The following is a 55,647-nucleotide window of genomic DNA, read 5'->3' on the forward strand; positions in this document are numbered from 1 at the left end:
AACTAACACCATTGAGTAGTTAATCAATAGTTAACTACTCAATGGTGTTAGTTTTTAGAAATTAGCTGTTGATTGATCACAGCCTATTTCCAAAAACTAACATCTAGAGACTTAGCTCATATCAACTACTGAATCCTGAGAGGATATCTGAAAAGTTTTTTGATACTGAATTTTGCCCCCCTAGCCCCCCAATTCTGGGGGGAACAAGAATCTATTTGCTGGTAAAAGTCCCCCAAAATTGGGGGATTTAGGGGGCTTAGGTATAGCAAATTATACTTCTCAGACAACCTCTGACAGTCAACCTAACCTATTTCAGTAATACTGACAATTTTGCTGCCCATTTTGTGCATATTTTGAATCCTCGCCGACAGCTGGTCGTAACCCACCTCATAGGTAGCATTACTCCGCTTGAAGCGAGAACCAACACCAGCTTTAGCTACAGTAACCTTAAAGCGTTTGCCTGTATTGGCGTAAGTACCTGAACCCCCAGCAGGAGCAGTAATCTTGGTAGACACATTAGCCGCTAAATCACTAATCAGCTTGGCTTGGTTACTGCTATCACTGGTAGCATCTCCCCGCATCAAACAAAACGTCCGATTAAAGGCTACGTTCTTAATCCCAACTTCGGTAGTATTACTACGAGGATAGGGGACAATGAACTCGCCAAAATTAAACTGATACTCGTCGCTATCGATATAAGAATCGATGTCTGCGTCGTAGCCAGCAGCATTATAAATTAGAACGTGTTCGGCAATTTCTGTTTGATCCTGGGGAGCACGACCTAGAAAATGCTTGTAGTTGAGCTCAATGAAACGATACTGGGAAGCAGAATCAAAAAACAGGGACTTATACAACTCTGATTTAGCGACCATGCGCACAAAGCCCCGTACACTGATGTCCCCATTGCGCAGCATCGATTCAGCGCTAGTTAAGCGATCGGATTCCAGCAAGTGCGGGTTACCTAGAACCTGTTTGTAAACTGCCCGAATCACTGTCTGCACATCATCTTCTGTTGCACCAGGACGCAACTCTACCGGGTCAGCATCCATTACCCAAAGTGACATTTAAATTCCTCCTAAATTCTTTGCTCAAATTTAGCTGACTGACACAGCTATTCACTTATCAGTTACCAGTTATCAGTTATCAGTTACCAGTTATCAGTTACCAGTTTTTTTTGATTACCATTAACTATTGACTTAGTAACTGATAACCGGGCTACTCGATCAATTTAACTCAGTAATACTGAGAATCTTGCCACCGCTTTTATGAATACTCTGCACTTGTTCAGAGAGTTGGTCATAGCTAACCTGATAGTTCAGCTTGCTATACTTATTCAACCGGGCTGCACCAGCGCATGTGGAAACAGCAATCTGGTAGCGCTTGCCAGTATTGCCATAACCTGCACCATTGCCAATCGCTGGAGCCTTAACTTTTGGAGATAGATTACTAGCTACAGAAGTAATTAGCTGAGCTGGTTTTCCACTATCACTGGTAGGAGATCCTCGTAATAAGGAGAACATCCGATTAAAGCCCACATTCTTAATTCCTGCTTGGCTACGGATGCTGCGGGGGTAGGGAACGACGTCCTCGCCAAAATTCTGGAGATATTCCTCACTATCGATATAGGAATCGATTTCAGCTCCATAACCCTGTTCATTGTAAAGGCTGACGTGCTCAGAGATTTCAGCTTGATCTAAAGGAGCACGACCCAGCAAATGCTTGCAATTAAGTTCAATGAACCGATAGGGAGAAGACCCCTGGAAAAACCTGGATTGATACAGGGCTGATTGAGCTACCATGCGCACAAAGCCACGGACAGTAATATCCCCATTCCGCAACATTGATTCCCCATTAGCGAGTCGCTCGCTATCCATCAGATGGGCATTGCCCAAAACCTGCTTGTAAACAGCTCGAATTACCGTTTGTAAATCATCTTCACTAGCAAAAGGCCGTAATTCTAATGGATCACCTTCAAAGGCATCCAAGCCTAGAACAGCTGAGCGAGTTAAATTTCCCATTTCTATCTCTCCTTTAAAATTTCCGAAAAGACAAAACTCCAGATATTAGGAGATTTCTGTAATGCTGACGATTGTCCCACTAGTGCGATTAATCCGCTGAATTTGGGGTGTCATCTTGCTGCCAGGAACAATGTACTCAGTGGTACTACGACGGCGACGACCGCTGTACATGGCACCCCGGACTACAATTTTGAACATCTTTTCGGTAGCATCAGCATAAGCGGCAGCACGACAACCTGCCAGTGGAACAATTTCGCTGGTGCTATTGGTGGCAACTGCTTCTACCAAGCAAGAGCTTTTTATGGAGCTATCAATTTCTGGACGACCCCTTACCAAGGAGAGGGTACGGTTATAGCCCACCTGCTTTTGGCCGATTTGGCTAGTAGCACCACAATAGTAGGGTACGGTATCATCCCCAAAATTATTTTGGTACTCGTCACTATTGATGTAAGAATCAATCTCAGCATCGTAGCCCTGCTCAATACAGATGCGGATGTGTTCCGAAATTTCTGTCTGATCCAGGGGAGCACGACCCAATAAATGCTTAAAGTTAAGCTCAATAAATCGGTAGGGCGCACAGGATTCAAAATACCGAGCGCGATAGAAATCTGATTTGGCAACAGCCCGGACAAATTCCCTGACACTGATGCTGCCATCGCATAATTGCGATTCAGCATTCACCAGCCGCTCGCTCTCCATAATGTGGGGGTTGCCCAAAACTTGACGATAAACTGCCCGAATTACAGCTTGCACTTCATCAATGCCGCTAGTGGGCCATAGTTCAAAGATGGTATCTGAATCTAGACCAAACTTGGCAGTAGGCGCTGTACTGACCATTTAAATTTCTCCTTGCAAAAAACTTATTCAAAATAGAGGGGATTTTCCTTGCCAAAACAAAGTAACCAACCCTTCATTGAACTGCACCTCTACCTTCTTTGGCAGCAAGCCAACTAGTTTGCTGCCAAAGTACGCAGAAATACACGAACTTTTCCAGATTAGAAACGTTTGAATCCCGATTGAATCCTAATTACACAACGGTGATGCTTGCAATCACGCCACCCTGCTTATGAATCCGCTGGTACTCTTTGGAGAGCTGATCAAACGGAACCAGGTATACCTGATTACTGCGCCGGAATTTGGATACCCGATTCACTGCACCAGGGGACTTATAGCCAGTTACCTCAATGCGGTACACCTTACCTTCAGCAGTAGCTCCAGCACCATGACGAGTTCTGGCACCCAATGGCGTCTCTTGGAAAGACCAGCCAGATACACCACCAGATGGGGGAATCACTGCTGTAGGAATTTCTTGAATTACATTCTTATTGAGACAGGGACTATTGCCAGCCAAGCTCCCTTTGAAGTCGCTACTAGAGGCTCCTCGCAACAGTTGGAACATGTGGGTAAACCCAACCATCTTCTTGCCTGTTTGGGTTTTGTAGCCCCGGTAGAAGGGAACCGTATCTTCCCCATAGACTTCCTGGTACTCGTCACTGTCGAGGTAGGAATCAATCTCTGCCTCGAAGCCTCCTTCATCCCAGATAATACTGTGAGCTTTCATCTCATCGAAGCCATCGGGAGCCCGACCAAGTAAATGTTTGAAATTCAGCTCAATTACGCGGTAGCGGGGGGCTTTGTCGAAAAACCGGGAGCTGTAAGCATCCGATTTAGCTACTGCCCGCACAAATTCCCGAACGCTGAGTTCACCTAGTTTGAACTGAGACTCTGGGACAGCGAGTCGCTCACTTTCCATGACATAAGCATTGCCCAATACTTGCCGATAGACCGCCCGAATCACGGCCTCAGCGTCCTCGCTTGAGATACCTGGCCAGACTTCGATTGGATCTGTGTCTTCAAATAGGCCGACACCTAGCTGTGATGCTGGTCCGAATGCCATTAAGAGATTCTCCTAGATAGCAACAAATTTTTTAATCAGGGTTTTCTCAGGGTGTTTAAAAAACTTTACAAGCTTTTAAACAACAACATAACCTCTCTCACGACTCCTGATTGAGGAGTCTTGGGAGCTCATAGCTCCTGTGAGCGAGATTGTGTCAGTGTTTTACACCTTCACACATTTATTTATACAATGCCCTGATCACCCTAAATTATCAAGATTTGTAAACTTCTGGGATTGCCTGTGATTGAAACTGACAAGTATCTTAGAAATTATGAATTATAAAGTATGACGTATGAAGTATGAAAACTTTGATTGTTTTATAGTGTATTTATCACTTTGGTGAGGTACAAATTTTTTGGATTATAGGGAACAGGGAACCGGGAACAGGGAACCGGGAACATAAAACCAATTATCTGTACCTCATAAATATGATAACAGCTAGATTTATGATTTTTTTTAAGCTACCCTAGACGGAACACCCAGGGCGAACAACCTTGGCCAAAAGGCCACGCTACGCGAACAACCTTGGCCAAAAGGCCACGCTACGCGAACAACCTTGGCCAAAAGGCCACGCTACGCGAACAACCTTGGCCAAAAGGCCACGCTACGCGAACAACCTTGGCCAAAAGGCCACGCTACGCGAACAACTCTTCAACCTTCAACCTTCAACCTTCAACCTTCAACCCTTCAACCTTCAACCTTCAACCCTTCAACCCTTCAACCTTCAACCCTTCAACCCTTCAACCCTTCAACCCTTCAACCCTTCAACCCTTCAACCCTTCTGAATTTGTGCGATCGCTACCTTGACCAGTTGGCGAATTTCCTCTCGCTGATCGGATAACTTGGCTGTTAAGGCGGGTAAAGCCGCTTCATCTTTAAGCTTCCCTAAGGATAAGATTACCCTCCGCCTCACCTCTTGGCTGGGGTCTTCCAGTAACGGGATTAAATTGGGAACCCCTAGCTGGGGGTCAAGTTGGCTCACCGATGTCGCTGCTTCGGCACGAACATTGACAGATTCATCTTTCAGTGCTAATAAGAGAATATCTCTAGCCTGGTCATTACCTGGTTCATCCACCAAATTAGCGATCGCTCCGACTACTGCCATCCGCACATCTTCCGATTCCGAGTGGATTGCCTGATACAGGTGCTCAGCTGCGTCTGACCCAATGAAAGCAAGTGCCCAAGAGGCATGACCTTTGGCAGTTTGGGGATAATCCGCTGATTCCAACACCTCAATCAACTTTGGGACAGCCGCTTCTCCCATTCTGGCTAAGGCTCCAGCCGCTGAACTCTTGACCACTGTATCCTCATCATTTAACAAAGCATTGATCAGGGTAGGAACCGCCTGGGGATCCCTTATTTTTGCTAAAGCCTTGCCACAAGACCTGCGCACCACCGGGTTTGGGTGATTAGCTAGTGCTTCGAGCAAGAACGGAGAAGCTACCTTACCAATTTTGCCAAAGGCTTCCACGAATCCCAGTCTGACCATTCCCCGGCTATCAGCCAGGGATTCAACCATCTTTTTTAACTGTTGCGGATTAGTAATATCAACGTTTCCCTCAGCAAGTTGGCTATTGACATCAGCCAGCAAGCTGTCAGTTTCAGAGGGAGCTGGCGGTTGAGTTTCCGATGTAACCATGGGTAATTCCAGTTGCTTTAGTCAGTTGCGTCAGGATGATGGCAAGGATGATTGCTAGGGGCGGAGATTTTCCAGAGCAGCGTCGATCTTAATAATTTCTGGGTGGTTTTTGATATGCTCCATGGCCGCCTTTTTCGGCAGTTTCACCTTCTGAGCCATTTTCATCACATCATTAACGAGTCTTTCCCGATATTTCTCTAGTTCAGTAATAACTTCCTCAATTTCTGCCGGTGATGGCTGGGCTTCTTGAATTTCAGACATTTTGGTGACGTTCTTAAATCGTGATTATTATATAAGGTTACAGGTTACAGGTTACAGGTTACAAGTTACAGGTTATAGGTTATAGGTTACAGGTTACAGGTTACAAGTTACAGGTTACAGGTTACAGGTTACAGGTTACAGGTTACAGGTTACAAGTTACAAGTTACAGGTTACAGGTTACAGGTTACAACCTTCAACCTTCAACGGTTTAACCTTCAACGCTTCAACCTTCAACCTTCAACCTTTCAACCTTCAACCTTCAACCTTCAACCTTTCAACCTTCAACCTTTCAACCTTTCAACCTTCAACCTTCAACCTTTCAACCTTCAACCTTCAACTCTTCTCATGACTGGCTCCTAAACTTTCCCGAGTATTACTTCGAGTATAGGGATTCCAGGTGTCTAGATCTTTATATGGTTGATTCAAAAGCATCGAACGGGTGGCTTCACTGATGCCTTGAGCCATGGTAAAGTCAGCGCCAGCAATATTTTGTACATGGTTTAAATCTGCTCCAGTCAGGTCGGCCCCTCGCAAATCCGCTCCCTCCAGCTCCACGCCACTCATACGGGCATTACGCAAACAAGCCCCGGTCAGGAAAGCCTTCCGTAAGTTGGATCCACTCAAAGCAGCATCCTGTAAATTAGCACCGGTTAAATCGGCTCCGCTGAGATAGCCTCCTATTACTCTAATCCCTTGCAAGTCAACTCCCCTCAAATTAGCGGTATTTAGAAAAGCACCATTGAGATTAGCACCAGGCCCAACAGCCCCAGAACTTTTGTAGCGAAATCCTTCTGGCCAAGTAGTTTCCCGGTCATACAGGGCTACTTGTAGGTTGGTTTCATTTAAGTTAGCCATCGTCAAATTAGCCTTCCTTAAATCCGCCCGGTTTAAATACGCCCCTTCCAAATCAGCTCCAGTCAGGTCAGCGCCAGTCAGGTCAGCTCCCCTGAGATCAGCTCCCCTCAGATTCGCTTCCCGCAAAATTGCCTGACTAAGATTAGCCCCAGTCAGGGTAGCTTGGCTCAAATTAGCTTTCTGTAGGTTAGCACCACTGAGGTTAACCTGGTACAAGTCTCTCTGACTCCAATCGATGCCCTCAAGATTAGCATCAGAGATATAGTCTCCGGCTTGGAACCGTTTTAAGATATCCATAGCTTGGTTGTTAGTGCGATCGCTTAACCGAGTTTGAATCATTATAATTTGTAAACTCTACCTGGAACTGCCAAGGTTAGTCTACCGTTCTGGTGGGAACACAGGGTATTAAAAACAATTACTATTTCTAGGGTAGGGGCTAGCTCTACCCATCTATCACTATCAGGAGGTTCAAGCAAAAATGCGACTCAAGCCACCCATGACCATGATGGACTTCTTTCGCAAAAGCGAAGGCAAGTGGTTTACTCAACGCACAGTTCATCACTTCGATAACGCTGCCGATGAATCCGGGGAATCCAATCTGATGGTTCAAGTCATTGAAAAAGATAACCCTAAAGTCCAAGCCGTGTGTGACCTCCAAAGCATTGACCCCAGCCAGGCGATGGGGGGAGCGAGCTTTATGTGGCAAATCAATTTAGATGACCGGGAACCAAATTCCAAATATGCCGCAATTCTGATTGATGTTCCAGATGATGAAACTAAGCTTAGTGGCAAATTGATTCGAGACCAAGGCTATGTAGAAAGTATTCCGGTAGTGAGTCGGTATTGGTTTGGCAAAGACGGCATCCTCACCATTGATACCAATTACCAGAATAATCAGGGTCAAGAACGTTGTTGGTTTGTCACCGATGATTTTCGTGTCCGAGTCAGCACTGTGCGCATGATGAATGGCGTCAATCTCATGACCTATTGCTCTGAACGCCGTTGTGTTTCTAGGGAAATGCTGGAACAAATGATTGAAACTAATCGCGCTAGAGCTATGGCGGCGCAATAATAATTAAGGCATTAAAACAAAGGAAGTAACGAGCGAGAGTTAGCCACCTAATTTATTGGGTGGGCGTGGAGCGTACCGGGATTTATCCCGGCTCTCGTGTTACTTTCCTCTTTGGTTTTTAATATATCTCCTCACTGTTTCTGTGCTGGCGTTTCCAGTAGTTGAACAGAAATAACTGGGAGACCAAAGAGTTGGAAGTTTTAATAGTTCAGGAAATTCTTTTCGTAAGTGATGTGAAGCCCGGCCTTTTACCCTCTTGATTATCACAGATGGAGAGAAAGTGGGGTCAACCTCCAAGAACATGTGAACATGGTCTGGCATTATCTCCAAAGCTATCAATTGCCAGTTGTTGTCCTTGCATAAGTCAAAAATAATCTCTTGTAGCCTCATTTTAATTTCGCCAATCAATACTGCTTTCCTTCTTTTCGGGCACCAGACAAAGTGGTAATTCAGTAAGGTTACAGAATGCGGGTTTGTCCTGAAAATATCTTGAGTTTTGGTATCCATAGGTGTTGAAACCAAGTGTATAATCAAGATATCATATATACAATGAGGTGACAAGAATATGTACGGTTGCCAGCAACATCTGATAGCTACAACACCTGAAAACCAGGCGATCATAGAGTTGATCTGCTCGGAGGCTAACAAGTTAACCAACTGCGGCCTGTATTATTGCCGTCAAATGTTGTTTAAGGCTGGAAAATACCTCAACAATGCAGAGTTAGACAAAATAATGAAAAGCAACGTCCATTTCAGGGCGTTGAGATCGGCTTGCGCACAACAGACATTACATCGAGTTGTTGAGTCCTTCAAGTCTTACAAGGCTCTCAAAAAGCTATACACTAAAGGACAACTAACTGATAAGCCTAGAGTTCCGAAGTACCGTAAGAAAGGAGGTTTAGCTGTAGTCAGCTATCCTGCTCGCTGGGTGAAACTAGTAAAAGGTCAACTCAAATTTACTTTAGGAAAGCAGGTTAAGGTTTGGTTTGGGATTGATCACTTTCTACTGCCGATGCCGTCCAATATCGATTTCAAATCAATCAAAGAATATCGGTTTGTCCCTAGGAATGGCTGTTTTTATCTGGAGTTTGTATACGAGCGACCAAACCCAAAGCCGGTAACACCTACAGAGAATGTATTAGGTATTGACCCCGGTCTCAATAACTGGTTGACTTGCGTCTCCAATACCGGAAGATCTTTCATCGTAGATGGCAGAAAAGTCAAGTCCCAAAACCAGTGGTACAACAAGCGGGTAGCTGCAATCAAAAAAGGAAAATCTCAAGACTACTGGGATGAACAACTAGCCTCTGTGACTGAAAAGCGCAACCGTCAAATGCGCGACAATATCAATAAGGCTGCTAGATTTATTATTAACTGGTGCCTAAGGAATCAAATTAGCACAGTAGTTTTTGGGTGGAATAAGCGCAACAAAGACGGTATTAATATTGGCAAAAAGAATAACCAGCAATTTGTTCAGACTCCTACCGCTAAGTTGAAGAACAGAATTGAAAAACTGTGTGTTGAGTACGGCATTAAATTCGTTGAAATCGAAGAGAGTTACACCAGTAAAGCTAGCTTCTTAGATCGTGACTTTCTACCTACACTTGGTGCAAAACCCGTTCGCGTAGCGTGCCCTTCGGGCTTGGGGTGGAAGGCTTCTGGAACAAGAGTAAGGCGTGGGCTTTATAGGTCAGGAAAAGGTGAATTAATTAACGCCGATTGCAACGGAGCTTGTAATATCCTCCGAAAAGTAGTGACACAGCTAGGGTTTTCCCTAGCCGAGGTCAGTAGAGCAGATTTGAACCTGCCACAACGATACAAATTAGATTCTCTATCTAAATGGTATCGTGAAGCGTCGTGGAGCGCGGTTTCAACCCGCGTAACGACATCAGCTTAGAATCCCTGCGTTTTCAAACCAGGGAGAGTTCAATTAATTATCTGATCAAAATAATTCAACTCGGAGCATATTTACTTAGATCACTCCCAAGGTTAAGTATAGGAGGCGAAGTGAGATGAAAATAGTGCGTACGCTAGTAATTTTTGGTGCTATAAGTCTGAGTGGATACTATGGGATTACCCATTCAGTCAATCCCGCTCTGGCTCAGATTGTTCCGGATCAGACCTTGGGGGATAACCCTTCTCTAGTTAAACCCAATGTAGAGGTTAAAGGACTTCCCGCTGACTTAATTGAAGGTGGAGCAACCAGAGGGGATAACCTATTCCATAGCTTTTCTGAATTTAATGTTAGGGACTTGCAGCGGGTTTACTTTGCCAATCCCGCTGGCATCAATAATATTCTCAGCCGAGTAACCGGTAGTAACATCTCCAAGATCTTCGGCACCCTAGGAGTAGATGGTGCCGCGAACTTGTTTTTGCTCAATCCTAATGGTATTGTTTTCGGAGCCAATTCCCAATTAGATGTAGCCGGTTCGTTTGTTGGAAGTACCGCTAATAGTATAGTTTTTGGCAATGGCACCGAGTTTAGTGCTACCAATCCCGAAGAGCCGCCCCTTTTAACCATTAACATTACTCCCGGATTGCAGTATGGCCAGAATCATCCTCAGCCAATCGTAAATGCTGGCAATTTAGCTGTGGGACAGGGACAGAATGTCACCTTAGTCGGTGGGAGTGTGATTAGCACTGGGGATATCCTAGCACCAGGGGGTGAGATTAATCTAGTAGCGGTTCCTCGTGAAACGTTAGTGCAGTTGGGGCAAGCTGGACAGATTTTGACACTATCGACTCCAACGCCATCAATAGAATCTAATTCTCCCTCTGTTACTGAATTTTTAAGTACTTTGAACCATGACACCGGCGTAACAGTTTCCAGTGACGGTCAGGTCACAATTACCGATTCCGGTACTATTGTGCCACTGGCTCCAGGAACAGTGATCATCTCTGGTGCCCTAAACGCTGCCAATTTATCTCCAGGACAAACAGGAGGCAAAGTAACGGTATTAGGCAATCAAGTTGGCTTGTTTGACAGTGGATCCATTGATGTTTCTGGAAACAGTAGTGGTGGAGAGGCACTAATTGGTGGGGATTTCCAAGGTCAAGGACAGCTGCCATTGGCCACAGCTACCTATATCGGTCCTGACACCACCATCAATGCTGATGCCGTTAGCAACGGTAATGGTGGTCTGATTGTGATTTGGTCGAATCAATCCACTCGCGCCTATGGCACCTTAACCGCAAGGGGGGGAGCGCAATCGGGCAATGGCGGTTTAATCGAGACATCTAGTGCCAATTTTCTGGATGTGGCTGGAATCAAAGTCGATGCTAGTGCTCCAAATGGTTTAGCAGGAACCTGGTTACTTGACCCGAGGAATGTTACTCTTGGCTTTGCAGATACATCCAATGGCACCTTTGATAGTAATTCCAATATCTTCACTCCCACTGGGGATGATGCCGTGGTGAATATCCCAGATATTGAAGCTCAACTCAATGCTGGCACCAATGTCACCATCACTACTGGAACCACAGGCACTCAGGAAGGAAATATCACTGCAGATGGCTTTGGCATTACCAAAACTACACCAGGGGAAGTCACTCTAAGTTTGCAAGCGGCCAATGATATTTCTCTCAAAAACTTTGGAATAAATGCCGACAGTGGTTTCCTGAATCTAGTCCTGGAAGCGGATAGTGACAACTCCGGTAGTGGTGATGTGGAGTTGATGAATGGGGGAATTGATACTGGAGGAGGAGCAGTCACCATTACTGCGGCTGGTGCGATCGCATTGGAAAGTATCGGAATCAACAGAAATAACAACCGTAGCGATCAGGCACCACCGATCACCGTGATCAGTGGTGAATCCATATCCCTAAAAAATGCTGGAATCAATAGCCTCACCTCTGGGGATAATGGAAATGCTGGAAACGTTATCGTTCAAACAGGTACCCTTACCATAGAAAAGGCGGGGATTGGTAGTAGGACAAACGGTAAGGGGGATGCTGGTCAAGTAGAAGTTACGGCTGACTCTATATCCCTGATCAGAAATGCTGGTATCAGTAGCAATGCTTGTTTAACTGATTCCTGTCAGGATAATGCTGGACAAACCATAGAGGGGAATGCTGGACAAGTTATAATCAACGCTGGTTCTATTGTGATCGAAAATAGTAGTGGTTTGGGTAGCGATACCGAAGGCAAGGGCAATGCTGGAGCAATATCGATCACAGCTGACTCCCTTTCTATTGCTAATGACAGTGGTTTTGGTAGCATAGCTATAAAAGGGAGTACGGGTAATGGTGGAACAATTACTATCGAAGTGAGCTCTCTTTCACTTGACAACGAAAGTGGAATTGGTAGCAATGTTGATGGAGTGGAAGGTGGTAAGGCTGGAGACATCACTATTACCGCTGATAGGATTTCACTAACCAACAACAGCGCTATTGATGGGGATACCAACGGTAGGCTTGATGGTGGAGATATCACTATCACCGTTACTGACTCCCTATTCCTCAGCGGTAATAGTGACATTTTTACCAACAGCAGTGATCCTGATAGTGATATTAGAGCTCAGGGCAATGCTGGAGAGATCAACATCACAGCTGGTTCTGTATTGTTCGAAAATGAAAGTGGCCTTGGTAGCGAGACTAGAGGCAAGAGCGAAGGGAATGGTGGAAAAATAACAATTACTGCTGACTCAGTTGTGTTCAGAAGAAACAGTGGTATTAGTACCAAGACTACAGATAACAGTACTGGGGATGCTGGAACAATAACAATTAATGCTAAATCTATAGTGCTGGAAAATGAATCAGGTATTGGTACCAACACTGAAGATAACAGTACTGGCAAGGCTGGAGAGATCACAATTAATGCTGACTCCATCTCCCTAGAAAACAATAGTAATATTTCTGCTCAAACCTTTAGCGGAGATGGTGGTAATATTATTCTCACGCTACAGGAATTATTACTATTGCGCGACGGTAGTCAAATTAGCACCACTGCAGGTACCGAAAAGCAAGGGGGAGATGGTGGGGATATAACCATTGAGGCTGATTTAATTGTTGCCTTCCTGGAAGAAAATAGCGACATCACTGCTAATGCCTTTGATGGCATGGGTGGTAATATTACACTTACCGCTCAAGGCATCTTTGGGTTCAACTTTCCGGATCAACCAACCAACTTGAGTGATATCACCGCCAGTTCTGAGCGTGGTGTAGATGGAAACATAGAAATCAACATCCTTGGGGTTAATCCATCTCAGGGTTTAGTAGAACTCCCCACTACTGTAGTTGACCCTTCCACACTGATTGCTGCTAGCTGTGCCGAAAATGTCAAAGTGGCATCGGATGATTCCAAAGGGGATGAATTCATTATTACTGGACGGGGTGGCTTACCTCCGAGTCCCCTTGAGCCAATCATAAGCCGAACTGTAATAGCAGATTGGGTAACCTTAGATAACTCGGCAACAGAAAATTATCAGAGTCAACGTCTAACTCCGGCGGCTAGGGAGGAGTCGGCTCGAAAGCGTCCAAAGCGGCGGATTGTGGAAGCTCAGGGTTGGCTGATTGGCCCTGATGGTACTGTTATTCTCACCCCTTTCCCTACCACCCCCGAGACCTGGGCTAACTCTTGGCGCAAATCCCCTTCTTGCGAGGATCTTAGGAGAATTAGTAATGGATCTTAGTGATTAATTTTAAGGTGGGCAGTGCTTAGCTTTGGCCCTTGGCCAGCTTGATGCATCGGTCTGTGTACTGCTGTGATTAATCCTTTGGTGGGCAGTGTCTAGCCACCCTATGGCCAGGTTGATGAATCGGTCTGAGCCACTGCCCACCCTACATCTAGGTTTTTGGTGGGCAGTGTCTAGCCACCCTATGGCCAGGTTGATCAATCGGTCTGAGCCACTGCCGACCCTACATCTAGGTTTTTGGTAGCTCAGTGGGTTGGTTGCTCCATTTTGGCTAAGTCCTGATTGACCTGAAAGGCAGGATAATGGCAAGTAACGCAAAAACCGAGCACCCCTAATCCTATCATGTGTGCTAGAATTCGGAGGAAGCTTAAAGTGAGCACTATGCAAGCTAGTTCCTAGTCTAAATTCAAGATTGTAAATTCAAGTCATTAACAGCCAAGGGTTCCTGATAAGCATTCCTTGACTACCTAATTTCCTAACTATCGAATTCCCTGAGTATCTCAGTGTTTTTACGTAAGTTGAAATTTATAAAATATACTATTATTATCTAGTAGTAGGCCAGCAAAGGCTGAAGCTACGATTGCTATTAGCAGTTTGGGATCAGCAGCGAAGGTTTAGATTATAGGCGTTCCCATGCTGGTGTAGATTATTCCACTTTAGGTACGACTGAGGCACCCCTTAAAACAAGTCAAGCAAAGTGAAACCTTCGCAGCTAATTAAGAGTTAAGCGTTTTTGAGTAGATGGCGGAATAGATTCTCCTTAACCATCATTTGACGCAAAACTTCCAAGAGATAGGACTGAGCCTCCTCCTGGCTCAAGAGCTTGACTTGGTCTTGGTAGATTTTCATCTGGAACTGTTGCTCCAAACTTAGCTTTCCAGGCGTTTCCATAGGTTTACTCCTAAGCTTACATACGTTGATTAGGGCAGGCGGACGAATGTTCCGACTGCTCTTTTTTTTGGCCGTTGTTAATCAATCTAACACACCTATAGAATACTGTCGATTCTGTCAAGCAATAAGTAATCAAAGATACAAATTGTAATAAAAATCCGGAAAGCGATGATTTGTCCTTGTGCTTGTATGTCTGACAGACTTAGATCAAGTCCGATTGAATACCGATAATAAAGAAAATTGATGGTGTAACGGTGTGATAGGGTGATTTCGATTAAGAGTAATTATTCGGACATCATAGTTATTACGGAAAACCTGGCCCAAAACCCACTTATATAGTGGCACAATCCCGTTTAGTATCAGTATATGTAGCGTAGCAGCGGAAATCCTGATGGATTGGCCATGGATGGCTGGTTTGGCAAAATCTCAGGAATATGCAAAAATTCAAGCTTAATTGACACTCCTCTGCCTAAAGGCGAGAGGATTCTTGCTTCAATGGGATTCCAACGAATTTACCCTCAGCAAGCATCTTCACCGTATGCCCTACGGCTGTTAATCCTCTAATTGCCACTACCTGAGCTGCGGCTATATCTCTATCCGTTGTATAGCCACAGGCAGAGCAAATGTGAGTACGTTGTGAAAGCTCTTTCTTTCCCGTTTGTGTCAAACAATTAGGACAAATCTGGCTGGTTTTACGTGCATCTACTTTCTGGAAATACACCCCACGCTTAAAACAAGTTTGTGCCAAGATCTCGAAAAATTGGCCAAACCCAGCATCTAAGCAGTGTTTCCCTAATATTCCACGGGATAGCCCCACCAGATTCAAATCTTCTACAAATATCATCCCTGCATGATCGCACAGATGATGGGAAAGCTTCCTGTGCCAATCTTTACGGCAATTGGCTACATACTCGTGTAGTTTTGCTACCTTTTTTTGTGCGCGCCTCCAATTGTTCGAGCCTATAGGTTTCCTGGAAACACGCTTTTGCAGTAATTTCAGCTTGCGTTCGGCATCACCCAGGAACCTCGGACCCTTGATTAAAAGACCACTAGAAGTAGCAATAAAACTAGTTAATCCTACATCAATTCCTACTGCTTCACCATGGGGTATTGGTTGAGGTAAATCAACATTCCATTGAATGGTTAGCATGACGTACCAACCGGAAACCCGTTTGACTATACGAGCTTGCTTGATTTGAGCATCATTAGGAATTTCTCGTGACTGACGGAATTTTACCCAACCAATTACAGGCAATTTCACTAACCCATGTTCTAATCTTTTTCCTTTCATTTGAGGAAAAACAAAAGACCTCATTCTGCCTTTTTTCTTGAACCGGGGGAATCCAGCGTTACGCTCCCACATGTTGGTGAAAGCTGTTTCAACTCTTTTTAAAGTTTGCTGCAACACTTGAGATTGGATCTTCTTGAGTTCAAGGTTCTGTTTTTTGGCAGCCGTCAAAGATTTACACTGACTTGCATAGGTAGGACGCGGTGTGTCAGCAGGAATGATGTAGCAACTATGGAGGCTGCAAGCATTAATCTGACAACTACGAGATTTGTACCAATCTTTCCTTTCTGCTAAAGCGTAGTTGTATACCAAGCGAGTTATCTCAAGCCACTCATCAAAGATTTTTGATTGTTGTTTGGTAGGTTTAAGCTTGAACTCGTAGGTGAGATTAAACATTTGCTTTTCCTCCTTGCCTTCTATAATAGCGATTTTATTATCTACCGTCAATACGAAAGATAATAAAAGCCGTCCTTCTAGGACGGGGCTTTAAACCCAAAATTTTTGGTAAAATTTGAACAAAAACTCGGTAAATCAAATACCATAATATGGATCCAATTATTGATGCCATGGAATTTTTCCAGCTCAGTGCTGGCAACTGGCGATCGCAACGCACAACCCACCACCTAGCCTTCCGACAAGCAGAGAAGGGAGAGCTGAACATCAAGGTAGCAACCTTAGAGGCTGATCATCCCCAAGTTATTGAGCTGTGTGAGCTTCATAAGATTAACCCAAGTTTGGCAGCAGGTGGAGCTTTGGTCAGTTGGCAGGGTACAATGGCTTGGGACCAGAGTGATGACGGTCACAAAGACTCGACGGTGATGGTGGTGGTTCCAGATGCCGACTCTCCTAGACAGGGGAAGTTATTGCGGGAAAAAGGTTACGCTGAAACCATGCCAGTGGCTGGTATTTATCAGATGGATGCTCAAGATGGGCTAGTGCTGATTACTGAATATGAAACCATGAGTGCTCATGAGCGTTTCTCGTTTATCACTCCATCTCGGCGGATGCGTACCAGTATAGTGAAACGTTTTGGTGGATTTAGCAGCGCATCATTTTGTATCGAAACCCGGATTGACTCTAATTTAGATAATGGGGCTAGTGCTGGCGCTAATACTGGGGCTAATATTGGCGTGACATCTCAACAACAACAAAATGTCTTGGCACCGGAAGAGTATTATTCAATCTTGGGCTGGTGATTCCACCATCAGCGATGATCCGTTAATCCGGGGCTATCAGTATCTCAATGCTGTGGGTCAGCTGGCTTTAGACCCAAGTATGGTAGAGATCACTGATAATGGTAGAGAACGCGATCGCATTTATACCTGGATTGGCAATCACATTGATGCCATTAATGGAGAGCTCCAGACTTGCCTAGAAGCCTGTCATAGCTGCTATCATGATTCCCTATGCCGCCCAATGCGGATTTTGGCAACCCCTTTAGGGGAAAAGTTTGGTATTGATGGCTTTTGCAACATCTTAGCCACTCCGGCAGTGATATTAATTGATGTCGGACGCATTGCACGGTCTGATTGGTTGAGTATTGTCATCCATGAATATGCCCATGCTCATTTAGGTGCCCCTGGTCACGATCAGCGTTTTTTTGACGTCATTTCCCATCTCTGTTTGGGTCTGGGATTAAAACCGCCACGCTGGCAGTTAGATCTCGAAACTTACCTGCGGGATTGGCCTGAGTGTCCATCCAAGAATAATCCACTGTCTTTTTGGATGGGGTATGGATGCACTTGAGCGATAGGCTATTGTCTAATCCTTTGGTCTAATTATTTCGGGCTATTTTAATAAATATTAAAAAATATTACTTTGAGTAACGTTTTACTTAATCAAAATTAATAATCTATTAGTGATTAAGGTGATTAAGTTAAAGGAGAAGACTCTGAGTAATCACACAGATTAATCACAAAAGCAAGAAGAGGGTTAGTTGATTAACCCATAACTATTGACAATTGACGATTGACGATTAACTGCTGTCCCCGCTATCCGTAGTCGCTTGAGAGATTAGGATATCGATTAAAATATAATTTTTTTATAGACTGACACAGGATTCATTATATATTTGATTAAGGTTTGTAAGATTTTCTAAGAATACGGAGATAAAAACGTGGCTATTCCTTTACTAGGCTACGCCCCTGTGACGCAGAATGCGCGCATAGATGGGTATGAGATACCAGGAGAAGAGCAACCCAGAATTTATTCCACTGAAAACTTGCTCTCCCCCGGAGACATGGATGCCCTAATCGAGGCAGGATACCGTCAGATCTTCTTCCATGCCTTTGCTTCGGATCGTGAACCGTTCCTGGAGTCTCAACTCCGGTTCGGTCAGATCACAGTGCGGGACTTTATTCGTGGGTTGTTGCTTTCTGAAACTTTCAAAACCAGCTTCTATGACAAAAACAGCAACTATCGCGTTGTAGAGCAGTGCGTGCAGCGGGTGCTTGGACGTGATATCTATGGCGAAAGAGAAAAATTAGCCTGGTCAATTATAATTGCCACAAAGGGTATCCAAGGCTTCGTCGATCAACTGCTCGACAGCGAAGAGTACATGGAGAATTTTGGGTACAACACCGTCCCCTATCAACGGCGTCGAGTGCTTCCCGGTCGCCCTCAGGGTGAAACACCATTCAACATCAAATCTCCACGTTACAACGAATACTACCGTGCAGTACTGGGCTTCCCACAAATCATTTGGCAGACCCAGGTGCGCAGTTACGTGCCACAAGACAAGAAGGCCAAGGCAGGGGATCCATCTCTGTATATGGGCTTAGCACGGGAGCTGTCTCCCCAAGGCAACACTATCCCACGAGTGTCAGCTTTGAATATCGATTACGAATCCTTAGTGCCATATCGGGCTCAGAACAAGGAACTAGCTGAAGCGAAGTCGTAGCACGTCTAAGAGTTTGATCAAAGCTAGGGGGGGAGGGGCAACAAACTCAATCCACTCCCCACAAACCGGATGCTGTAGTTGTAGTCGCCAAGCGTGAAGTGCTTGACCCGGTAGATTAACACCGACAGAACGACCACTGCTGTAAACGGGATCTCCAACAATGGGATGACCAATATAGCTACTGTGGACACGAATTTGGTGGGTGCGACCAGTTTCTAATTGGAAATGGATCAGGGTATAGTTGCCCAGTCGTTCTCGGACTTGCCAATGGGTAATCGCTGGGCGTCCCCCTTTTTCTACTGGCACGACAGCCATTTTCTTGCGGTCTACAGGATGCCGTCCAATCGGTTGGTTAATGGTGCCAGACTCAGCAGAGGGAGCACCATAGACTACACCTAAATATTGTCTTTGAGCAGTTTTGGCTTGGAGTTGGGCTTGTAGATGTCCATGAGCCTGGTCAGTTTTTGCGATCGCAATTGCACCAGTTGTATCCTTATCCAAGCGGTGGACAATGCCTGGACGCTGAACACCACCAATACCTGTCAGTTTAGGACAGTGGGCTAAAAGGGCATTGACAAGAGTACCACTTTCATGACCAGGTGCGGGATGAACTACCAAACCAGCCGGTTTGTTGATAATAATCAGAACCTCATCTTCATAAAGAATGTCTAAGGGGATGACTTCCGGTTGTAATTCCAGAGGTTTGGGGTCAGGAATGGTTAGGGAGATGCGATCGCCTAGCTGAACTTTAGCTTTTTTTGAGATGCACACGTGATCATTCACTTGCACGTTGCCTTGTTCAATCAGCTTCTGGATACGAGAGCGAGACAAGTCAGGTGTTTCTTGGGCAATATAGCTGTCAAGGCGATAACTGGGAGTTGAACCAGTAGAGTTGCTAGTTTCCTGAACTTGCAAGAATTTGATAGAAAGCTGAGGGGTCATTGTTGATCGTTGATTGTCAACCGAACTGAGAATTAGGAATACAGAAGACTTCAATTATGTATAGCAAAGGGAACAGCGGATCTGGGAACAGCGGATCTGGGAGTAGGGAATATGGCATCAAAAATTATCACAATTCATTTAATAATGCTATATTAATTAGCAATAATTAATAATTAATAATGAGCCAAAGGCGATCAACCATTGTATATAGCGTTTCTGATACTTATGAGGTACATTCCATTTTATGGACGCCACTCCCTACTCCCTACTCCCTACTCCCTACTCCCTACTCCCTACTCCCTATTTTGGTCAGTAGCAAAGTGCAGCGGTAGGGTAACAGTAAATGTGGTTCCCACCCCAACTTCACTGTTTACAGCAATTTTAGCATCGTGCAAGTCTAAACATTTTTTGACAATTGCTAAACCCAGTCCAGTCCCAGGGATACTGCCAACATTACTTGCTCTTTCAAAGGACTCAAATAGTTTCTCTTGGTCTTTTATAGGAATGCCGATCCCCTGATCTTGAACCTGGATTACTGCGGTCGAAGAATTGCAATTGAGTTCAAATTTGATCGTACCTCCTTCTGGAGAATATTTAATCGCATTTAAGAGCAAATTGTTAACAACATGACTCAACAGTCTTTCATCGATTAGGGCATCTTGACAGCTACCATGACTAATGAACATCAGGTTATGCTTAGAACCCAGGTTAATTTTAATATTTTCGAGTATGTCCTGACACAAAGCCACTAAATCCATGGATTCTGGTTCAAACTTGAGTTTACCAGCATCCGCTTTCCCAATCGTTAGAACATCATCCAAAAGTTGAGTCATCCGGACCACAGCATGCTGAATCTTATCATGGTGCTTCTGTTTTTTCTCAGGGGACAATTTTTCCTGATAGCGTTGCAGCATTTGAGCAGAAGATTGAATTGTAGTCAGTGGCGTGCGAAACTCGTGAGAAACTAATGAAACGAAACCTGAGCGGAGTTGACCCAGTTCTTTTTCCTTAGCCAATGCATTAAGAATATCTGCTTCTGCTTGCTTGAGTTCAGTGATATCCCTTCCCACCGCCTGGCATTCGATAAATTGGCCATGTTCATCAAACATAGCTCGATCACTCCACTGCTGCCAGCGAATTTCTCCAGAGTCGAGAAGAACTCGGTGTTCGTAAGTGTTGATCGGATTATCTACGGAAAGAGAACGGAAGTTCCGGGTAACAATGTCTTCGTCTTCCGGAGGCATTTTTGGCAAAAATACTTTCCCTACTAATTCAGAGCGGTCTTTGTCAAAATAGCGGCAGTAAGCATCATTGACAAACGTTAGGGTGCCATCAAGTTTCAAGCGACAGATCAGTTCAGTTTGATCTTCAATGATGGCACGAAATCGTTCTTCACTGTGTCGCACCGCCTCCTCTGCCTGCTTGCGTTCTGTAATGTCTTCAACCATGCTCAAAATACACAGGATTTCTCCTGCTTGATTTCGCATAGCCATCATGGTTAAATTACCCCAGAGGGTATCTTGATTCTTTTTACGGTAACGTATTTCTAACTTAAAACTATCAATTTCTCCTTGTATGACCTGCCTAATATAAGGCTTGGCTTGTTCTAGGTCTTCAGGATGAGTAATTGCCAAACCATTGAGAGCCATTAGTTCAGACTTGGTGTATCCGAGCATTTCATAAAAAGCCCGATTCACCTGAATAAACTGATAATCCAAATCTGATAGTGACATTCCAATAGGTGCTTCATCAAACACCCGTCGAAATTTTGCTTCTTTCTGGTCTAACGCGGCTTCTGTATTTAGTCTCAATTGCTGATAGGCTTGCCGTAGTTCTACCTCTGCCTGCTTGCGCTGGGTAGTATCTTGGATAATCCCGATAACTTGATAAATATTTTCTTGCTCATCTAGCAGGGGAATATAGGTAGCGAGGACAGTGAGTTCACCAACCTCTGGCAAAGTCAAAGTCAGTTCTTCCACTTGTGGCATCCGGGTTTCCACAGCCTTTTGTAGCAGTTTCACATAGATATCCTTAAATACAGGAGGATAGATTTCCTCGTCAGTGTGACCCAGTAGTGGTGAATCAGCCACTCCAGTTAGCTTAACCCCTTGTTGATTGATAAACTGGAGCCGCCGCTGGGCATCATAGATAATAAATGTACCGGGATAATTATCCACTGCTAGGCGAAATCGTTTTTCGCTTAGGCGTAATGCCTCTTCTGCCTGTTGGCGCTCCGTGATGTCAACAATTAACCCCAGCAGACGATTGAGATTACCTGAACTATCTAGGTAAAACTGTCCTTTGTTCTCAACGGTGATGTATGTGCCATCCTTCTTACGGATCCGATACTCAATATCAAAAGGCTCTTTAGTGACAATCACCCGTTCAATGGTGTGTCGGTATCGTTCTAAATCATCAGGATAAATTAATTCATCCCACCCTTGCCCAGTGTTGGTGAGTTCTCCTGGGTAATAACCCAATACTTGTTCAATATTGTGACCCCAAATCAATTCATTGGTCTGGGTATTCCATTCGTAGAGCAGATGACCACTAATTTGACTAACCGCTTCATAGCGATAAAGCCATTCCGTTAATAGAGCAAAGTCACTTTTGAAGTTTTGCTCATCTAGATTTAGATTTTCAAAGCCCTTACTGCCTTTATAGGAGCCAGTAGAGTTACCATAGTCCAATCCCGATTCTAGCTGTTTAATACTAGTGATATCTTTAGCAACAGCATAGAGAAGACCCTGTTCATCCTGTGAAATTCTCCAAGCCAGCCAACGCAAGCTACCATCTTTGTGGTATAATCTATTCCGGTATTCGACTAGTTTTCCTTGACCACAATCACGAAGGGCATTGAGAGTAAATTCCCGATCTTCTGGATAAATCCACTCAATCCAAGGTCGCGATCGCAATTGGGAGCAAGTCCAACCTAGAACCTTTTCCCAAGCCGGATTAAGTTGTTGAAAATATCCGTTTTGACCAAAGGTGCATAATAGATCAAGTGATAAAGAAAACAAGATCTTTAGGGCGGACTCTGCCTCTGCCATTGTTTCAGTACTTTTGATGTGAGACTGAGTGGTGTTCATTGCTGGGCTCGATCCGTCAGGAATTCTACAGATAAGCTAGGGATACATCTACCCACAGTCTTCCCTCAATAATCAGTATAATCACAAGATCATCAGCAGGAATATTTTAGAAAGCTCAGAAGATTTCTCTGAGTAAAGGAAATTGTGAGGACATTTTGTGGTAATGTTTGTTAGTCTTTTGCCCTGAAGCCCTGCTGAGAGCTTTATAGTAAGCCTGATTAGCATGTTCTCTTCGAGCAGTACGCTGGTAAATAACTGTGCTAGATAACTGTGCTAGATAACTGTGCTAGATAATTGTGCTAGATAATTGTGCTAGGTGACTAGGGCTGATAACTTGTCACAACTCGCCCAGCTCCGTAGCGCTGTCGGTAATAATACTGTGTTATCTCATCCCCTTGTTCTGAAAGCTGGTCAATTGCAATCCCATTTCGACCATGATCAATACCCGAACTATGAATGTAATCACCATCACCTAGATACAATCCTACATGGTTAACTTTTTGACCGGTAGCGAAAAAGACCAAATCCCCTGGTTGTAGTTGCTCCATTCTAATGGTTTGGGTGAAAGCTGCTTGCTGATAAGAATCTCTGGGTAACCAAATCCCCGATGCCGCAAACGCTGCTTGCATCAACCCTGAACAGTCATAGTTGGGACCTACTGTACCCCCCCAAAGGTAGTAGGGATTTTGACCCATTGCTGCTTTAGTAAACCCAATCACCGCTTTTATTCGTGCTTGAATTTGAGCTGGAGACAGAGAAATGGGGCGATAAGGAGTCTTAGCTATCTCCAGTAGAGCCAAATCCGACACAGGCAACCAACCAGAATAGTTATCTTCACACAGACGTACTTCTAAGGCATTACCGACAGGCGAGACAGACTTGACTCGCAAGTGTCTTCCTGTAGCTGCTTGCGTTGTCAAACCCTTACAGTTGGGCGAATCATAGAGGTTGAGATTAGCACGACAGTAGTATTCTAAATCATTGGCTCGTAATTGCTCAAGCAAAACCATAGTATAGGAAGGCGGAACTTACACTCAGATTATGATCCTTTTCTAGAAGGATGAACAACTAGGAAGATTCAGCAGTGAAATCAACCGTTGCCCGTTGACCAACCTTTCCCTGACTGCCTCATGATCAAGTTACTCTAATCGAGCGCCTCGGGATCTGGCAAGTGGACTTACGCCACTCAGCGGTGCGACCCCGGTCGGGTTTCCCGACAAGCGTGAACGCGCACCAAGAGAGAGGAAAAATCAGGAGCCAACGCCAATCGCTAATTTCCGATCGGGCAACCGAAAATAGAGAATTACAGAGGTTTTAGAGGTTTAGATAGCTAAGTCCTGTGTTAGTAGTGATGTTTACGCAGGGCAAAACTAAAAGCCAAAATGAGGTTATTCTGCTCTTTGTATCTGGTAAAGTTGGTCGGATGAGTAGACTATCCTAGGATTGGGTTCAAGTTCTTGAGTAGCTTATCTGATCTCAATGGCTAGCAGCTACAAGTTACTGACCAAGAAATATAGCTTTTAGCTTTTGCCTAACTGCTAAATTTGTTACCCCTAACCAATGACCAAGTAGTTTTTGAGGAGTGAGTGTGAAGAGTAATTTTCCTAAGACCCTTTCGATGCAACTGAGTATGGCAGTATTGACGATGGTCAGTTACCAGCTGTCTGCTACTGCTGAAACACCTAGCTATAATTCATCGGTAAAGCAATTTACCCAGACAGCAGCAGCGGTCAGACCTAAGCAATTAGCAGCAGCTTCCACCATCACACTTGACCCTAATCGATTTAATCCGGAAACTACACAGACTCCTGAAAATATCTTCAGACCAACTAGTCTGCTATCAGGCAATCTCAACACTATCACTGACCATCAAGCTAATTCCCGTTTAGGGCAATTGGACAGGATAGGAGCAGCGGTTCGTGCTACTAAGTCGGTAGGGTCTCCTAATGAATTGGTCAACCGCTCCCAATTCAATGGCTCAGTTGCACCAATTGCTGACTATACAGTCACACAAAAGCAGGTACCATTAGCCAATTTAGAAACTATCCAGTATCCTGGTAATCTCTCCAAACAAGACCTAGAAGCGATCACTGAGCAATCCCAAAAACCTTCTCAAGAGTTCAATAATCCTGTGGTAGCTCCACCGAGACCAGGGACTTTAGCGACATCTGTAGCAGCTCTAAACATACAACTAGATCCAGCCAGCTCTCCCACCTCAGAGCCAACCTCCTATGAAGTAGGCACCCCTGTAGCTCAAAGAAACATTGACCCTACTGGCAAGAGCCTCGGGGTTGGAAACTATATCGGAATTGGCGGTCATATCGGTTTTACTGATGATGGCACCAATATTGGTCGAGGTGGCTTTATGATTAACGGCAAATACGATTTATCCCCCACCCTATCAGTGCGTCCTAGCATACTAATCAATGATGATGCTACCTTTGTGATCCCAGCCACTTACAACTTTATTTTCCAGGATGAACCGTTTGAGCCGCCTACTTACTCAGCTTTTGCTGGTGCTGGTTTGGCTTTTTCTACAGGTGATGAGGACAATGTCGGTTTAATCGTTACTGGTGGTGTTGATTGGCCATTTGGACCCAATTTTGTTGCCAATGCTGCTTTAACTGGTGGAATTTTCGTTGATGGTGCCACAGATCTCGGAATTTCCTTTGGCATTGGTTACAGCTTCTCTAACTTTGATAGGTAGACAAGGGACAGATCTAAGCAAAGGAGGGATAAGATACCGTGATGGCGCATCTTATGCCTCCTTTTTACAAAGACCTAGGTAGAGTTAATCAAATTTTCTAAGCAACGAAAGTTTTATTTTTGCCAGTTGAGGATACTCAACGGAGAGGGAGGGATTCGAACCCTCGGATAGGCCTGAACCTATCAACAGATTAGCAATCTGCCGCTTTCGACCACTCAGCCACCTCTCCAAGGTGATGTCAATCCATAATAGCACATTTTTGAAGTTGTCAACTGCTAGTAATGTAAATTTTCTGATTAGAAACCATCAGCGATCGTTCACACTACTACAAACATGGGGGAAACCCCCAAGACTGCGCTGCCTTCCCAAGACCGTAATGGTGCGCTTACAGTCGTCCAATTAAATTCGCCACGGGTCGCACCTGAGGCATCGCTGAATGATGCACTATTTTTAAGTGAGGGACATTCAGCCAGCTATAAAGACCTGTGTGAAATCCCAGAAGCATCTCAAGAAGTTAAACAATACCATATAGTGCCCGACTTAAGTTATCATTTTATATAAATAAATTGTTAAATTTATTTACTTCCATCCACTGATGTGTTAAGCACACCTGAGAGGTTAAAATTTGTTAAGTGAGTGTGTAAAAGCTCGACGCTGAGGGTTTAGCCGGATAGAGGTCAGACTCCCCATACCTGAAAACCTTCTGTAAGCTCCAACATCAAAAAAGCCTATGAATACGAAAAATACACAGCACATTGCTCTGATCTCCGTTCACGGAGATCCAGCGATAGAAATCGGTAAGGAAGAAGCTGGAGGACAGAATGTGTATGTGCGCCAAGTGGGTGAAGCTCTTGCTAAGCAGGGGTGGCAGGTCGATATGTTTACTCGCCTCTCCAGTTCCAATCAAGCCACAATGGTTGAACATACTCCAGGTTGTCGTACTATTCGCCTAACTGCTGGTCCAAAAGCATTTGTGCCACGGCAAGAGATTTTTGAATACTGCGGTGAGTTTTTAACCCAATTGCTTAAGTTTCAGGAGCAATCAGGCATTCACTACTCAATAGTACATACAAACTACTGGCTTTCGGCTTGGGTAGGTATGGAGTGGAAGAAGCGTCAATCCCTTCTTGATGCAATAGCGAGTGGGGGAAACCAACGGCAGTCGCTCATGGGGGGAACCCCCAAGACCGCGCTGCCTCCCCAAGACCGCGCTGCATCGCTTATTCAACTTCACACCTATCACTCCCTAGGCGCAGTTAAATACCAGTCAGTAGAAACAATTCCGAAGATTGCTGCGACTCGCTTGGACATAGAAAAAGCAGTGCTAGAAACAGCAGAACGCATTGTTGCTACATCTCCCCAAGAACAAGAACACATGCGTACGCTAGTTTCAAGTAAGGGGGACATTGATATTATTCCCTGTGGTACCGACATTGACCGATTTGGCAAGATTAACCGCTTAGAAGCACGGCAAAAACTTGGACTTAGCCCTGAAAACAAAATCATCTTTTACGTGGGACGGTTTGACGAACGCAAGGGCATTGAAACCCTAGTTCGAGCTGTTGGTTCGTCCCAGCTACGGGGTGATGCTAACTTGAAGCTGATTATTGGTGGTGGTTCTCGTCCTGGTGAGAAAGATGGTATGGAACGCGATCGCATTGAAGGGATTGTAGCTGAATTAGAACTGCAAACTATCACTACATTTCCTGGACGCATTCCTGATGAACTACTGCCAGCTTATTACGCTGCAGCTGATGTTTGCGTAGTACCAAGTCACTACGAGCCTTTTGGTTTAGTTGCCATCGAAGCCATGGCTAGTGGCACCCCTGTGGTAGCTAGTGATGTCGGTGGTCTTCAGTTTACCGTTGTATCTGCAGAAACTGGCTTACTGGCACCACCTAAAGATGCTGGTGCTTTTTCGGCTGCTATCGATCGGATTCTCTCGGATCACGACTGGAAAAATCAACTTGGCTTAGGGGCAAGAGCAAGGGTAGAAAATATGTTTAGCTGGAATGGTGTTGCCCATCAGCTGAGTCAGCTCTATGAGAGCTTGCTGGAAGCCAAATCAGAGAATTTGGCAACAACTAGTGCCTGAAATCTATTGGGCACATTCATTCCGTGGCAATCAGGATAGATGTCAAAGGTTAAAGGATTAAGTTACGACCCTAGTATTCCTTTTGCCTTTTTGCATGGGTCCTATTCATCCTGATGGGTGGTATAACTCTTGTATCTGTAAATTGGGAAAGTTTGGTAAATTGGATATCCTATATGTTGGCAAGCGATTGCTTCGTGAGTCCGGAATGATGTTACATTAAATTTCTTGTTTTGACCTTCAAGCAAGGAAAATAAAAGGTTATTGCTGTTCGCGTAGCGTAGCCCTTCGGGCTAATCGATATTGATCACAAAACCAGGCTAATCATTCCCGATGTTCCTGTAACTAGCATGTAACTAGGGTTTATGCATCCTACCAGTTATCCAATCTCCAATTCCCAATCCCCAAGTAGCAAGAAGAACTTGAATTATGGGTTCCCAAGGAGCTTATAAGCCATCCCTATCTAAGCATAGTGGTCAACAGCAGTATCGATCTTCTCCACAACTAACAGGAGGAGCCTATGAGTTGGAAGCCAGCAAACTCGATCTGCGTCGTATATTAGCTGCTGCTCGTCGTCGAGCTGTCTTGATGGCAGGGGTGGCCCTTACTGTGACATCCGGAATTATTGCCAAAACCTTAAGTGCAGTTCCGATCTATGAAGGCAAATTCCAGCTGTTACTCGAACCCATATCTGGTGAAGATCCGTTGGAGTTGCAGGCAAAACCCGGGGTACATAGCATTGCTGCTCCAACTAAAAGTTTCGACTATGACACTCAAATTCAGGTATTAAGCTCTCCTCAGGTTATGTCTGAGATTGTGGAGCAAATTCAAACCCAATATCCAGAAATAAACTATCATACTCTCCGGGAAGGAATGATGGTATCCCGACTGCGAGAAACCAAAATTTTAGAAGTTGCCTACCAAGATTCAGACCCCGAAAGAATTCAATTTGTTTTGGAAAAGGTTGCTCTGGGCTACATCGAGTACTCTAAGCAACAACAACAGGCTAGCATCAAACAAGGCATTCAATTTGTCTCGAATCAGCAGCCGAAAATACAAGGACAAATTAATCAGCTTCAGCTACAACTCCAGCAACTCCAGCAGAAGTACAACCTGATTAATCCACAACTTCAGGGTGAACTGTTGACGAATCGGGTCAATGCTATTGTCGAACACAGACAAGCTACCCAAACTCAGCTGCGAGACACGATTATACTGTATGGGAAACTCAAAGGTCAGTTGGGGCTATCCTCACAGCAAGCGGAAGCAGTAGCTAACCTGATCGCAACACCCCGTTATCAACAATTGCTCAACCAACTTTCTAAAGTAGAAGGTCAGATGGTGTTGGATTTAGCAGAGTTCAAGGAAAACCAATCTACCTTTGAAGGATTAAGGCAACAACAGCAAAATTTACTCCCCCTGTTAAGCCAGGAAGCAGAAAAGGTGATAAATAGCCGTATTCAGGAGTTGAGTGGCAATGCTCCATCGGCTTCCTCAAGTACAGTTCGCCTGAATTTGATTCAGCAGCTAGTAGAGACAGCGAACCAAATTAAGGTTTTAGAGATGCGCCAGGTCGCAATCGCTAAAGGGGAAAGTCTGATCAGTGAAAAACTTAAACAGCTAGCTGTGATTGCCGATCGATATACAGAACTCAAGCAGAAGATTGAGGTAGCAACAGAAAGCCTAAACCGCTTTGAGTCAGTTCGGGAAACTTTGGAACTTGAATCAGCTAAAACCAGTATCCCTTGGCAGACAATTGTTGAGCCGCAACAACCTGAAAAACCAATATCCCCAAATTTGCCTGATACTTTGCTCCTAAGCGCAGCCGCAGGGATAGTTGCAGGTGCCACGGCTGGGTTTTTAGCAGAAAAGTTACATCATTTACTTAACAGCACTGACGATATCAAAGAGTATACTCGCTTTCCAATATTAGCAACAATCCCCTTTAACAAAGAACTCCAGAAATGCACTACCGTTACTGGTGTGGGCATAATACCCGAGCCAGAAGCCTCAGCTCCACAACTCGGTGTGGGATCTGGTAGTTACCAGATTTCTCCTGTTTTAGAGGCGTTTCGCTCTCTCCAAGTTAATCTCCAATGTCTGTATTCTGAGAAACCCATTAGCGCTATAGTGGTAACTTCTGCTGAACCAGTAGATGGTAAATCCACTACGGCTATATTCTTAGCCCTGGCAGCAGCAGCAATGGGGCAAAAGGTTTTACTGGTGGATGCTAATCTGCGCTTTCCTCAGATTCATCAGAAGATGGATTTACCTAATTTATGGGGACTGAGCGATGTTATTTCTAGCGAAATCAAGGTTGATGATGTTATTCAGCGATCGCCTCTAGAGGAAAATCTCTGTGTTCTAAGTGCTGGTCAAATTTCCCCCGACCCCACCAGGCTTCTCAATTCCCCAAAGATGGAGAATTTAGTTCAATATCTCAAAGAGCGGTTTGAGCTGGTAATTTTTGATACCCCTCCCCTACTTGGTCTGGCGGATGCTAGACTTCTGGAGCCTAATACCGATGGGATATTGATGGTGGTAGGTTTAGGGAAAGCTAAGCAAATTTTGTTCAAAGAAGCTCTCTCGGAATTGAGAATTGCTCATAGCAGAGTTTTGGGTATTGTTGCTAATGGTTTAAAAGGTTACACTACCGGTAGCTATGATTACTATCATTATTACTTCGGCAATACTCTTGAGGAAACCAAAGTTTAGGAGTGATTGGTCAAGTCGCTTTGCTCCAATTCAAAATTAAAAATTATTAATTCAAAATGACAATCAGTGGGGGCTTGTACCCGCCACTGATTGAAGACCACTGATAGCGAGCAATCCCTCGCTATCAGTGGGGGCTTGTACCCAGAATTAAAAAATTGCCAAATTTCTGATTTTCTTTATTTTGAAGTTTGAATTTTGAATTTTGAATTACCACTAGGGGTCATTGGTCATTGGTCATTTTTAACTACTCTAATAACAAAGAGTGAATCCTAAAGGAATAACGACAAATAACTAACGACAAATACATCAATGATTCAGTACTCACCAAGGTAGACTTAAGGTGAAGCGACTACTGAAGCTGTCATGACTAACCGCCTTGCCCAATCCCAAAGCCTTTATCTACGTAAGCATGCTGAAAATCCGATCGATTGGTGGCCTTGGTGTGAAGAAGCGCTATTAACGGCAAGAAAACAAGATAGGCCAATTTTCCTGTCTATCGGTTACTCTAGCTGCCACTGGTGTACGGTGATGGAGGGCGAAGCGTTTTCCCATCAGGCAATTGCCAAGTATATGAATGCTAATTTTCTTCCGATTAAGCTAGACCGGGAAGAAAGACCTGATATTGATAGTATTTACATGCTAGCATTGCAGATGATGACAGGTCAAGGAGGCTGGCCCCTTAATATTTTCCTGACACCCGATGAGTTGGTACCCTTTTATGGAGGTACCTATTTCCCTGTGGAACCACGCTACGGACGACCGGGGTTTTTGCAGTTGCTCCAATCAATTCGTCGCTTCTATGATTTAGAAAAAGGCAAGCTTAACAGTTTCAAAGAAGACATCCTGGGATACCTCCAACAGGCAGCAGTACTACCGGAATCAGAGCAGCTTGGTGATGATTTGCTCTTTATCGGTGGTCAAGTTAGTGTGGGTGTCGTTAATGCTCTCAATCCAGGTCCACGTTTCCCCATGATTCCCTATGCCAGTATGGCACTACGGGTTACTCGCTTCGATTGGGCATCGGAGTATAATCCAGAGCAGGCTTGTGCAAAGCGGGGACTAGACTTAGCTAAGGGGGGTATTTACGATCATGTCGCTGGGGGGTTTCATCGCTACACGGTTGACCCCACTTGGACAGTACCCCACTTTGAAAAAATGCTCTATGACAATGGGCAGATTGTGGAGTACTTGGTAGATTTGTGGAGTGCAGGGATTCAGGAAGCCGCTTTTAAACGAGCGATCGCAGGAACAGTTCAATGGCTCAAGCGGGAAATGACCGCTCCGAATGGTTTCTTTTATGCTGCTCAAGATGCAGATAATTTCGCGACCCCAGCAGACAGTGAACCTGAAGAAGGGGCGTTTTATGTCTGGAGTTATTCAGAACTAGAACAACTGCTAAGCCCATCGGAGTTTACAGCAATTCAGGAAGAATTTACTCTGACCAAAGAGGGCAACTTTGAAGGCAAGAATGTGTTGCAGCGCCGTTACTCAGATCAGTTTTCCCAGAACACTGAAGCTGCTTTGGCTAAACTGTTTGAAGCACGTTATGGTGCCAAACCGGATCTCCTGGAAACCTTTCCACCAGCCAAGACCAATCAAGAGGCAAAAACCCGGAACTGGCTCGGTAGAATTCCACCAGTAACGGACACCAAAATGATTGTTGCCTGGAATAGCTTAATGATTTCTGGTCTAGCGCGAGCCTATAGTGTGTTTCTTGAACCGGACTATTGGCAACTAGCAACTGTTGCTGCTCAATTCATCCTCAATAATCAATGGGTAGCAGGACGATTCCACCGACTAAACTATGATGGTCAACCGGCAGTGCTGGCTCAGTCTGAGGATTATGCTTTGTTTATCAAAGCTTTGCTAGATTTACATCAAGCAAGTTTGTCAGTAGAACAACCTTGGGCAAAAGGCCAAGGTTCAAATCTGCAACCGATGAACCTGTCACCGGCCAGTTGGTTAGAGAAAGCTGTTAAGGTTCAGGAGGAGTTTGATGAATTGCTGTGGAGTGTGGATAATGGTGGTTACTATAATGCTGCCAGTGACCCTAGTGATCAACTGTTAGTAAACGAGCGTAGTTATACGGATAATGCCACACCATCTGCCAATGGCGTAGCGATCGCTAACCTAGTACGTCTGGCTTTACTCACTGAAGATTTGCGATACCTTGACCGAGCAGAAGAAGCCTTGAAAGCATTTAGTAGCGTACTCAACACATCCCCTCAATCCTGTCCCAGTATATTTACTGCTTTAGATTGGTACCGCAATTGCACTCTGATTCGCGCTGGTGCTGACCAACTTACCTCCCTGATCTGTGGGTATTTCCCCGTCAGTGTTTATCAATTAGATACCCATCTGCCAGATTCTGTTATTGGTTTAGTTTGTCAGGGACTTAGTTGTAAACCAGCAGCCAGTAACATTAATCAATTATTAGCACAGGTGCAGACAAGTCAAACCAGAGCTTGAATTGTACTCATTTGAAAACAAAGTTGCCCTACTACCGGAAGTTTTGAGACGATGGTGGAATCTGCTCAATGGCAATCAGTGCTTCTATAACTGATTTGACTAATGGTGCAGCTACGGTAGAACCAAAGGCATTGCCTTGGGGTTCATCCACTACTGCTAAGATGACATAGCGGGGAGATTCTACTGGCAAAATTCCCACAAAGCTGGTGATCTTGGCATCGCTGTAATAGCCCCCATTAGGACTGGCTTTCTGAGCCGTACCGGTCTTACCACCAATCCGATAACCAGGAATACGGGATGCCTTTCCAGAACCATCAGTTACTACAGTTTCCATCATTTCCACCACTGTCCGAGTAGTGTTGGGGGAAAATACTCGTCTCGGTGCAGGACGGCGTGGTTGCCAGTGGGAATTCCCTTTGGTGTCAAACAGTCCGCGAACCACATGGGGAGTCACTAGCTTACCGCCATTGGCAAGGGCACCTAGCATCTGAGTTAGCTGAATTGGGGTTAAGGAAAAGCCTTGACCAAAGGAAGCCGTAGCTGGTTCAATTGGGGAAACTTTAAATTTGTACTTACTTTTGAGCTGTCCAGCCGTCTCAGCTGGTAACTCAATTCCTACTTTTTGCTTTAAGCCTAGCTTCTCTAACCAGTCATAGTAAACCTCAGGTTTCATCTTTTTCATCATCCTCACCATGCCCACATTGCTGGAATGTTGCAGAATCTTGGTGGGATTGATCATCCCGCGAGCGCCTACTGATTTATAGTCATGGTTGAGAATCGGCCATTCGCCAATTTGAATCTTACCAGTGTCGTTGAACAAGCTTTGGGCTGTAATGATACCAGTTTCTAATGCGATCGCAACGTTTAGGGGTTTGAATGTCGAACCAGGTTCATACAAGTCTGACAACGCCCAATTTTTAAACAAACTCACATCGAATTTGGAGTACTGATTGGGGTTGTAGGTTGGCTCACAAACTAGGGCTAACAAGGAACCATTGTGTACATTCATCACTATGATACTGCCACGCTCTGCATTAAACTTCTTGATGGTTTCCTTCAGGGCAGAGCGAGCTGCTCGTTGCAGGCGACTATCGATAGTTATTTGTAGCCGCAGGTCATCAAGATGCATAAATCCTTCTGGCACATGACCTGGCATCAAGGCTCCATTGCCAGCACGGCTCAGTCGGATGTTTTTTATCTCCCGTTCTAGGAACTTTTCTTGGGTGTATTCTAGACCCGCTTGACCCAGATGATCGAAAATGTTTACATAACCCACCACATCTGATGCCAATTCATTTTGGGGATAAAAGCGGGAGTATTGTCGAATCAACTCTAAACCATCTAAGTTCAACCGAGCAATTTGGTCTGCGATCGCTTCTGGGATCGTATTGCCCAAGCGAATACCACTCTTACGTTTACCGAACAGCTCCTCCAAATCTGTTGGTGTTTTTTTGATCATCGGAGCCAGCAAAGCAGCAATTTCCTGTAAGGATTTTTTGAACAACTTCGGGTGAGCATATAAGGTATAGACAGGTTGGTCGATTGCTAAAACATTCCCCTTGCGGTCAACAATAGGACGGCGAGGTACAAAGGGCCGCATATAGACCATTTGCTGCCGCCGTGCTTTTTCCTCTAGGGACGATCCCTCTGAAACTTGCAAACGGTATAAATTTAGCAACAGCCCACTGCCGCCTGCCATCATTATTACCCATATCATTAGCAGTCTCAAACGGTTGTTTCCCAGTGACTTACCGGGCTTCATAAGGTTTTACCTGACTATCATTTTTAACAAATATACTTATCAAGATATACTTAACTGAATATACCATTACAGATTTTTACCTACCCCCATTCGCCCTATACCTAGGCAAAAAACTAGTAACCCAGGGGTGTGATTTTCTTGGGTTTTGGCTCAGGAGGTTTCGTGAAAGCGGTAAATGGCTGGCGCTGAGGACGTTCAGGAGCTCGTTTGAGAAAAATTGTATTACTTGGATTGGGAGTAACCAGCCCTGTAGCTGGATTTTCAGCCTGTTGAGCGAGTTGATCTTTGATCACTTCGGTTGTTGCTGTCATATTGCGCTCATCTCTTTGCAGCTCCTCTAGCTTACGATACTCTTGGGTCCATTGTTGCTGGCTGTAAACTGTCCAGGAATAAACGGTGACAGCAGTAGCAATTAGTGTAAATGTTACTATATCTGATCCAAGTTTTAAAAATAGTAAGGCTTTCAAAAAAATTGGTGTTTGCTGCTGCAAAACACTCACATTTTCAACCTTTGGCTTAGGGTTTTTCGGTGACATCATAGTATCTGTTGGTGGTCGTGCTATCCTAGAACGTTGGTCTTTTGAAATAGCCAATGATTGCTGAGACCGATTTCTTTGACTACGAGCAGAGCGAGGAACAGCATTCATAAAAAACTCCTTAGTTGTTGGAAACACCTATGGGAAACCGGTAACTTTTAATCAGGGCAGGAAAACAATCTAGTGGCCGAGACTTCAGAGGTCTTAGGCTGGTTAGCTAACTCAAGAAGCGCTGCTGACCAGGATTAACTTGGTAGCAGTTATTACTAGCTAAAAAGATGATGCTAGAACGCACCTATCTTAGCATCAGGTCAGATTCAGGAGGAATCGTGAGTTAGGGACAGACGAGGATTTGTGATAGCCTAGAAATTAGTAGTAAAAATCAGAAAAAAACTCCTGAGCGCACCCATAACCCTAGCTATCACCCTAAGGTTAGAGCAAAAAACCAATCCCATCAATAGAAATTCCTGTAAATCAATCACACAGCCACACTGATTAATCCAGACGCCACAGGCAGTGCTGAATCGGTTGAGCTTTAGGGCGGCAGCCCCGCGCTGTACCCGTGCTTGGTCAGCGTCTCAAAGTTACCGTAAGGATAGTGGAGCCTTTATGGTTGGTCGGTTATGCATAAAAGAGGTGCGACCCGTGGCGAATTTAATTCGCCTAGCGATGCAGCGCGGTCTTGGGGGTTCCCCCCACTCGCTATTGCATCAAGACAAGGAAAGCGCACCTTTGGTGAAAACTTTATGATTAAGGCTCCACTAACAATCAGGTTTCGTCTCTAGGAAGGATAGCCCGGTGATGGAGTGAAACGGAGTCACCAATTAGGAATCCTGGGGGATAGGGAAACGAGCTATCAAGCTTCTAATCAACTCAGAGGGGGTCATCCCTCTCTTATCGGCCTCCTGTTTTAATTGTCGTTTTTCAAATTCAGTTACTCTGACTATCAACTTTTTATCTTTCATCTTTTCGGTATTTTGGATTGTCATATGGATCCCCAAATGTTAGACTAACAATAGGTCGATAAGCAAGAGGACAAAAATGAGATATGCATATCAATACCGATTAAGACTAGCAAAGTCGCAAATTGCAAAAGTAGAGAAATGGCTGGACATGTTGCGTCATCAGTACAACTATTTGTTGGCAGACAGGTTTAATTGGTTTGAGCAGAATCGCTGTCCTATTAATTCTTGTCCCCTTGTTTGTCATTTACCAGATCTAAGAAATAACCCTGACTACTTTTCCCAGAAGAAAACTCTACCTCAGCTAAAGAAAGATAGACCTTGGTATAGTTATATTCACGCTCACGTATTACAGGATTGCGTAAAGAGAGTAGATCTGGCTTTTAAGCGGTTTCTTAAGGGAGATAGTAATGGGAAAAAGAGCGGAAGACCTCGATTTAAAAGTAAAAATAGATACAAGTCGTTTACTTTTCCTTCTCTATCCAAGAATCCTATAAATGGCAACATCTTGACTCTTCCAAAATTTGGCAAAGTCAAGATGATTTATCACCGACCTATCCCAGAAGGATTCAAAATCAAAACAGCTACCATAACCCGAAAGGCTGATGGCTACTATGTTACGTTGTCAATCCAAGATGATAGTGTTCCAGAGGTTATCCCAGTAGATAGCGTTGAAAATCCCATTGGGATAGATATGGGTCTCAAGTCTTTTCTTGTTAAGTCTGATGGTTCAGAGGTACCAATACCCCAATACTATCGAAAGGCTCAAAAACGGCTAAAGAAGATCCAAAAAGTTGTTAGTCGGTCTAAAAAAGGTAGTAACAACAGGAAAAAGGCTGTTAGCAAATTAGGCAAAGCCCATAAAAGAGTTGCTGACACTCGGAAAGACTTTCATTTTAAAACAGCAAAGGGATTACTAAACAATCATGATTTAGTAGCTCATGAAAAGTTGAACATTAAAGGTTTAGCGAAAACTAAATTAGCTAAATCTATATTAGATGCTGGTTGGGGTCAATTTCTGTCTATCTTATCAGTCAAAGCCATAAATGCTGGACTAATCACGAAGGCAGTGAATCCCAGAAATACCAGCCAAAACTGTTCCAATTGTGGAACGAAAGTCCCTAAAAAATTAAAAGACCGCATCCATTCTTGTCCTCACTGTGGGTTTACAGCGGATCGTGATGTGAATGCGGCAATAAACATATTGAATTTGGCGGTGGGGCGTCCCGTCAGCAGTAAAGCTTGCCGAGTAACCGTTCGCGTAGCGTCGGGCAAAGCCCGATAGGGATACCTGGTGTTGGCAAGAAGCCCGCGTTGTCCCGTTAGGGCAACGTCGGGAGTACGTCACATAGGATTTGATTAACGACTCAATTTAAGTAATCAATCTTGTTGGTGATGGCTAAATTGTTGAAATTGTTAGGAATTGGCCTAGAATTAACTATCGCTATACTTGTAGCTAGACCAGGTTGGTGTTTACCACCTCCGGAAGATCTACCAGAAGAGGTGTTGAGAACTGAGATTATTATTGAAGCGCGATCGCCTCTTGATGGCAAGCCAATGAATCCCGCTGAATACGCCCAACTGCAAGATGCCATAGCACAACGCTCAACCAGCCCTGGCCTTGACCCCCAGATTCGAGAATTGATTTTTCTGTTGCAACTGAGCGATTTGTTTCGGACAATCCTTCCGTTCTAACGGTGATACTCCCAGACCTGTTTACCCTGAATGTATTCAAGAATTAATCCCGAACAAATTGACCAGATCGTAGGAAACCAACATCATAACCCCTTTGAGGTGCTTGGTTCCCATAAATTTGAGCAGGATGGTAAGGTGAGTTGGGTGGTGCGGGCTTATCTACCAAATGCAGAGGCAGCATGGGTACTTCTGCCAACGGAAAGGAAGTCTTACCTGATGCAATCGGTACACCATCCTCACTTTTTTGAGGTGGAAATTGAAACACCTCGGCTGGCTAATTACCAACTGCGCATTAAAAAAGGCGGACGCGAATGGGTTAGCTATGACCCCTATCACTTCCGTTCTGCCAAACTAACCGAGTTTGATTTGCACCTATTTGCAGAAGGGAATCATCACCGCATCTACCAGAAACTGGGGGCTCATCCTACAGAAATTGATGGGGTTGAGGGAGTCTATTTTGCCGTTTGGGCACCTAATGCTCGTAATGTTTCAGTGATCGGGGATTTTAATGATTGGGATGGGCGTCAACATCAGATGCGCAAAGGGGCCACTGGTATCTGGGAACTCTTTATTCCTGAACTGGGAGTGGGAGAATCCTACAAGTACGAGATTAAAAATTCCGAAGGTCATATCTACGAGAAATCTGACCCCTATGGTTTCCAACAAGAGGTCAGACCGAAAACTGCTTCGATTGTTACCAACTTGGATGACTATCAGTGGCATGATCACCACTGGATGGAGCATCGGCGTCACACTGACCCCTTGAGGCAACCGATTTCTGTCTATGAGCTACATCTGGGCTCTTGGCTTCATGGTTCTTCAGGTGAAATTCCTCAGGGAGCAAATGGTGAAACCCTAACCGTGGTAACCGTTTCAGACCTCAAACCAGGAGCCCGTTTCCTGACTTACCGAGAACTAGCCCAAAAATTAATTCCTTATATCAAGCAATTGGGCTTCACCCATATCGAAATCTTGCCCCTGGCAGAGCATCCCTTTGATGGCTCTTGGGGCTATCAGGTTACTGGTTACTATGCCTGTACCTCGCGCTATGGTAGTCCACAAGACTTGATGTATTTAATCGACCAGTGCCACCAAAATGGGATTGGGGTAATTTTGGATTGGGTACCCGGTCATTTTCCCAAAGATGCTCATGGTTTGGCTTTCTTTGATGGTACTCATCTCTATGAATACGCGGATCCCCGTAAAGGTGAACATCAGGAGTGGGGAACCTTAGTCTTCAACTATAGCCGTAACGAAGTGCGGAATTTTCTGGTAGCTAACGCTTTGTTTTGGTTTGATAAGTACCACATTGATGGCATGCGGGTGGATGCCGTAGCATCTATGCTCTATCTGGACTATTTACGTGGGGATGGAGAATGGATACCAAACCAGTATGGGGGTCGGGAAAATCTGGAAGCGGTGGATTTCCTTAGGCAAACTCATCAGGTAATTTTTGGTTATTATCCCGGTGTTCTCTCCATTGCGGAAGAGTCAACGGATTGGCCGATGGTGTCTTGGCCAAATTATTTAGGAGGTTTGGGATTTAATCTGAAGTGGAATATGGGCTGGATGCATGATATAATAGACTATTTTAGCATGGATCCCTGGTTTCGCCAGTTCCACCAGAATAATGTTACCTTCAGCATGTGGTACAACCATGCTGAGAATTATATGCTTGCCCTATCTCATGATGAGGTGGTTCATGGCAAGAGTAATATGCTTGGGAAAATTCCCGGGGATGAGTGGCTCAAGTTTGCTAATCTCCGCTGTCTGTATGCTTATATGTTTGCTCACCCAGGTAAGAAAACTCTATTTATGAGTATGGAGTTCGGTCAGTGGAGTGAGTGGAATGTCTGGGGGGATTTGGAGTGGGATTTGTTGCAATATCAACCCCATAAAAATTTAAAGCAGTTTATTAGTGACCTGAATTATTTGTATCGTAGGGAACCGGCGCTTTATACTCAGGATTTTGACCAGGACGGGTTTGAATGGATTGATTGTAGTGACAATCGCCATAGTGTGGTGTCATTCATTCGCTATGCTCACGATTCGGAAGAGTTTATTGTCACAGTGTGCAATTTTACCCCTCAGCCCCATAGTCATTATCGGGTAGGAGTGCCAGAGATGGGATTCTACAAGGAATTGCTCAATAGTGATGCTCGCCAATACGGTGGTAGTAATATGGGGAATCTAGGGGGTAAGTGGACAGATGAATGGTTCTTCCACAATCATCACTATTCCCTAGATTTGTGTTTGCCACCCCTGGGGGTGTTGATTTTAAAGCTAGATCATCAGAAGACTCAGGCAGAGTTACAGTAGTAGGGAAGTGTGGGAAGTGTGGGAAGTGTGGGAAGTGTGGGAAGTGTGGGGAGATGGGGAGTCAGATCAGTTTTCCCGATTCCCGATTCCCGATTCCCGATTCCCGATTCCCGATTCCCGATTCCCGATTCCCGATTCCCGATTCCCCACTCCCGATTCCCGATTCCCGATTCCCGTTCCCCTCCTGGGAGGGGTTAGGGGTGGGTTCCGATTCCCGATTCCCGATTCCCGATTCCTTCAATAACAATACTTCTTACTATTATTCGGTTTAGGATGAGATCTACCCTTGCGCAGGGCTCCGAGCAAGGTGGATACGTAAACACAACGTTGAGTGGTGCTATTATTCTTGGTGATTAGGGTGATTTGTCCCAGTTGTCCGTTGGTGTTTCCTTTGTAGTTAAACTGGACTCGCCATACTCCAGCATTTGAACAGTCCCCCTTTGGTTTGGCTAGGGTAGTCTCGGATTTACCTTTCTTATTTTTGTCTTTGTAGATGGCGATGGTAGAGCTAAGGCTATGCCAATGGACTTGATCTAAAATGCATGTTTTTCCCATAGCTGGGTGAATTGACCACTCGACAATGCCATCTTTTTCTCGAAAGCTAGTTTGCCAGGTCTCTTTGTCTCGTTTGGCGTTGCTTTGGGCAATGCGCATGGCTCGGTAGATTTGGTCTTGGGCAATGTTGAGGTGCAGATGATTGATAAAGGTGAGCCAGCTGGGGGTTGCGATCGCAGCCAATAGCCCAACGACCAACACTATCAGAATAGTTTCCAGTAGAGTGAATCCAGCGATCGCGCAGCGTGCGCGTAGCGCAATCGCATCACCTCGGGATTGATCGCCCTGTTGGCTATTGAATTGCATCGACTATCACCCTGATTGAAGTTTGACCTTTTACCTTTCTAACTCACTCAGCACTATGTTGAAGAAGGACATCCCCCTTTTCTGTCAGTTTCTAGGGCACCCAAGATAGTTTTTATTTTTACACATCGCTGGGTAGCTTCAATAGGGTTATCTTTCTCCTTAGAATTGGGAACAGCGACTACGATAGCTAAGCCAAATTCCTCTGAGTCAATTTGTGCATTTTTTAGAACTCCCTGGTTATCAAAGGTAATTTTTCTCTCCTCTTTCAAAATCGATAATGTTGCCCCAGATTGGTTGTTACCAGTTAGGTTTGTTCCCACCCAAACTTGGTCTGGTTTGACCCCTAAATCACCAACTAAACTCTGCCATTGAAAGGTCTCTGGTGTGTTGTCTTCCCCATTATTATTCTTATCTTGATGAACTGCTGCTTCTGGACCTTCGTCCTCACTCATCCTAAAACTAACGCTGTAGTTGAGTTTTTTATTTTTAGCTTGTCGCTGGGCTTCTTGGATCACACTTAATACTCTCTCATTGACTTTACCCACTCGTTGTCTATTCACAAACGCCAGCCAGCTGGGAGCAGCAATTGCAGATAAAATTCCTACTAGTAAGATAACTACTATTAATTCCAGCAACGTGAAGCCAGCATCCTTATTTGGTTTATGGTTTAGCCTTTGATTATCTTCCATTTTTCTGTAATATGTAAACATATAATGCTATAGCGCTTCTGATATTTATCAAGTCAATTCAATCTTATTCCTCCGTTCCCCCCTTATTAAGGGGGGTTAGGGGGGATCTCTACTCCCGACTCCCTAAAAAAAAATACCTCACCCAATTAAAAACTGCTATATTATTTAATATTCAAGAAACCGCGCCCTTCAATTTGCATGGTTACAGTAGGGAAATAGCTAGACCTATTTGGTTTGTATTCATAGTCCTCTGGCTTAGTTTTCAGCCGAGCTAAAGCATTCCCTCTCAAAAATAATTGGGCGATTCTTTTTTCTGCATCCACACAGGCATAGAACCCACCGTTTAGGATACTTGGAACCTGTAAAGCTTCTTCTTTCTGTTGGATTTCATCATCTGAGAGATCCGGATCGTCTTGGGTAAATACAGTTTCACATTTTGGGTCTATTCCCGTTGCTTTGTTATCAATGTAATCTACCAAGATTTGAGCTTGAGTAGTGTAATTACCAGCCTCTTTTGTCCACTGATTCAATTTTTGCTTGAGCTTGCTTCCTGGCTCGTCGAGATTAAATGCTTTAAAGCCTGGGCTAGGCTCGGAATCACCTATATTGTCATTTTCACTGGCAACTTTATCATGAATTTCAAACCGACCAATTCTAGCAATATCTGACCAAGTTTCATTTGGTTCAGTGATTAAGTAATAGGCAACCAGAGCATAGACAAAGGTATCATTTCCATTGGTTAACTCCTTAATCTCTATATTTTTGCCATTGACCTTGACCTTGTCTGTTCTATCAAAATACTTCCGCTTCCAGAATACCAGCACAGGTTGACAGTTATCTATTTTACAACCTGGTGCTTCAGCAACTGGTGGGATTTGGTTTCGGATTCCAGAATTATTCGCATCTTTTTCCTTATGGTCTCTTTCAACTCCAGAATTATCGTAGATATAGACCGCTTGCTCCAAGTCTCTGGCGATGTAGTCCATAGCGGCTTGGATTTCTTGTTCTGAGGTAGCCTTGGCTTGCTCTTTACGGTCTGTATCGACGATAGTAATCATAAATCTCAATAGTGGTGCTATGATTAGCACCGCCACAATCATGGCCACCAGGAGTTCAATTAAAGTGAAGCCGCCATGGTTGAGCTTAGGCTTGTTGCTTTTAAGTTGATGGGCGAGGAAGGTTCTGAGTGAGTTAATCATGCTTGTGGTTTCTGTCAGTAGTATTTGATAGTAGTTACCTTATTAGTGACAAGATTATTTACAACCTAGGCGCTGGCAAAAATCGCTATAACTCGGTGTATCTGTGGTAATTTCTGTAGTCGTTTCAAATAGGGGGGCTTTGCGATCGCTTAATCCAGGTCCCCTAGATTTTGCCTTCTCCCCCTCCTGACCAATCTTCAAGTTCTCTTGACCTTCAAAGGCATCAGCTCGGTAAACCCGCACCCCCAGAAAGTAGGTTTTCTCAGGATTTCTGGCCTTTTCGTCTGCCGGGATGCTCCGAAATGCCTGAATGATTAAGTCTCTTGAACTGTTCTTGCTACAGCCAGCCTCTTCATCTAGGTCTACGCAGTAAAGACTCTTGTTATTCTGGCAATAGGAGTCATCATTATTTTGTTTACAATTGAAGTTTGATGGTGGAGCCCCAACCTCAGCCAAGTTCTTTCTTTCTGTTAAGATATTTTCTGCGTCCATCTTTACCGTCTGTTCGGGACGAGCAATTGCTCCACTCCGCACACCATCGATGTACGCCCTAGCCGCTTGCACTCCTATTTCCACTCGTCGCGACTGGACTCGATTGGCCACCCCTAAGACAATCATGGGTGAGATGCCAAGCATGAGAATTGTAATAATCATCATTGCCATCAAGGATTCCATGATTGTGAAACCGGCATCTGATGATTGGGAAAGGGGTTGTTGCTTCTGGGGATTGATCATGGTTTAACTATTAATTATTAAGGGAGTCGGGAGTAGATTTAGAAAGTAGAAATATGTAGGGTGGGCAGTGCTGGAGTTAGATTGATTTGCTTGTCGTAGGCTGGGGTTGGCACTGCCCACCAACATCGGAGTAGCACTGCTGGGTTAATTGCAAGTGACAGATCCCCCCTAACCCCCCTTAACAAGGGGGGAACCGGAGAAATATGTAGGGTGGGCAGTGCTGGAGTTAGATTCATTTGCTTGTCCTAGGCTGGGTTTAGCACTGCCCACCACCGATGGTAGTAGCACTGCCCACCAACATCGGAGTATGAGATCCCCCCTAACCCCCCTTAACAAGGGGGGAACCGGAGCCAGATCTAGATGTAGGGTGGGCAGTGCATCAGACCAATTCATTTCCTGACAAATCAGGGTGCTAGGCACTGCCCACCACCCTGAGATTAATCACAATCGTGCTTGATTATTCATAGTTCAACTTTCAACCTTGGCCTATTGGCCACGCTACGCGAACAACCTCCAACCTGAAAACCTTTTATTTCCCGCAATAGCGCTCGTTAACCGCTGGATCATTGCCGTTCTTGGCACACAGTAAGGTTTCCACCCATGGGTCATCTCGGGAGACTTCCCGGAAAAACTCATCGGGGTCTCCCGCTGAAGGGGTGGTAAACCTGGAGGAGAACAGGTCAGGTAACTGAGTCAGCAGAGCCACATCGAAACCATATCGACGTGTGGGTGCCATGTAATAGGGCAGTTCACCAGTAGCAGTGGCATAGGGCATGGAAGTCGCAGGGCCTCTCTGTCTAGCATTGATATCGTATCCAAATCGAGTGGGGACTGCTTGTTCACCAGCGTCCTCATTTGCATGCACGAATGGAGCTGTATCATAGGCCGCACGCTTAAACTGGATTAGGGAGCCGCTGATCCGCACCGGGATACCGTCATTGTCTCTGCAGGTTCCGCCAGCTTGCCGCCAGTTTTCTAGGAAGCGGACGAAGTTCTCTAAACTACCGTTATATTCCTCTGGCCTTGGGGGACTATCCCCTGAAGCAATCACTACATTGAAGGTTGCTCCTTCTTTATTGGCTCGCTGTGTCCAGCCATCTTCGATTTCCACACATTCCCCTCTTTCTATCGGGAGTCTGTTATCTCTTCGTCCGGGTTCTGCAGTCAGGGAGTGAACTTGTAGGACTGGCACCAACATCGGTTGCTCTGTTGTTGGGTTTACTAATGGCTTTTGGTAAAACAGCGGTCTGTCCTGACCGAAGCTTGGAGCGGTATTGGTAGGGTCATTTTGATTTCTAGCTGTTCTATACCACAGAGCATGTGGTTGTAATCGAGGTCTGTTGGTAGGGCTGAAAGCATTGTATAGGTAAGCTTGGACAGTCCCTCCACCATTTATTCCCAGAGGAATCGGAGTATTAATACCGGGAGTTAGCACCAAGTTATTGTCAGCATCCCGTTGGAAAGCAATGCGACGGGGATAGCGTCGATCGGCGGGATTTATCGCAGGTCTTGCTGTTGTGCCGGAGAAAAGTTGATCGACACTAACATTATTTCCCACAAGGTCACTAGCCCTTTGCAGTGGGTCACCTTGTCTGTTAACCACCCAGTCTTGAGGGTTACAGGCTGAAACCGGCACTTTCCGACAAATTTCCATGACATACTCTGGAAATTCCACCCGTCGCTGAATCGGAGTCACAAAATTGCTTAGGTAGGAACTGTTTAAATTTCTAAAGTTCGGATCTTGTAAAGTACTAGGTCGAGGGTTTTGCCTCCCATCTGGATTATCAATCTCACCGTCCTCGTTCACATCCCACCAGTTAGCACTAGTGACAAAATTATTGTCAAATATGCCATTAAGTTTTAGTCTGGCCGCAACAGTTATGTCAAACTCAAAAGTTTCAGGGTCGGTTTTATCACCATCACTATTCAGGTCAACGTTAATGTCTTGCTCCTTAATGGCTTCCCCATTCACACTGACAGTCTCGAATAAGGTATTATTCCCGTTCAAGTTAAAACCCTTGACAATTTGAGACTCTAGAACCGTGTCAATTGCATCACCATCGCCATTCAGGTCAGCAGCAATACCTGGCTCTGCCTCATTTACAGTGTCTATTAAGTTACCATCATTGTCCCAGTCAATCATTGGTATCCCCCTCAGGTCATAGTCTCCATCGGAGCGGAAACCAAAGTTAAAATCCTTAGACAGCAGAGTAACGCTATCAGCAATCACTACTGCTGGTCGCCACAAATCCCCTGGATTACAATCCGGCAATCGACTATCGTTTTGGCGACAAGCAAAGTTGTTATTCAGGTTATTACGACCGTAGAAATTGCCATTTGGGCCATCCTGCCATTCCTCATTTTCCAGTTTCTCCTCAAACTCTTCCACCAAAGCTCCCTGAGGGGTTTGGTGCAAATTAAAGCCAGATGTTTCACCATTTCCAATCTGGTTTTCAGCTGCTTGGATATACACTGGCACATTAGTGGCTAAAATTAACCCTTTCTCTGCTCCTGGGGGATTGGTCAAGTCAAATGAGTTACTGTTGTCTTTACGGGCTAGCACTGTCCCATTGCTTAAGATAATTCCATTGGGACGGCGAGTGGGGTCTAGCTTAAAGTCTACAGAACTTAAGCGCCTCCTTTCTTCAGGGGTAGCGTTAGGATCTTTATTACTGAGGTCTAGTAACGCATCATCACGGGTGGCGTAGATAATCCCGCTATTAGGTAGCAGATATTCTGGGCTGGGACCGTTGGGTGATTTACCACTTGTTTTTTTTGTTCTGAGCTTATCGAGATCCAACACTGTCGCCCTGATTTCCAGAGGCTGACGGTCTTCTATGGCTAGGTCATAGAGCTGGGGAGTGTTAGGATCCTCAATTTCCTGGACTTGTCTGGCATTCAGAAAGGACTGTTCGTAGATTGCTCGGTCAGGGATCGCTGCCTGACTTTGATTAGCTGTAGGGTTGTCTAAAATTTGTAGGGCGCAAATTGCGGTATCAATGGCTGAATTATCAGCTAGGGTGCGGTCATTGTCTGCTTTGTCTAAGGCTATTTTCAAGGGTTCATTGGCAAGACGCCCATTGGGAAATACTAATCGGGCTTGTCGTTCCAGTGTTGGTCTATCAAAAGTTCTACCGGGAAAGGTGTAAACGATGCCATTGTTAGACCTGCCATTTTGATTGGGCCCTACCTGCCCCAATGGATCAAGATAATAGTCAACATTATTTTGAGCCGATTGTTCATCTGTGGGGTCATAGTAGCTACTCACACAGGCAATCGGTTCTTGGTCAAAATTTTCTTCTTCTGGGTTATCTTCTTCTGGGTTTTGGGTGTAGTGATAAACGGCACTTGCCCTCATCAACAGGTCACTTTTCTGGTTAGCGTCAGTAATACCAGCAGGACCATCACCATTATTACCAGTTAAATCACCACCTACCCCACCATGCATGGGCATGGTATCTGGCCAGACCAGTATGGGGGGTTCGCTTGGATCAAATTGATCGAGTATATCATCTAGCTGTATTCTGTTATCGTTACGCTGACTTTGTGGATCCACAAACCTAATATCCCAACCAGGAGGGGGTAAATAAGACTCCAAGTCAGGGCGACCATCATTATTATTGCGAGGGAATATAGGTTCTCCTTTGGTTCTCGTCAGACCCAACTCATCATCATCCACATAAATTCCAGCACCGGTGACTACCCGCAATCCCCCATACCCTTCCAGGGCTTGAACCGGTTGCCTGGCCGCTGCTTCTTCCCAGAAACCATTGCGGTCAGTATCCCCTAAGTCAGACAAGGGAGTGACTTGGGTAGTGCGGAAGCGATTATTTTCACCCTGATCCGGAGGTATATCCCACTCAACGTTAACCCCACCTGGTGTGAGCACATCTTGTTCAGCTCTGGCACCCTGGAATTCCCCTGCTGTGTTATCCCACCATCGAGCGGGTAAGCCATGACCGATCAAAACGCGATCGCCAATGTTTAGTTCCTGACCTTCATCCTGTTGTTCGCTTGGTGCCGTTGCTGCAGGCTTGAGGTTGTTTCCGTTGATATTGAGAGTCAGGCCATTGTTACTGGTGCCATTATCTGGGTCATAGGGATATATCCACTCATCCTGGGGTCGAAGCTCGTCACGGTTTTGGCCTTCGAGAGTAGCGTTTGGAGGGTTTTGAGTCAGGTCAACTTCAGGGCCAACTTCACCATAGGGAACACGACGGGTGCGGTCTTTGAAGTATGTCTCTAGAGCTTTGTTCCGTTGTTTCTTACGCTCATTTTCATCTTTAAATTTGTCGTACTTTTCAAATACTTCCTGTGGGTCAGTACCCTCACCCTTGTTAAACTGTTTGGTTACCAGAGCATTAATTCGTGCGGTGAAGGCTTGGCTGTTATTGCCAATCTCATTGGGTGGTTCATTAACCGATGTATCATTATTTTCTAACTCGACGACTGCCGGTGCTCCCTCCCCATTGAACAGATGTATGAATCCTCCGTCTTGATCTTGCTCCTGATCTACACGACCAAAGGCCATGTTGCCCCCGACAACGATCTTGCTGTTTTCTTCCGTGTAGTAGCAAGATTCCGGGCTACTGACTTGAAAATACTGATTGTTACCATTACCGGTGAGAAAATTCCCGTTAGTAAAAACCCGGCCATTAATCTGGATGCCACTTCCAGGAGTGATTTGTAAATCATCTTCGTAGACAATGGCATTGTTGGCCAGGGGAATTCTGGCTCGGTCTTGCTGATACTCTAGAGCTGAGAATCCGGCCTCACCCTTGTAAGTCTCGGCTGAATCACCTAGATCTCCTTTATCTTTTTCATCCACAATCGGAACGGTTGCGGTGTAAACAAATATACTTTTCTTTAATTTCGACCCGGACCTAAACCACCCGGAATTATCCACTAGGCTAGCGCTAGTGCTAGCAGCTGCTTCACATCCCTTGTTGTTGTTCGACTCCCCCATCGGCGGGGTTCTCGCTTGTAGAGGGGTTCGTACTTTTTCGTCTTTTGATGGATCTGGACTTTTGAAGTAAATTCCGTAGAGGGTGTAACTATCGAATTTGCCATTATTATCCGTATCAACCGGAAACCTCCAGGCAGTATTTATATTTTCACCACCGTCTTCGAGGGTCAAACGCTTTTCATCACCAAAGTTGTATTTGGGATTGTTGAAGGCATTTTCCAAGGCTTCCTCTGATGGGGTGGAGCGGGGCAGGGTGGGGTCATCAAACAAGGCTTCCAATTTCGCTTGAGCCCTCTCAATGGCTGGAGCGGCGGCATTGAACACCGCTTGATTAACCCGATAATTACTGGCATTTTTGACCCGGTCAAAGGAGCGCAACACAATGGCAGTTACCAGCAAGGTTACCACCAAGGTCACCATAATCGCGGTAGGCAACACAAACCCGGCTGTTGCCACCCGGGAGCGACGGTGTAAAATAAATAAGCTACGCAACAGCCAACGCATCAAGGGTTTGGTGATGGCTTGAGAGAGTTTGACTACCTGTTTGAGTAGTTTTGCGATCGCATTCGCTAACTTCTTCCTGGTTGACTTCCTGGTTGACATAGGGATTTTCCTGTCACATTTCCTGAGTAGATTCCTAAAGACGAACTAGTTCAAGCACCCTAGATGATATAGCTCAAGGCAAAAGGCAATAGGCAAAAGGCAATAGGCAATAGGCAATAGTTGACTACAAGAGCTTTTGCTGCTTGTATCAATGTCAAACACCTTAATTGGTAGTCCTATATTCAAATGCTTCAACAAAGCAAAGGGTTACCTATCAACGGTTAACCCCATAGGGTTAGGTCTACCTACGAATAGATAATATTATTAAATATTTAATTATACTATCGAGATTTCCCAAAAACACAACCGAGATTTGTTAACAGTTTACCCAAGCTAGGATTTTCGTACCTCCTCTAAAGGAAGACTATTCCCGCTTACCAAAAAACCATAGACTTAACCTACCCACATTAAGCCAAAAACCCATCACCCCCAGAGAAAAAAAATGGGGAGATGGGGAGATAAGGAGATGGGGAGGTGGGGAGAGGGGGAGATGGGGAGATGGGGAGATGGGGAGGTTGGGATATGGGGAGATGGGGAGATTATGAATTATCTGGTTAATATATCATATCTGTTTCAAAATGTTCCCGATTCCCGATTCCCGATTCCCGATTCCCGATTCCCTACTCCCTACTCCCTATTCCCTAAAAACAATGAACTCAAAAATTCTTGAAATTGATAACTTAACTGTAAGTTTTGACGGCTTCAAAGCAATTAACCAGTTTAACTTTAGTATGGATACTGGGGAATTGCGAGTGATGATTGGTCCTAATGGTGCTGGGAAAACTACCTTTCTGGATGTAGTGACTGGGAAAGTACAGCCAACGGAGGGACGGGTGTTGTTTAAGGGAGAGGATTTGCGAGGCTTATCAGAACACCAAATCTCTCGCTTAGGTATTGGTCGAAAATTTCAGACACCACGAGTCTACCTAAATCTAACGGTTCGGGAAAACTTAGATTTAGCCTGCAATCGTGATAAAAATGTCTTTTCCACCCTGTTTGGACGTACATTACCGGGGGAAAAACGGACAGTAGCGGGTTTGCTGCAAACCATTGGGTTAGTGGAAAAAGCGAATTTACTGGCCGAGTTACTCTCCCATGGGGAAAAACAGCGGTTAGAGATTGGGATGTTAGTGGCTCAGGCTCCGGATTTATTACTAGTAGATGAACCGGTGGCTGGTTTAACCGATGAAGAGACAGAAAATGTAGGAGATTTGCTGTTAGCTCTAGCCAAGAGTCATTCCATTATTGTGATTGAACACGATATGGAATTCGTGCGCCAGATTGCTCGTCAAGTAACCGTGTTACATCAGGGTTCAGTGTTGTGTGAAGGCACAATGGATCAAGTCCAAAATGACCCCAGGGTGATTGAAGTGTATTTAGGACAAAAGCCATCGATTACAGCAGAGCAAATGAAAATGCTACGGATTGTGTCTGCTATGGCTTGGTCTGATGGTAATCTGGCACGAGAAGAAGTTGATGTGATGATATCTCGCTTTAGCCAAGTGTTTGCTACAGATGCAGAACAACAGCAACAATTACAACAAGAATTACAGAATTATTTAGCACTTAATGTTCCTATCGAAGAGTTGACTACTGAAATAGAAAGTATTGAAGAACGAAAACTAATCGTGAAGCTAGCTTATGAAGTGATTAAATCAAGTTCCCGTACACCTACCGAACCAAAAATTAACGATGCTGAAGCAGCGGCTTACCAAAACTTAGTGAAGCTGTTGGATCTGCCAGCAGAAGTGGTAAAAAGCTTAGAAGCAGAAGTAGGAGAAGGGTAAAGGGTAAAGGGTTATGGCATTTAAGGCAATAGGCAATAGGCAATAGGCAAGAGTTAATCCAATATATCGGGATTTTTGCGATTCCCGATTCCCAATTCCCGATTCCCGATTCCCGATTCCCAATTCCCAATTCCCGATTCCCGATTCCCGATTCCCGATTCCCGATTCCCAATTCTAAATTCTAAATTCTAAATTCTAAATTCTAAAAAACTCTTATGCTGAAAATTTCCAATTTAAATGTCTACTACGGTGAAAGCCACATTCTCAGAAATGTAGATTTGAATGTACCAGCAGGACAAATGGTTTGCCTGATTGGACGGAATGGTGTGGGCAAAACTACTCTACTCAAAACGATTATGGGATTACTGAAACCCCGCACTGGCACCATTACCTTTGCTGGTCAACCCCTGACCAAACTATCTACCGATAAACGAGCCAGATTAGGGATTGGCTATGTTCCCCAGGGGAGGGAGATTATCCCTCGGGTAACGGTGAAAGAGAATTTATTGCTGGGTTTAGAAGCACGTCGAGGGGGTAGAAAGACTGAAGACGACATCCTAGACAATATCTTTGAGCTGTTTCCAGTCTTAAAATCAATGTTGTCCCGGATGGGTGGTGACTTGAGTGGTGGACAACAGCAACAATTAGCGATCGCACGGGCATTAATGGGACGTCCTCAGTTATTAGTGTTAGACGAACCTACCGAAGGGATTCAACCGTCGATTATTTTGGAAATTGAAGCGGCTGTGCGCCGGATTATTGAAACTACTGGGATTTCTGTGCTCTTGGTGGAGCAGCATCTACATTTTGTCCGACAAGCTGACCGCTACTATGCTATGCAGAAGGGTGGAATTGTGGCATCTGGCGCGACTAGTGAACTGAGTCAGGATGTGATTCAGCAATTTTTAGCGGTTTGAATCGTTACATAGCGGTTTTTTATTTGGTGAGGTACAGAGTTTATGGTTTTAGGGAACAGGGAACAGGGAACAGGGAACAGGGAAGAGTAACCCAAACCTAACCCCTCCCAGGAGGGGAAGAGGGAACAGGAAAACAAATTTGTACCTCATTAAAGTAAAAAGAGCTATAGATATACCAATCCTAAATGAATTGTGATAATTTTTGTTCCCTTTTCCCTACTCCCTACTCCCTACTCCCTGTTCCCTGTTCCCTGTTCCCTGTTCCCTTTGGTATAGCATATAGAATATATTACAATACTACTGTATGGAATTATAAATTATGTCTAAAAATAATTATTACAATCTTAGTGTTGAGGACCAAACGATCATCATCAAGATTGATAAGACAGCAATTGATTATCAGCAACTGACCCAACTCCTAAACTATATTGAACTCAACTCAATCAGCCAGCGCAGTCAACTCACAGAAGAGGTGGCGGCTGAATTAGCTGATGAGATTGACTCTACGGTTTGGTCTAAGGTGAAATCTAAACTTGATAAGTAGTAAATTGTGATTCGACAAAACCAACCAGTTATAGTTGATACCAACATTTTGTTCTCAGCATTACTCTACAGATAAATCCCGTTTTAGTGAGTTACTAATCGACTCAAATTATGGCGTTGCTTAATAATGGAATGATTTTAAGAGTGAGGTGGAATAGGCATCTTGCTGTGGAATGGGCATCAGGCGTAGAACTGGCATCTTGTGTAGAACTGGCATCTTGTGTAGAACTGGCATCTTGTGTAGAACTGGCATCTTGTGTAGAACTGGCATCTTGTGTAGAACTGGCATCTTGTGTAGAACTGGCATCTTGTGTAGAACTGGCATCTTGCGTAGAACTGGCATCTTGCGTAGAACTGGCATCAAGCCAGTTTCAATAGATTTTCGGGCGGGCAGGATGCCCACTCTACGAATATTCATTCAAAGACTGACGCAACGCCCAAATTATAACTTTTTTATCTGTGAGCAGGTGCTGGTAGCAGGAAGTTCAGCCACGGTTCATCTCGCGCTCTAGATCGTCAAAGTCAACAGCAAAGACATCAATTTGTTCGCGGGCTAGGGCGGCCAGAAAGTCCCTACGGTTTAACCCAGCGACGGAGGCTGCTTTTTCCATGGAGATTTCCCGCTTTTGATACCAGTAGATAGCAGCAGCAAGCCGCATTTCCTGCACAAATTCTTCTGGGGGAAGGCGACGGGCGCTCAAAACGTCTTCAGGTAAGTTAATTGTGACTTCTGACATTAGTTATGTGCTAAAATGTGGTATTATTGGAAGGGTGCATCTCATTTTTGCCGTTTGACCAGATGGTGCGTTACGGGAGGGATTATCTTAACACTACAATCATGGCTCCCCCGTCCCTAACGCACCCTACGAACTTCATAAGTATAGCAGTTTTTAGTTTAATGAGGTACATAGGTTTTTTTCCCTCTTGCCTCTTGCCTGCTCCCTGCTCCCTGCTCTCTAAAAAAAATGTACCTCGCCTAATTTCAAACCACTATAATTGATAATTAAGAATTAATAAAAATGGCTGGACCAAAACATCTTGTTAAGAAAATAAGAGAAGCAAAAAAGAAGCAGCTTAAACAGTTAGATTTAAGCAGTAATTTTTTGTCTAACGATGATGTTAATTTCACTGAAATACTAACTAAAGTTTTTAATTTATCACAGTTGGAAGTATTGGATTTAAGCGGAAAACAATTAAAAACAGTCCCAGAATCCATCGGAAAGCTTACCAACTTAACCAAGCTTAATTTAAGCGGTAATCAATTAACAATAGTCCCAGAATCCATCGGAAAGCTTACCAACTTAACCGAGCTTAATTTAAGCGGTAATAAATTAACAACAGTCCCAGAATCCATCGGAAAGCTTACCAACTTAACCGAGCTTAATTTAAGTAAAAATCAATTAACAATAGTCCCAGAATCCATCGGAAAGCTTACCAACTTAACCAAGCTTAATTTAAGCTTTAATCACTTTAATCAATTAACAATAGTCCCAGAATCCATCGGAAAACTTACCAACTTAACCGAGCTTAATTTAAGTACAAATAACTTAAAAAAAATCCCAGAATCCATCAATAAGCTAATCCTTTTAACCCAGCTTGATTTAAGCTTTAATCAATTAACAATAGTCCCAGAATCCATCACCAAGCTATCTAACTTAACCCAGCTTAATTTAAGGGATAATCCCCTTAAAAATATACCAATAGAAATTGCAGAAGATGGTATTGGAGCAATCAGATCTTATTTCCGACAACTCAAAGAAGGAGAAGATTATATCTATGAAGCAAAACTCCTGATTGTTGGTGAAGGATGTGCTGGAAAAACAACACTAGCCAAAAAGATAGAAAACCCACACTATCAACTACAAAACGAAAAATCTACAGAAGGAATTGACATTATCCAATGGACATTTCCACTGGAGGACGGTCGAGACTTTCGGGTTAATATCTGGGACTTTGGGGGACAAGAAATTTATCACGCCACTCATAAATTCTTCCTGACCAAACGTTCTCTTTACACCCTAGTGGTAGATACTAGGAAAGAACACAGAAACTTATACTACTGGCTTAATATAGTAGAACTCTTAAGCGACAACAGTCCTCTCTTAATTATCAAGAATCAGATACAAAATCGTCATATAGACATAAACGAGCGCGCCTTACGGGGACAGTTTACCAATTTGAAAGAAACCCTAGCAACTAACCTAGCGACTAACCGAGGTTTAGAGGATATTCTTACCCAAATTAAATTTTATGTGAGCAACCTCCCCCACATTAAAGAAGCCGCTTTACCTAGAACATGGAAACAAGTCAGAGAAGCTTTAGAAGAAGATAGCCGTAATTACATCAGTCTGGATGAATATCTACAGATCTGCTCAAACAATGGGTTTACTTTATACAAGGATAAATTACAGTTAAGCGGGTACCTACACGATCTGGGAGTGTGTTTGCATTTTCAAGATGACCCTCTATTAAAGAAAACGGTGATTCTCAAACCGGAATGGGCTACTGATGCTGTCTATAAAGTGCTAGATAACAATGACGTTATTAGCAATCAAGGTCGCTTTAACCGCGCTGATTTAGAAAAAATTTGGTCGGAAGAAAAATATGCTAATATGCACGAGGAACTGTTAAACTTGATGAGTACTTTTCAACTTTGCTATCAAATCCCTGGGAGTAAAGATAGCTACATCGCGCCACAACTACTAACTTTAAATCAACCTGAGTATGATTGGGATGAATCTGACAATCTAATTCTCCGTTGTAAATATGAATTCATGCCCAAAGGTATTATCTCTTGGTTTATTGTGGAAATGCATGAGTTGATTTACCAGCAGCAACATGTGTGGAGAAGTGGGGTTATCTTAAACAAAGATAACACCAAAGCAGAAGTAATTGAATATTACGAAAAAGGAGAAATTCAAATTAGAGTTACTGGTCAATATAAACGAGACTTGTTGACTATTGTTACTAAGGAACTAGATAAGATCCATGCTTCTTATAACCGATTGAGGTGTAGTAAGTTAATCCCCTGTAATTGTGATACTTGTAAAAACAGTCAAAATCCTTATTTCTATGAATTTGATAAATTAAGAGAGCGGATTAGTAATAATAAGTATACGATTGAATGTGATAGTCCTCCCTATAAGACAGTTGAGGTATCAAGTTTAATTGATGATGTGATAAAACCCTCGGATATCACACCAGCTCTCCAACCACCTCCTAAGAATAAGCCTGAACCCGACCCACGACCTATAAATAAGCCCCCAGAGGAGAAATGGACTCTCTCAAATAAACTTGCTCTGATCAGCATAATAGCGGGCTTATTTGTAGGAATAGGGGGATGGCTGTTTAACGGACTTCTTAATGACAAGGTAATAGAAAAGCCTAGTCGAGATCCAGGAACACAACAAGAGCAACTAGATTAATCGTAGGGTGGGCAGTGTCTAGTAACGGACTTTTTAAGGTGATCTCTATTCAGAGTTTGACCTGGTGGTGCGTTACGGGACGTACTGTCCCAACACTTACTAAGCCTTGGGTCTTGGCGAACCCGCCCCTAACGCACCCTACTGGAGTGACCACTCTTAAAAAGTGCATTATACAGAAAAA

The 55,647-nt window shown here is 44.3% G+C and carries 44 protein-coding genes and 1 tRNA gene; 22 read left to right on the forward strand and 23 right to left on the reverse strand.

Translation table 11 applies throughout. From position 1 onward, the window contains the following. Positions 1 to 302 precede the first annotated feature (302 nt). From BJP37_RS29540 to BJP37_RS29555, 4 genes are all read right to left on the reverse strand, one after another. Positions 303 to 1,064 (reverse strand): phycobilisome rod-core linker polypeptide, encoded by a 762-nt coding sequence (locus tag BJP37_RS29540; RefSeq protein WP_075904217.1) that lies wholly within the window; start codon positions 1,062 to 1,064, stop codon positions 303 to 305. A gap of 159 nt (positions 1,065 to 1,223) precedes the next feature. Then, positions 1,224 to 2,018 carry a phycobilisome rod-core linker polypeptide gene (locus BJP37_RS29545; protein ID WP_075904218.1) on the reverse strand — a complete coding sequence of 265 codons (795 nt, stop codon included), beginning with the start codon at positions 2,016 to 2,018 and terminating at the stop codon, positions 1,224 to 1,226. A gap of 45 nt (positions 2,019 to 2,063) precedes the next feature. Beyond that, on the reverse strand, positions 2,064 to 2,855 hold the full coding sequence (locus BJP37_RS29550; protein ID WP_075904220.1) for a phycobilisome rod-core linker polypeptide: 792 nt from the start codon (positions 2,853 to 2,855) through the stop codon (positions 2,064 to 2,066). A gap of 190 nt (positions 2,856 to 3,045) precedes the next feature. After that, positions 3,046 to 3,915, reverse strand: coding sequence for a phycobilisome linker polypeptide (locus BJP37_RS29555; RefSeq protein ID WP_075904222.1), 870 nt, complete (start codon positions 3,913 to 3,915; stop codon positions 3,046 to 3,048). Between the two features lie 494 nt (positions 3,916 to 4,409). On the opposite strand from BJP37_RS29555, the gene BJP37_RS41710 reads away from it, so the two are divergent. Continuing rightward, positions 4,410 to 4,700, forward strand: coding sequence for a hypothetical protein (locus BJP37_RS41710; protein WP_198954366.1), 291 nt, complete (start codon positions 4,410 to 4,412; stop codon positions 4,698 to 4,700). Here the strand turns inward: BJP37_RS41710 and BJP37_RS29565 are convergent. From BJP37_RS29565 to BJP37_RS29575, 3 genes are all read right to left on the reverse strand, one after another. Further along, complete coding sequence (locus BJP37_RS29565; protein WP_075904225.1) at positions 4,688 to 5,554, reverse strand: HEAT repeat domain-containing protein; 867 nt, start codon at positions 5,552 to 5,554, stop codon at positions 4,688 to 4,690. The two genes, BJP37_RS41710 and BJP37_RS29565, sit on opposite strands and share 13 nt — an antisense overlap. Positions 5,555 to 5,608: 54 nt before the next feature. Next, complete coding sequence (locus BJP37_RS29570; protein WP_075904227.1) at positions 5,609 to 5,815, reverse strand: DUF8630 family protein; 207 nt, start codon at positions 5,813 to 5,815, stop codon at positions 5,609 to 5,611. A gap of 333 nt (positions 5,816 to 6,148) precedes the next feature. After that, complete coding sequence (locus BJP37_RS29575) at positions 6,149 to 7,009, reverse strand: pentapeptide repeat-containing protein (RefSeq protein ID WP_075904229.1); 861 nt, start codon at positions 7,007 to 7,009, stop codon at positions 6,149 to 6,151. 139 nt (positions 7,010 to 7,148) lie between these two features. On the opposite strand from BJP37_RS29575, the gene BJP37_RS29580 reads away from it, so the two are divergent. Continuing rightward, positions 7,149 to 7,742, forward strand: a complete 594-nt coding sequence (locus BJP37_RS29580; RefSeq protein ID WP_075904232.1) for a phycobiliprotein lyase — start codon at positions 7,149 to 7,151, stop codon at positions 7,740 to 7,742. A gap of 99 nt (positions 7,743 to 7,841) precedes the next feature. Here the strand turns inward: BJP37_RS29580 and tnpA are convergent, their stop codons facing one another. Then, positions 7,842 to 8,249 carry an IS200/IS605 family transposase gene (tnpA, locus tag BJP37_RS29585; protein WP_075904234.1) on the reverse strand — a complete coding sequence of 136 codons (408 nt, stop codon included), beginning with the start codon at positions 8,247 to 8,249 and terminating at the stop codon, positions 7,842 to 7,844. A 58-nt stretch (positions 8,250 to 8,307) separates the two neighbouring features. Between tnpA and BJP37_RS29590 the strand changes: the two genes are divergently transcribed. Then, positions 8,308 to 9,639, forward strand: a complete 1,332-nt coding sequence (locus tag BJP37_RS29590; RefSeq protein WP_229415486.1) for an RNA-guided endonuclease InsQ/TnpB family protein — start codon at positions 8,308 to 8,310, stop codon at positions 9,637 to 9,639. A 115-nt stretch (positions 9,640 to 9,754) separates the two neighbouring features. Beyond that, positions 9,755 to 13,372: a two-partner secretion domain-containing protein gene (locus BJP37_RS29595; RefSeq protein ID WP_075904236.1), complete on the forward strand. Its 3,618-nt coding sequence runs from the start codon at positions 9,755 to 9,757 to the stop codon at positions 13,370 to 13,372. Positions 13,373 to 14,098: 726 nt separating this feature from the next. Here BJP37_RS29595 and BJP37_RS29600 read toward each other — a convergent pair. Both BJP37_RS29600 and BJP37_RS29605 read right to left on the reverse strand, forming a co-directional pair. Further along, the gene (locus tag BJP37_RS29600; protein ID WP_008183188.1) at positions 14,099 to 14,266 is read right to left on the reverse strand and encodes an NblA/ycf18 family protein; all 168 of its coding nucleotides are present in this window, start codon (positions 14,264 to 14,266) and stop codon (positions 14,099 to 14,101) included. 469 nt (positions 14,267 to 14,735) lie between these two features. Next, a complete protein-coding gene (locus BJP37_RS29605) occupies positions 14,736 to 15,950 on the reverse strand; it encodes an RNA-guided endonuclease InsQ/TnpB family protein (protein WP_075904238.1) in 1,215 nt (404 codons plus the stop codon). Positions 15,951 to 16,099: 149 nt separating this feature from the next. Between BJP37_RS29605 and BJP37_RS29610 the strand changes: the two genes are divergently transcribed. The 3 genes from BJP37_RS29610 (at position 16,100) to BJP37_RS29620 (ending at position 18,453) form a co-directional block, all read left to right on the forward strand. Then, positions 16,100 to 16,750, forward strand: a complete 651-nt coding sequence (locus BJP37_RS29610) for a phycobiliprotein lyase (RefSeq protein WP_438941519.1) — start codon at positions 16,100 to 16,102, stop codon at positions 16,748 to 16,750. Continuing rightward, positions 16,707 to 17,300 (forward strand): hypothetical protein, encoded by a 594-nt coding sequence (locus BJP37_RS29615; protein WP_075904240.1) that lies wholly within the window; start codon positions 16,707 to 16,709, stop codon positions 17,298 to 17,300. The genes BJP37_RS29610 and BJP37_RS29615 overlap by 44 nt, the downstream gene beginning before the upstream one ends. 370 nt (positions 17,301 to 17,670) lie before the next feature. Continuing rightward, positions 17,671 to 18,453, forward strand: coding sequence for a phycobilisome rod-core linker polypeptide (locus BJP37_RS29620; RefSeq protein WP_075904242.1), 783 nt, complete (start codon positions 17,671 to 17,673; stop codon positions 18,451 to 18,453). Here BJP37_RS29620 and BJP37_RS29625 read toward each other — a convergent pair. Next, positions 18,433 to 19,395: an RluA family pseudouridine synthase gene (locus BJP37_RS29625; RefSeq protein ID WP_075904244.1), complete on the reverse strand. Its 963-nt coding sequence runs from the start codon at positions 19,393 to 19,395 to the stop codon at positions 18,433 to 18,435. The two genes, BJP37_RS29620 and BJP37_RS29625, sit on opposite strands and share 21 nt — an antisense overlap. A gap of 179 nt (positions 19,396 to 19,574) precedes the next feature. Between BJP37_RS29625 and BJP37_RS40275 the strand changes: the two genes are divergently transcribed. Further along, positions 19,575 to 19,727 carry a hypothetical protein gene (locus BJP37_RS40275; protein WP_158069823.1) on the forward strand — a complete coding sequence of 51 codons (153 nt, stop codon included), beginning with the start codon at positions 19,575 to 19,577 and terminating at the stop codon, positions 19,725 to 19,727. On the opposite strand, the gene BJP37_RS29630 is transcribed toward BJP37_RS40275, so the two are convergent. After that, complete coding sequence (locus BJP37_RS29630) at positions 19,689 to 22,484, reverse strand: PAS domain-containing protein (protein ID WP_075904246.1); 2,796 nt, start codon at positions 22,482 to 22,484, stop codon at positions 19,689 to 19,691. The genes BJP37_RS40275 and BJP37_RS29630 overlap by 39 nt on opposite strands. Positions 22,485 to 22,804: 320 nt before the next feature. Next, positions 22,805 to 23,494 (reverse strand): C40 family peptidase, encoded by a 690-nt coding sequence (locus BJP37_RS29635; RefSeq protein WP_075904248.1) that lies wholly within the window; start codon positions 23,492 to 23,494, stop codon positions 22,805 to 22,807. 578 nt (positions 23,495 to 24,072) lie between these two features. Here BJP37_RS29635 and BJP37_RS29640 point away from each other — a divergent pair. Continuing rightward, positions 24,073 to 25,191, forward strand: coding sequence for a hypothetical protein (locus BJP37_RS29640; protein ID WP_143727857.1), 1,119 nt, complete (start codon positions 24,073 to 24,075; stop codon positions 25,189 to 25,191). A gap of 140 nt (positions 25,192 to 25,331) precedes the next feature. Here BJP37_RS29640 and BJP37_RS29645 read toward each other — a convergent pair. Then, positions 25,332 to 25,420: transfer RNA gene (locus BJP37_RS29645), tRNA-Ser, on the reverse strand. A 501-nt stretch (positions 25,421 to 25,921) separates the two neighbouring features. Between BJP37_RS29645 and BJP37_RS29650 the strand changes: the two genes are divergently transcribed. The 3 genes from BJP37_RS29650 (at position 25,922) to BJP37_RS29660 (ending at position 32,467) form a co-directional block, all read left to right on the forward strand. Then, positions 25,922 to 27,286, forward strand: coding sequence for a glycosyltransferase (locus tag BJP37_RS29650; protein ID WP_075904251.1), 1,365 nt, complete (start codon positions 25,922 to 25,924; stop codon positions 27,284 to 27,286). A 426-nt stretch (positions 27,287 to 27,712) separates the two neighbouring features. After that, positions 27,713 to 29,998, forward strand: a complete 2,286-nt coding sequence (locus tag BJP37_RS29655) for a GumC family protein (protein ID WP_075904253.1) — start codon at positions 27,713 to 27,715, stop codon at positions 29,996 to 29,998. 363 nt (positions 29,999 to 30,361) lie between these two features. Next, the gene (locus BJP37_RS29660) at positions 30,362 to 32,467 is read left to right on the forward strand and encodes a thioredoxin domain-containing protein (protein ID WP_075904255.1); all 2,106 of its coding nucleotides are present in this window, start codon (positions 30,362 to 30,364) and stop codon (positions 32,465 to 32,467) included. Between the two features lie 31 nt (positions 32,468 to 32,498). On the opposite strand, the gene BJP37_RS29665 is transcribed toward BJP37_RS29660, so the two are convergent. The 3 genes from BJP37_RS29665 to BJP37_RS45235 form a co-directional block, all read right to left on the reverse strand. Beyond that, positions 32,499 to 34,229, reverse strand: coding sequence for a peptidoglycan D,D-transpeptidase FtsI family protein (locus BJP37_RS29665; RefSeq protein ID WP_499884105.1), 1,731 nt, complete (start codon positions 34,227 to 34,229; stop codon positions 32,499 to 32,501). A gap of 113 nt (positions 34,230 to 34,342) precedes the next feature. Continuing rightward, positions 34,343 to 34,876, reverse strand: a complete 534-nt coding sequence (locus BJP37_RS29670; RefSeq protein ID WP_075904257.1) for a hypothetical protein — start codon at positions 34,874 to 34,876, stop codon at positions 34,343 to 34,345. A 713-nt stretch (positions 34,877 to 35,589) separates the two neighbouring features. Continuing rightward, positions 35,590 to 35,754 (reverse strand): plasmid mobilization protein, encoded by a 165-nt coding sequence (locus BJP37_RS45235; RefSeq protein ID WP_229424105.1) that lies wholly within the window; start codon positions 35,752 to 35,754, stop codon positions 35,590 to 35,592. 52 nt (positions 35,755 to 35,806) lie between these two features. Between BJP37_RS45235 and BJP37_RS29680 the strand changes: the two genes are divergently transcribed. From BJP37_RS29680 to BJP37_RS35035, 4 genes are all read left to right on the forward strand, one after another. Then, positions 35,807 to 37,012, forward strand: a complete 1,206-nt coding sequence (locus BJP37_RS29680) for an RNA-guided endonuclease InsQ/TnpB family protein (RefSeq protein ID WP_075904258.1) — start codon at positions 35,807 to 35,809, stop codon at positions 37,010 to 37,012. Positions 37,013 to 37,122: 110 nt separating this feature from the next. Beyond that, the gene (locus tag BJP37_RS29685; RefSeq protein WP_075904260.1) at positions 37,123 to 37,422 is read left to right on the forward strand and encodes a hypothetical protein; all 300 of its coding nucleotides are present in this window, start codon (positions 37,123 to 37,125) and stop codon (positions 37,420 to 37,422) included. Positions 37,423 to 37,452: 30 nt separating this feature from the next. Continuing rightward, a complete protein-coding gene (glgB, locus tag BJP37_RS29690; protein WP_075904262.1) occupies positions 37,453 to 39,741 on the forward strand; it encodes a 1,4-alpha-glucan branching enzyme in 2,289 nt (762 codons plus the stop codon). A 9-nt stretch (positions 39,742 to 39,750) separates the two neighbouring features. Beyond that, positions 39,751 to 39,939: a hypothetical protein gene (locus BJP37_RS35035; RefSeq protein ID WP_143727858.1), complete on the forward strand. Its 189-nt coding sequence runs from the start codon at positions 39,751 to 39,753 to the stop codon at positions 39,937 to 39,939. Positions 39,940 to 39,978: 39 nt separating this feature from the next. Here BJP37_RS35035 and BJP37_RS29700 read toward each other — a convergent pair whose 3' ends face one another. From BJP37_RS29700 to hpsA, 5 genes are all read right to left on the reverse strand, one after another. After that, positions 39,979 to 40,602, reverse strand: a complete 624-nt coding sequence (locus BJP37_RS29700) for a pilus assembly FimT family protein (protein WP_075904264.1) — start codon at positions 40,600 to 40,602, stop codon at positions 39,979 to 39,981. Positions 40,603 to 40,655: 53 nt separating this feature from the next. Further along, positions 40,656 to 41,291, reverse strand: coding sequence for a prepilin-type N-terminal cleavage/methylation domain-containing protein (locus BJP37_RS29705; RefSeq protein WP_075904266.1), 636 nt, complete (start codon positions 41,289 to 41,291; stop codon positions 40,656 to 40,658). 161 nt (positions 41,292 to 41,452) lie between these two features. Continuing rightward, complete coding sequence (hpsC, locus tag BJP37_RS29710) at positions 41,453 to 42,490, reverse strand: hormogonium polysaccharide secretion pseudopilin HpsC (protein ID WP_198954226.1); 1,038 nt, start codon at positions 42,488 to 42,490, stop codon at positions 41,453 to 41,455. Between the two features lie 54 nt (positions 42,491 to 42,544). Continuing rightward, a complete protein-coding gene (gene hpsB, locus BJP37_RS29715; RefSeq protein ID WP_075904268.1) occupies positions 42,545 to 43,225 on the reverse strand; it encodes a hormogonium polysaccharide secretion pseudopilin HpsB in 681 nt (226 codons plus the stop codon). A gap of 529 nt (positions 43,226 to 43,754) precedes the next feature. Beyond that, positions 43,755 to 48,794: a hormogonium polysaccharide biosynthesis protein HpsA gene (hpsA, locus tag BJP37_RS29725; protein ID WP_075904272.1), complete on the reverse strand. Its 5,040-nt coding sequence runs from the start codon at positions 48,792 to 48,794 to the stop codon at positions 43,755 to 43,757. Positions 48,795 to 49,236: 442 nt separating this feature from the next. On the opposite strand from hpsA, the gene BJP37_RS40280 reads away from it, so the two are divergent. From BJP37_RS40280 to BJP37_RS37765, 5 genes are all read left to right on the forward strand, one after another. Further along, positions 49,237 to 49,464, forward strand: a complete 228-nt coding sequence (locus tag BJP37_RS40280) for a hypothetical protein (protein WP_075904275.1) — start codon at positions 49,237 to 49,239, stop codon at positions 49,462 to 49,464. Beyond that, positions 49,445 to 50,581: an urea ABC transporter ATP-binding protein UrtD gene (gene urtD / locus BJP37_RS45240; RefSeq protein WP_075904277.1), complete on the forward strand. Its 1,137-nt coding sequence runs from the start codon at positions 49,445 to 49,447 to the stop codon at positions 50,579 to 50,581. The genes BJP37_RS40280 and urtD overlap by 20 nt, the downstream gene beginning before the upstream one ends. A 215-nt stretch (positions 50,582 to 50,796) precedes the next feature. Then, the gene (gene urtE, locus BJP37_RS29740) at positions 50,797 to 51,498 is read left to right on the forward strand and encodes an urea ABC transporter ATP-binding subunit UrtE (protein ID WP_075904279.1); all 702 of its coding nucleotides are present in this window, start codon (positions 50,797 to 50,799) and stop codon (positions 51,496 to 51,498) included. A 319-nt stretch (positions 51,499 to 51,817) separates the two neighbouring features. Beyond that, entirely contained in the window at positions 51,818 to 52,042 is a 225-nt protein-coding gene (locus BJP37_RS29745) for a hypothetical protein (protein ID WP_075904281.1), read from the forward strand. 110 nt (positions 52,043 to 52,152) lie between these two features. Further along, complete coding sequence (locus BJP37_RS37765) at positions 52,153 to 52,419, forward strand: hypothetical protein (RefSeq protein ID WP_143727859.1); 267 nt, start codon at positions 52,153 to 52,155, stop codon at positions 52,417 to 52,419. A gap of 107 nt (positions 52,420 to 52,526) precedes the next feature. Here BJP37_RS37765 and BJP37_RS29755 read toward each other — a convergent pair whose 3' ends face one another. Then, positions 52,527 to 52,778, reverse strand: a complete 252-nt coding sequence (locus tag BJP37_RS29755; protein WP_075904285.1) for a UPF0175 family protein — start codon at positions 52,776 to 52,778, stop codon at positions 52,527 to 52,529. 282 nt (positions 52,779 to 53,060) lie between these two features. Here BJP37_RS29755 and BJP37_RS29760 point away from each other — a divergent pair, with 282 nt between their 5' ends. Further along, positions 53,061 to 55,466 carry a COR domain-containing protein gene (locus BJP37_RS29760; RefSeq protein ID WP_075904287.1) on the forward strand — a complete coding sequence of 802 codons (2,406 nt, stop codon included), beginning with the start codon at positions 53,061 to 53,063 and terminating at the stop codon, positions 55,464 to 55,466. Positions 55,467 to 55,647 lie beyond the last annotated feature (181 nt).

The sequence above is a fragment of the Moorena bouillonii PNG genome (assembly GCF_001942495.1).
In the GTDB taxonomy this organism is placed as follows: Bacteria; Cyanobacteriota; Cyanobacteriia; order Cyanobacteriales; family Coleofasciculaceae; genus Moorena; species Moorena bouillonii.

Coding starts and splice junctions, on each gene's coding strand:
- BJP37_RS29540 (WP_075904217.1), bottom strand. CDS start 1,064: ATGTCACTTTGGGTAATGGATGCTGACCCGGTAGAGTTGCGTCCTGGT.
- BJP37_RS29545 (WP_075904218.1), bottom strand. CDS start 2,018: ATGGGAAATTTAACTCGCTCAGCTGTTCTAGGCTTGGATGCCTTTGAA.
- BJP37_RS29550 (WP_075904220.1), bottom strand. CDS start 2,855: ATGGTCAGTACAGCGCCTACTGCCAAGTTTGGTCTAGATTCAGATACC.
- BJP37_RS29555 (WP_075904222.1), bottom strand. CDS start 3,915: ATGGCATTCGGACCAGCATCACAGCTAGGTGTCGGCCTATTTGAAGAC.
- BJP37_RS29565 (WP_075904225.1), bottom strand. CDS start 5,554: ATGGTTACATCGGAAACTCAACCGCCAGCTCCCTCTGAAACTGACAGC.
- BJP37_RS29570 (WP_075904227.1), bottom strand. CDS start 5,815: ATGTCTGAAATTCAAGAAGCCCAGCCATCACCGGCAGAAATTGAGGAA.
- BJP37_RS29575 (WP_075904229.1), bottom strand. CDS start 7,009: ATGATTCAAACTCGGTTAAGCGATCGCACTAACAACCAAGCTATGGAT.
- BJP37_RS29580 (WP_075904232.1), top strand. CDS start 7,149: ATGCGACTCAAGCCACCCATGACCATGATGGACTTCTTTCGCAAAAGC.
- tnpA (WP_075904234.1), bottom strand. CDS start 8,249: ATGGATACCAAAACTCAAGATATTTTCAGGACAAACCCGCATTCTGTA.
- BJP37_RS29590 (WP_229415486.1), top strand. CDS start 8,308: ATGTACGGTTGCCAGCAACATCTGATAGCTACAACACCTGAAAACCAG.
- BJP37_RS29595 (WP_075904236.1), top strand. CDS start 9,755: ATGAAAATAGTGCGTACGCTAGTAATTTTTGGTGCTATAAGTCTGAGT.
- BJP37_RS29600 (WP_008183188.1), bottom strand. CDS start 14,266: ATGGAAACGCCTGGAAAGCTAAGTTTGGAGCAACAGTTCCAGATGAAA.
- BJP37_RS29605 (WP_075904238.1), bottom strand. CDS start 15,950: ATGTTTAATCTCACCTACGAGTTCAAGCTTAAACCTACCAAACAACAA.
- BJP37_RS29610 (WP_438941519.1), top strand. CDS start 16,100: ATGGATCCAATTATTGATGCCATGGAATTTTTCCAGCTCAGTGCTGGC.
- BJP37_RS29615 (WP_075904240.1), top strand. CDS start 16,707: ATGTCTTGGCACCGGAAGAGTATTATTCAATCTTGGGCTGGTGATTCC.
- BJP37_RS29625 (WP_075904244.1), bottom strand. CDS start 19,395: ATGACCCCTCAGCTTTCTATCAAATTCTTGCAAGTTCAGGAAACTAGC.
- BJP37_RS40275 (WP_158069823.1), top strand. CDS start 19,575: ATGAGCCAAAGGCGATCAACCATTGTATATAGCGTTTCTGATACTTAT.
- BJP37_RS29630 (WP_075904246.1), bottom strand. CDS start 22,484: ATGAACACCACTCAGTCTCACATCAAAAGTACTGAAACAATGGCAGAG.
- BJP37_RS29635 (WP_075904248.1), bottom strand. CDS start 23,494: ATGGTTTTGCTTGAGCAATTACGAGCCAATGATTTAGAATACTACTGT.
- BJP37_RS29650 (WP_075904251.1), top strand. CDS start 25,922: ATGAATACGAAAAATACACAGCACATTGCTCTGATCTCCGTTCACGGA.
- BJP37_RS29655 (WP_075904253.1), top strand. CDS start 27,713: ATGGGTTCCCAAGGAGCTTATAAGCCATCCCTATCTAAGCATAGTGGT.
- BJP37_RS29660 (WP_075904255.1), top strand. CDS start 30,362: ATGACTAACCGCCTTGCCCAATCCCAAAGCCTTTATCTACGTAAGCAT.
- BJP37_RS29665 (WP_499884105.1), bottom strand. CDS start 34,229: ATGAAGCCCGGTAAGTCACTGGGAAACAACCGTTTGAGACTGCTAATG.
- BJP37_RS29670 (WP_075904257.1), bottom strand. CDS start 34,876: ATGAATGCTGTTCCTCGCTCTGCTCGTAGTCAAAGAAATCGGTCTCAG.
- BJP37_RS45235 (WP_229424105.1), bottom strand. CDS start 35,754: ATGACAATCCAAAATACCGAAAAGATGAAAGATAAAAAGTTGATAGTC.
- BJP37_RS29680 (WP_075904258.1), top strand. CDS start 35,807: ATGAGATATGCATATCAATACCGATTAAGACTAGCAAAGTCGCAAATT.
- BJP37_RS29685 (WP_075904260.1), top strand. CDS start 37,123: ATGGCTAAATTGTTGAAATTGTTAGGAATTGGCCTAGAATTAACTATC.
- glgB (WP_075904262.1), top strand. CDS start 37,453: ATGTATTCAAGAATTAATCCCGAACAAATTGACCAGATCGTAGGAAAC.
- BJP37_RS29700 (WP_075904264.1), bottom strand. CDS start 40,602: ATGCAATTCAATAGCCAACAGGGCGATCAATCCCGAGGTGATGCGATT.
- BJP37_RS29705 (WP_075904266.1), bottom strand. CDS start 41,291: ATGGAAGATAATCAAAGGCTAAACCATAAACCAAATAAGGATGCTGGC.
- hpsC (WP_198954226.1), bottom strand. CDS start 42,490: ATGATTAACTCACTCAGAACCTTCCTCGCCCATCAACTTAAAAGCAAC.
- hpsB (WP_075904268.1), bottom strand. CDS start 43,225: ATGATCAATCCCCAGAAGCAACAACCCCTTTCCCAATCATCAGATGCC.
- hpsA (WP_075904272.1), bottom strand. CDS start 48,794: ATGTCAACCAGGAAGTCAACCAGGAAGAAGTTAGCGAATGCGATCGCA.
- BJP37_RS40280 (WP_075904275.1), top strand. CDS start 49,237: ATGGGGAGATGGGGAGATAAGGAGATGGGGAGGTGGGGAGAGGGGGAG.
- urtD (WP_075904277.1), top strand. CDS start 49,445: ATGAACTCAAAAATTCTTGAAATTGATAACTTAACTGTAAGTTTTGAC.
- urtE (WP_075904279.1), top strand. CDS start 50,797: ATGCTGAAAATTTCCAATTTAAATGTCTACTACGGTGAAAGCCACATT.
- BJP37_RS29745 (WP_075904281.1), top strand. CDS start 51,818: ATGTCTAAAAATAATTATTACAATCTTAGTGTTGAGGACCAAACGATC.
- BJP37_RS37765 (WP_143727859.1), top strand. CDS start 52,153: ATGGCGTTGCTTAATAATGGAATGATTTTAAGAGTGAGGTGGAATAGG.
- BJP37_RS29755 (WP_075904285.1), bottom strand. CDS start 52,778: ATGTCAGAAGTCACAATTAACTTACCTGAAGACGTTTTGAGCGCCCGT.
- BJP37_RS29760 (WP_075904287.1), top strand. CDS start 53,061: ATGGCTGGACCAAAACATCTTGTTAAGAAAATAAGAGAAGCAAAAAAG.